The 54,482-nt window shown below is 69.9% G+C and carries 48 protein-coding genes and 2 pseudogenes; 28 read left to right on the forward strand and 22 right to left on the reverse strand.

Annotated features, from left to right (window positions below):
- The 4 genes from sucB to ACWGJY_RS27465 form a co-directional block, all read left to right on the forward strand.
- On the forward strand, window positions 1-1,041 hold a 1,041-nt coding region (sucB, locus tag ACWGJY_RS27450), incomplete at its 5' end, for a 2-oxoglutarate dehydrogenase, E2 component, dihydrolipoamide succinyltransferase (protein WP_453263527.1).
- Between the two features lie 238 nt (window positions 1,042-1,279).
- Window positions 1,280-1,903: a GntR family transcriptional regulator gene (locus ACWGJY_RS27455; protein WP_453263528.1), complete on the forward strand. Its 624-nt coding sequence runs from the start codon at window positions 1,280-1,282 to the stop codon at window positions 1,901-1,903.
- Between the two features lie 265 nt (window positions 1,904-2,168).
- Entirely contained in the window at window positions 2,169-4,841 is a 2,673-nt protein-coding gene (gene aceE / locus ACWGJY_RS27460) for a pyruvate dehydrogenase (acetyl-transferring), homodimeric type (protein ID WP_453263529.1), read from the forward strand.
- A 396-nt stretch (window positions 4,842-5,237) separates the two neighbouring features.
- Window positions 5,238-6,299, forward strand: a complete 1,062-nt coding sequence (locus ACWGJY_RS27465; protein ID WP_453263530.1) for a helix-turn-helix transcriptional regulator — start codon at window positions 5,238-5,240, stop codon at window positions 6,297-6,299.
- A gap of 150 nt (window positions 6,300-6,449) precedes the next feature.
- Here ACWGJY_RS27465 and ACWGJY_RS27470 read toward each other — a convergent pair whose 3' ends face one another.
- Both ACWGJY_RS27470 and ACWGJY_RS27475 read right to left on the reverse strand, forming a co-directional pair.
- Complete coding sequence (locus tag ACWGJY_RS27470; protein WP_453263531.1) at window positions 6,450-7,388, reverse strand: SDR family oxidoreductase; 939 nt, start codon at window positions 7,386-7,388, stop codon at window positions 6,450-6,452.
- Between the two features lie 111 nt (window positions 7,389-7,499).
- Window positions 7,500-9,410 (reverse strand): hypothetical protein, encoded by a 1,911-nt coding sequence (locus ACWGJY_RS27475; protein ID WP_453263532.1) that lies wholly within the window; start codon window positions 9,408-9,410, stop codon window positions 7,500-7,502.
- Window positions 9,411-9,646: 236 nt separating this feature from the next.
- Between ACWGJY_RS27475 and ACWGJY_RS27480 the strand changes: the two genes are divergently transcribed.
- The 3 genes from ACWGJY_RS27480 (at window position 9,647) to ACWGJY_RS27490 (ending at window position 12,824) form a co-directional block, all read left to right on the forward strand.
- Window positions 9,647-10,165, forward strand: coding sequence for a DUF4240 domain-containing protein (locus ACWGJY_RS27480; protein WP_453263533.1), 519 nt, complete (start codon window positions 9,647-9,649; stop codon window positions 10,163-10,165).
- Window positions 10,166-10,308: 143 nt separating this feature from the next.
- The gene (locus ACWGJY_RS27485) at window positions 10,309-11,193 is read left to right on the forward strand and encodes a TIGR01777 family oxidoreductase (protein ID WP_453263534.1); all 885 of its coding nucleotides are present in this window, start codon (window positions 10,309-10,311) and stop codon (window positions 11,191-11,193) included.
- 227 nt (window positions 11,194-11,420) lie between these two features.
- Window positions 11,421-12,824 carry an FAD-dependent oxidoreductase gene (locus ACWGJY_RS27490; RefSeq protein WP_453263535.1) on the forward strand — a complete coding sequence of 468 codons (1,404 nt, stop codon included), beginning with the start codon at window positions 11,421-11,423 and terminating at the stop codon, window positions 12,822-12,824.
- Between the two features lie 18 nt (window positions 12,825-12,842).
- On the opposite strand, the gene ACWGJY_RS27495 is transcribed toward ACWGJY_RS27490, so the two are convergent.
- Window positions 12,843-14,297 carry a regulator gene (locus ACWGJY_RS27495; protein ID WP_453263536.1) on the reverse strand — a complete coding sequence of 485 codons (1,455 nt, stop codon included), beginning with the start codon at window positions 14,295-14,297 and terminating at the stop codon, window positions 12,843-12,845.
- Window positions 14,298-14,639: 342 nt separating this feature from the next.
- On the opposite strand from ACWGJY_RS27495, the gene lipB reads away from it, so the two are divergent.
- From lipB to ACWGJY_RS27515, 4 genes are all read left to right on the forward strand, one after another.
- Window positions 14,640-15,404: a lipoyl(octanoyl) transferase LipB gene (gene lipB / locus ACWGJY_RS27500; RefSeq protein WP_453263571.1), complete on the forward strand. Its 765-nt coding sequence runs from the start codon at window positions 14,640-14,642 to the stop codon at window positions 15,402-15,404.
- A 192-nt stretch (window positions 15,405-15,596) separates the two neighbouring features.
- Window positions 15,597-16,547 carry a lipoyl synthase gene (gene lipA / locus ACWGJY_RS27505; protein ID WP_453263537.1) on the forward strand — a complete coding sequence of 317 codons (951 nt, stop codon included), beginning with the start codon at window positions 15,597-15,599 and terminating at the stop codon, window positions 16,545-16,547.
- A 212-nt stretch (window positions 16,548-16,759) separates the two neighbouring features.
- Complete coding sequence (locus tag ACWGJY_RS27510; protein ID WP_453263538.1) at window positions 16,760-16,990, forward strand: SCO2195 family GlnR-regulated protein; 231 nt, start codon at window positions 16,760-16,762, stop codon at window positions 16,988-16,990.
- Window positions 16,991-17,000: 10 nt separating this feature from the next.
- The gene (locus ACWGJY_RS27515) at window positions 17,001-17,711 is read left to right on the forward strand and encodes a DUF4191 domain-containing protein (protein ID WP_453263539.1); all 711 of its coding nucleotides are present in this window, start codon (window positions 17,001-17,003) and stop codon (window positions 17,709-17,711) included.
- Between the two features lie 299 nt (window positions 17,712-18,010).
- Here the strand turns inward: ACWGJY_RS27515 and ACWGJY_RS27520 are convergent, their stop codons facing one another.
- Complete coding sequence (locus ACWGJY_RS27520) at window positions 18,011-18,478, reverse strand: RDD family protein (protein ID WP_453263540.1); 468 nt, start codon at window positions 18,476-18,478, stop codon at window positions 18,011-18,013.
- 395 nt (window positions 18,479-18,873) lie between these two features.
- On the opposite strand from ACWGJY_RS27520, the gene glnA reads away from it, so the two are divergent.
- The 3 genes from glnA (at window position 18,874) to ACWGJY_RS27535 (ending at window position 22,315) form a co-directional block, all read left to right on the forward strand.
- Window positions 18,874-20,283 carry a type I glutamate--ammonia ligase gene (glnA, locus tag ACWGJY_RS27525; protein WP_453263541.1) on the forward strand — a complete coding sequence of 470 codons (1,410 nt, stop codon included), beginning with the start codon at window positions 18,874-18,876 and terminating at the stop codon, window positions 20,281-20,283.
- A gap of 873 nt (window positions 20,284-21,156) precedes the next feature.
- Window positions 21,157-21,303 carry a hypothetical protein gene (locus ACWGJY_RS27530; protein WP_453263542.1) on the forward strand — a complete coding sequence of 49 codons (147 nt, stop codon included), beginning with the start codon at window positions 21,157-21,159 and terminating at the stop codon, window positions 21,301-21,303.
- A 139-nt stretch (window positions 21,304-21,442) separates the two neighbouring features.
- Complete coding sequence (locus ACWGJY_RS27535; RefSeq protein WP_453263543.1) at window positions 21,443-22,315, forward strand: hypothetical protein; 873 nt, start codon at window positions 21,443-21,445, stop codon at window positions 22,313-22,315.
- Window positions 22,316-22,331: 16 nt separating this feature from the next.
- Here the strand turns inward: ACWGJY_RS27535 and ACWGJY_RS27540 are convergent, their stop codons facing one another.
- From ACWGJY_RS27540 to ACWGJY_RS27555, 4 genes are all read right to left on the reverse strand, one after another.
- Complete coding sequence (locus tag ACWGJY_RS27540) at window positions 22,332-23,210, reverse strand: TIR domain-containing protein (protein WP_453263572.1); 879 nt, start codon at window positions 23,208-23,210, stop codon at window positions 22,332-22,334.
- 15 nt (window positions 23,211-23,225) lie between these two features.
- Window positions 23,226-23,822, reverse strand: a complete 597-nt coding sequence (locus ACWGJY_RS27545) for a hypothetical protein (RefSeq protein WP_453263544.1) — start codon at window positions 23,820-23,822, stop codon at window positions 23,226-23,228.
- Window positions 23,823-24,140: 318 nt separating this feature from the next.
- The gene (locus ACWGJY_RS27550; protein ID WP_453263545.1) at window positions 24,141-24,725 is read right to left on the reverse strand and encodes a peptide deformylase; all 585 of its coding nucleotides are present in this window, start codon (window positions 24,723-24,725) and stop codon (window positions 24,141-24,143) included.
- Entirely contained in the window at window positions 24,722-25,693 is a 972-nt protein-coding gene (locus ACWGJY_RS27555) for a helix-turn-helix domain-containing protein (RefSeq protein WP_453263546.1), read from the reverse strand. Before ACWGJY_RS27555 ends, ACWGJY_RS27550 begins: the two co-directional genes overlap by 4 nt.
- 140 nt (window positions 25,694-25,833) lie before the next feature.
- Here ACWGJY_RS27555 and ACWGJY_RS27560 point away from each other — a divergent pair, with 140 nt between their 5' ends.
- From ACWGJY_RS27560 to ACWGJY_RS27580, 5 genes are read left to right on the forward strand one after another with little or no spacing between them, the layout of a single operon-like run.
- Complete coding sequence (locus ACWGJY_RS27560) at window positions 25,834-26,991, forward strand: glycosyltransferase (protein ID WP_453263547.1); 1,158 nt, start codon at window positions 25,834-25,836, stop codon at window positions 26,989-26,991.
- Window positions 26,988-27,692 carry a hypothetical protein gene (locus ACWGJY_RS27565; protein ID WP_453263548.1) on the forward strand — a complete coding sequence of 235 codons (705 nt, stop codon included), beginning with the start codon at window positions 26,988-26,990 and terminating at the stop codon, window positions 27,690-27,692. The genes ACWGJY_RS27560 and ACWGJY_RS27565 overlap by 4 nt, the downstream gene beginning before the upstream one ends.
- Complete coding sequence (locus ACWGJY_RS27570) at window positions 27,689-28,924, forward strand: glycosyltransferase (protein ID WP_453263549.1); 1,236 nt, start codon at window positions 27,689-27,691, stop codon at window positions 28,922-28,924. The genes ACWGJY_RS27565 and ACWGJY_RS27570 overlap by 4 nt, the downstream gene beginning before the upstream one ends.
- Complete coding sequence (locus ACWGJY_RS27575; protein WP_453263550.1) at window positions 28,918-29,829, forward strand: glycosyltransferase family 2 protein; 912 nt, start codon at window positions 28,918-28,920, stop codon at window positions 29,827-29,829. Before ACWGJY_RS27570 ends, ACWGJY_RS27575 begins: the two co-directional genes overlap by 7 nt.
- Before the next feature lie 4 nt (window positions 29,830-29,833).
- A complete protein-coding gene (locus ACWGJY_RS27580; RefSeq protein ID WP_453263551.1) occupies window positions 29,834-30,364 on the forward strand; it encodes an AAA family ATPase in 531 nt (176 codons plus the stop codon).
- A 24-nt stretch (window positions 30,365-30,388) separates the two neighbouring features.
- Here the strand turns inward: ACWGJY_RS27580 and ACWGJY_RS27585 are convergent, their stop codons facing one another.
- From ACWGJY_RS27585 to ACWGJY_RS27600, 4 genes are all read right to left on the reverse strand, one after another.
- A complete protein-coding gene (locus ACWGJY_RS27585) occupies window positions 30,389-32,107 on the reverse strand; it encodes a relaxase/mobilization nuclease domain-containing protein (RefSeq protein WP_453263552.1) in 1,719 nt (572 codons plus the stop codon).
- On the reverse strand, window positions 32,097-32,672 hold the full coding sequence (locus tag ACWGJY_RS27590; RefSeq protein WP_453263573.1) for a hypothetical protein: 576 nt from the start codon (window positions 32,670-32,672) through the stop codon (window positions 32,097-32,099). The genes ACWGJY_RS27585 and ACWGJY_RS27590 overlap by 11 nt, the downstream gene beginning before the upstream one ends.
- 319 nt (window positions 32,673-32,991) lie before the next feature.
- Window positions 32,992-34,248, reverse strand: a complete 1,257-nt coding sequence (locus ACWGJY_RS27595; RefSeq protein WP_453263553.1) for a DUF3631 domain-containing protein — start codon at window positions 34,246-34,248, stop codon at window positions 32,992-32,994.
- Between the two features lie 706 nt (window positions 34,249-34,954).
- Window positions 34,955-35,179 carry a helix-turn-helix transcriptional regulator gene (locus ACWGJY_RS27600; protein WP_391878198.1) on the reverse strand — a complete coding sequence of 75 codons (225 nt, stop codon included), beginning with the start codon at window positions 35,177-35,179 and terminating at the stop codon, window positions 34,955-34,957.
- Between the two features lie 484 nt (window positions 35,180-35,663).
- Here ACWGJY_RS27600 and ACWGJY_RS27605 point away from each other — a divergent pair, with 484 nt between their 5' ends.
- Window positions 35,664-35,786, forward strand: a complete 123-nt coding sequence (locus ACWGJY_RS27605) for a hypothetical protein (protein ID WP_453263554.1) — start codon at window positions 35,664-35,666, stop codon at window positions 35,784-35,786.
- Between the two features lie 117 nt (window positions 35,787-35,903).
- Window positions 35,904-37,181: a tyrosine-type recombinase/integrase gene (locus tag ACWGJY_RS27610; protein WP_453263555.1), complete on the forward strand. Its 1,278-nt coding sequence runs from the start codon at window positions 35,904-35,906 to the stop codon at window positions 37,179-37,181.
- A gap of 163 nt (window positions 37,182-37,344) precedes the next feature.
- On the opposite strand, the gene ACWGJY_RS27615 is transcribed toward ACWGJY_RS27610, so the two are convergent.
- A complete protein-coding gene (locus ACWGJY_RS27615) occupies window positions 37,345-38,856 on the reverse strand; it encodes a P-loop ATPase, Sll1717 family (RefSeq protein ID WP_453263556.1) in 1,512 nt (503 codons plus the stop codon).
- A 666-nt stretch (window positions 38,857-39,522) separates the two neighbouring features.
- Between ACWGJY_RS27615 and ACWGJY_RS27620 the strand changes: the two are divergent.
- Window positions 39,523-39,915, forward strand: a pseudogene (locus ACWGJY_RS27620) (site-specific integrase); the annotation flags it as partial.
- 12 nt (window positions 39,916-39,927) lie between these two features.
- On the opposite strand, the gene ACWGJY_RS27625 reads toward ACWGJY_RS27620, so the two are convergent.
- The gene (locus ACWGJY_RS27625) at window positions 39,928-40,515 is read right to left on the reverse strand and encodes a TetR/AcrR family transcriptional regulator (RefSeq protein ID WP_453263557.1); all 588 of its coding nucleotides are present in this window, start codon (window positions 40,513-40,515) and stop codon (window positions 39,928-39,930) included.
- A 129-nt stretch (window positions 40,516-40,644) separates the two neighbouring features.
- On the opposite strand from ACWGJY_RS27625, the gene ACWGJY_RS27630 reads away from it, so the two are divergent.
- Complete coding sequence (locus tag ACWGJY_RS27630) at window positions 40,645-42,075, forward strand: amidase (RefSeq protein ID WP_453263558.1); 1,431 nt, start codon at window positions 40,645-40,647, stop codon at window positions 42,073-42,075.
- 298 nt (window positions 42,076-42,373) lie between these two features.
- Here the strand turns inward: ACWGJY_RS27630 and ACWGJY_RS27635 are convergent.
- From ACWGJY_RS27635 to ACWGJY_RS27645, 3 genes and pseudogenes are all read right to left on the reverse strand, one after another.
- Window positions 42,374-42,828, reverse strand: a pseudogene (locus tag ACWGJY_RS27635) (Tn3 family transposase); the annotation flags it as partial.
- Window positions 42,829-42,987: 159 nt separating this feature from the next.
- A complete protein-coding gene (locus tag ACWGJY_RS27640; protein WP_453263559.1) occupies window positions 42,988-43,251 on the reverse strand; it encodes a DUF4158 domain-containing protein in 264 nt (87 codons plus the stop codon).
- Window positions 43,252-43,710: 459 nt separating this feature from the next.
- The gene (locus tag ACWGJY_RS27645; RefSeq protein WP_453263560.1) at window positions 43,711-44,550 is read right to left on the reverse strand and encodes an SDR family oxidoreductase; all 840 of its coding nucleotides are present in this window, start codon (window positions 44,548-44,550) and stop codon (window positions 43,711-43,713) included.
- Between the two features lie 92 nt (window positions 44,551-44,642).
- Here ACWGJY_RS27645 and ACWGJY_RS27650 point away from each other — a divergent pair, with 92 nt between their 5' ends.
- Window positions 44,643-45,014, forward strand: a complete 372-nt coding sequence (locus ACWGJY_RS27650; protein ID WP_453263561.1) for a winged helix-turn-helix transcriptional regulator — start codon at window positions 44,643-44,645, stop codon at window positions 45,012-45,014.
- 53 nt (window positions 45,015-45,067) lie between these two features.
- Here ACWGJY_RS27650 and ACWGJY_RS27655 read toward each other — a convergent pair whose 3' ends face one another.
- The 3 genes from ACWGJY_RS27655 to ACWGJY_RS27665 form a co-directional block, all read right to left on the reverse strand.
- Window positions 45,068-45,505, reverse strand: a complete 438-nt coding sequence (locus ACWGJY_RS27655) for a hypothetical protein (protein ID WP_453263562.1) — start codon at window positions 45,503-45,505, stop codon at window positions 45,068-45,070.
- Between the two features lie 92 nt (window positions 45,506-45,597).
- Window positions 45,598-46,257: a peptide deformylase gene (locus ACWGJY_RS27660; RefSeq protein WP_453263563.1), complete on the reverse strand. Its 660-nt coding sequence runs from the start codon at window positions 46,255-46,257 to the stop codon at window positions 45,598-45,600.
- Between the two features lie 278 nt (window positions 46,258-46,535).
- Complete coding sequence (locus ACWGJY_RS27665) at window positions 46,536-46,751, reverse strand: hypothetical protein (protein ID WP_453263564.1); 216 nt, start codon at window positions 46,749-46,751, stop codon at window positions 46,536-46,538.
- A gap of 67 nt (window positions 46,752-46,818) precedes the next feature.
- Here ACWGJY_RS27665 and ACWGJY_RS27670 point away from each other — a divergent pair, with 67 nt between their 5' ends.
- Both ACWGJY_RS27670 and ACWGJY_RS27675 read left to right on the forward strand, forming a co-directional pair.
- The gene (locus ACWGJY_RS27670; protein ID WP_453263565.1) at window positions 46,819-47,382 is read left to right on the forward strand and encodes a GNAT family N-acetyltransferase; all 564 of its coding nucleotides are present in this window, start codon (window positions 46,819-46,821) and stop codon (window positions 47,380-47,382) included.
- 200 nt (window positions 47,383-47,582) lie between these two features.
- Window positions 47,583-48,452 carry an Fpg/Nei family DNA glycosylase gene (locus ACWGJY_RS27675; protein WP_453263566.1) on the forward strand — a complete coding sequence of 290 codons (870 nt, stop codon included), beginning with the start codon at window positions 47,583-47,585 and terminating at the stop codon, window positions 48,450-48,452.
- A 126-nt stretch (window positions 48,453-48,578) separates the two neighbouring features.
- On the opposite strand, the gene ACWGJY_RS27680 is transcribed toward ACWGJY_RS27675, so the two are convergent.
- Both ACWGJY_RS27680 and ACWGJY_RS27685 read right to left on the reverse strand, forming a co-directional pair.
- The gene (locus ACWGJY_RS27680) at window positions 48,579-50,393 is read right to left on the reverse strand and encodes a choline/carnitine O-acyltransferase (RefSeq protein ID WP_453263567.1); all 1,815 of its coding nucleotides are present in this window, start codon (window positions 50,391-50,393) and stop codon (window positions 48,579-48,581) included.
- 171 nt (window positions 50,394-50,564) lie between these two features.
- Window positions 50,565-51,434: a HalD/BesD family halogenase gene (locus ACWGJY_RS27685; RefSeq protein WP_453263568.1), complete on the reverse strand. Its 870-nt coding sequence runs from the start codon at window positions 51,432-51,434 to the stop codon at window positions 50,565-50,567.
- A gap of 363 nt (window positions 51,435-51,797) precedes the next feature.
- On the opposite strand from ACWGJY_RS27685, the gene ACWGJY_RS27690 reads away from it, so the two are divergent.
- Together ACWGJY_RS27690 and ACWGJY_RS27695 are read left to right on the forward strand one after the other, a co-directional pair.
- Entirely contained in the window at window positions 51,798-53,813 is a 2,016-nt protein-coding gene (locus ACWGJY_RS27690) for an oxidoreductase (RefSeq protein WP_453263569.1), read from the forward strand.
- A gap of 28 nt (window positions 53,814-53,841) precedes the next feature.
- Window positions 53,842-54,426, forward strand: coding sequence for a PadR family transcriptional regulator (locus ACWGJY_RS27695; protein ID WP_453263570.1), 585 nt, complete (start codon window positions 53,842-53,844; stop codon window positions 54,424-54,426).
- Window positions 54,427-54,482: the final 56 nt, after the last annotated feature.

Raw genomic sequence — 54,482 nt, forward strand, 5'->3', positions numbered from 1 at the left:
GCCCCGGCGCCCGCCGCGCCCGCCGCTCCGGCACCGGCTCCGGCCGCTCCGGCCCCCGCACCGGCCGCTGCCGCGCCGGCCGCCCCCGCCCCGGCTCCGGCCGCCGGTGAGGGCGACGGCGCCTACGTCACCCCGCTGGTGCGCAAGCTCGCCGCGGAGAACGGCGTCGACCTGTCCACGGTCAAGGGCACCGGTGTCGGTGGCCGGGTCCGCAAGCAGGACGTCATCGCCGCCGCCGAGGCCGCCAAGGCCGCCGCGCCGGCTCCGGCCGCCGCGCCGGCCGCCGCCTCCAAGGCTCCCGTCATCGAGGCGTCGCCGCTGCGCGGCCAGACCGTCAAGATGCCGCGGATGCGCAAGGTCATCGGCGACAACATGATGAAGGCCCTGCACAGCCAGGCGCAGCTGACCACCGTGGTCGAGGTGGACATCACCGCGATCATGCGGATGCGCAACAAGGCCAAGGACACCTTCGCGCAGCGCGAGGGCGTCAAGCTCTCCCCGATGCCGTTCTTCGTCAAGGCCGCTGTCCAGGCGCTGAAGGCCCACCCGGTCGTCAACGCCCGGATCAACGAGGACGAGGGCACCATCACCTACTTCGACACCGAGAACGTCGGTATCGCGGTGGACGCGGAGAAGGGCCTGATGACCCCGGTCATCAAGGACGCCGGTGGCCTCAACATCGCCGGTATCGCCCGCAAGACGGCGGACCTGGCGGGCAAGGTCCGCGCGAACAAGATCACGCCGGACGAGCTGTCCGGTGCGACCTTCACCATCAGCAACACCGGTTCGCGCGGCGCCCTGTTCGACACCGTCATCGTGCCCCCGAACCAGGTCGGCATCCTGGGCATCGGTGCCACCGTCAAGCGCCCGGTGGTCATCAACCACCCGGACCTCGGCGAGACCATCGCGGTGCGCGACATGACCTACCTGGCGCTCTCCTACGACCACCGTCTGGTGGACGGCGCGGACGCCGCCCGCTACCTGACCACGGTCAAGCAGATCCTGGAGGCCGCCGAGTTCGAGACCGAGATCGGTCTCTGAGTCCGGCAGTCACGCCATAGGTGTGCCGCAGGGGTCGGCCCCGGTTCGTACGAGCCGGGGCCGGCCCCTTTGCGCTTCCCTGGGCGCCTTTGCGCTTCCCTGGGCGCCTTTGCGCTTCCCCGGGCGCCTTTGCGCATCCCCGGGCGCCTTTGCGCATCCCCGGGGCCTTGCGCCCGGGGCCTTCCGCCCGTCCCGGATAATGGCCCCCTCGTCACCACGCGCTCTGAAGGAGCACCTCATGACCCCGCCCGTCGTCCATTCGCTGCGCGAGCAGATCCGCGAGCACATCCTCGAGGGGATCGTCAGCGGCCGCTGGCAGCCGGGCGAGCGGATCGTGGAGCGGCGGATCGCGGTGGAGCTGGAGGTCAGCCAGACGCCCGTACGGGAGGCGCTGCGTGAGCTGGAGTCGCTGCAGCTGATCGAATCGGCACCGAACAAGGGCGTTCGGGTACGGAATCTGACCGCGGACGACCTCAAGGAGAGCTATCCGGTACGGGCCGGGCTGGAGCAGGTGGCCGCCGAGCTGGCCGCCGGGCGGCTGGCCGAGGACACCGTGGCGCTGGAGCACGAGGTGGCGGCGCTGCGCGAGGCGGACCGCTCCGCTGACGGGGAGGCACAGGTCCGGCACACGGTGGCCTTCCACCGGGAGATCGTGCGGGCCGCCGGGAACGCCGTCCTGCTGCACACCTGGGAGTCGCTGGGCATCGAGGTCTGGACGACGCTGTCGATCCGCTGGTTCAGCCCGGAGCCGCGCTCGCACGCCCAGGACCACCAGGAGATCGTGGACGCGTTCCGGCGGCGCGACCCGAAGATCGGCGCCCTGCTCAAGTCACATGTGCTGAGCTGCGCACCCCGGGTCTGAGGGGGCGTACGGGAGGGGGCCGACGCTCCCCCCCTTCAGCTGGCACGCGGTGCCTGAAAGGGCGGCACCCCGTGCCGACCTGCGGTGATTCCCTCCCCGATCGTTGATCGATCATCGATCAGAGGCGTATCGTCGTGCGTCGGGGCGCGACAACCCTGCCTGCCGAACTCGTAGGGGGTGTCGTCAAGGCCGCCGTCCACCCTGAGGACGCGGCCCGGTCACGACGGCACCCCCGAGCTACCTCCCGTCCGGAAAGGGGCCACCCATGCCCGATCCCGTGCGCCTGCCGTACAGCCAGCTCGACCAGCTCCCGGACCGCGACCCCGAGGAGACCGCCGAGTGGCGCGAGTCGCTTGACGCCGTCACCGAGGCGGCCGGCCCGCAGCGTGCCGCTTATCTGATGCGCCGTGCCCTGGAGCACACCGCGCGCACCGAAGGCACCGCCCTGCCGTCCCTCCTGGAGACGGACTACGTCAACACCATCCCGACCTCCGCCGAGCCCGCGTTCCCGGGCGACGAGGCGATGGAGGCCCGGATCACCGCCTGGAACCGCTGGAACGCCGCCGCGATGGTCACCCGCGGCTCCAAGCTGGGCCTCGGCGGCCACATCGCCACCTTCGCCTCCGCCGCCTGGCTCTACGAGACCGGCTTCCAGCACTTCTTCCGCGGCAAGGAAGGCGACGGCAGCGGCGACCAGCTCTACATCCAGGGCCACGCCTCCCCCGGCATCTACGCCCGCGCCTTCCTCGAAGGCCGCCTCACCGAGGACCACCTCGACCACTTCCGCCAGGAGGCCGGCGGCGAGGGCCTGCCCTCCTACCCGCACCCGCGGCGGCTGCCCTGGCTGTGGGAGTTCCCCACCGTCTCCATGGGCCTGGGCCCGCTCTCCGCCATCTACCAGGCGCGCTTCAACCGCTACCTGGAGCACCGCGGCATCAAGGACACCGCCAACTCCCACGTCTGGGCATTCCTGGGCGACGGCGAGATGGACGAGCCCGAGTCGACCGCCGCCCTCGCGCTCGCGGGCCGCGAAGGCCTGGACAACCTCACCTTCGTCATCAACTGCAACCTGCAGCGCCTCGACGGCCCGGTCCGCCCCAACTTCAAGATCGTGCAGGAGCTGGAGGCCCAGTTCCGCGCGGCCGGCTGGAACGTCGTCAAGTCGCTGTGGGGCCGCGCCTGGGACGAGGTCTTCGCGCTCGACACCGACGGCGCCCTGATCCGCCGCCTCGGCGAGACCCCCGACGCGCAGTTCCAGACGTACGCCACCCGCGACGCCGCCTACCTGCGCGAACACTTCTTCGGCGGCAACGACACGCTGCGCGCCCTCGCCACCCGGCTCTCCGACGCCAAGCTGCTGGAGCTGTTCCAGACCTCCCGGGCCGGCCACGAGCCGCGCAAGGTATACGCCGCCTACCGGGCCGCCGTCGAGCACAAGGGCGCGCCGACCGTCATCCTGGCGCAGACCGTCAAGGGCTACACCCTCGGCACGGGCTTCGAGTCCCGCAACGCCAACCACCAGATGAAGAAACTCACCATGGCGGAGTTCCGCACCATGCGTGACGTGCTCGAACTCCCCATCCCGGACAGCGCGCTGGAAGGCGACCTGGTGCCGTACCAGCGCCCCGCCGAGGACTCCCCCGAGATGGTCTACCTTCGCGAGCGGCGCGCCGCCCTCGACGGCCCGGCCCCCACCCGCAAGGTCACCGCCAAGCCGCTCCCGGCCCCCGCCGACAAGGTCTTCGACGCCCTGAAGAAGGGCTCCGGCAGCCAGGAGATCGCCACCACCATGGCGTTCGTCCGGCTGGTCAAGGACCTGATGCGGGACAAGGAGACCGGCAAGCGCTGGGTGCCGATCGTCCCCGACGAGGCCCGCACCTTCGGCATGGAGTCGCTGTTCCCGACCGCCGGCCTCTACTCCCCCAAGGGTGCGACGTACGACCCGGTCGACCGTGACCAGCTCCTTTGGTACAAGGAAGCCAAGGACGGCCAGATCCTCAACGAGGGCATCACCGAGGCCGGTTCGCTCGCCGAGTTCACCGCCGCCGCGACGTCCTACGCGACGCACGGCGAGCCGATGATCCCCTTCTACATCTTCTACTCGATGTTCGGCTGGCAGCGCACCGCCGACCAGTTCTGGGCGCTGGCCGACCAGTTGGGCCGCGGCTTCGTCATCGGCGCCACCGCGGGCCGTACGACGATGACCGGCGAGGGCCTCCAGCACGCCGACGGCCACTCGCACCTGATCGCCTCCACCAACCCGGCGGCGCTCTCCTACGACCCGGCGTTCGCCTACGAGGTGGCCGTCATCGTCAAGGAGGGCCTGCGCCGGATGTACGGCCCCGACGCCGAGGACGTCTTCTACTACCTGACGGTCTACAACGAGACCAAGGTCCAGCCGGCCATGCCGGAGGGCGTCGAGGAGGGCATCCTCAAGGGCCTGTACCGCTTCCAGGAGGGCGCCAGGCCCCAGGCCGACAGCCCGCAGCTCCAGCTGCTGGCGTCCGGCACCGCCATCCACTGGGCCCTGGAGGCGCAGCAGCTGCTGGCCGCCGACTGGGGTGTGGCGGCGGACGTGTGGTCCGCACCGTCCTGGACGGAGCTGCGCCGCGACGCGCTGGAGTGCGACGCCGCCCGGATGGAGGGCGAGGACCGGATTCCGTACGTCACCCGTGCGCTGGCCGGTGCGCCCGGTCCGGTCGTCGCGGTCAGCGACTGGATGCGGGCGGTACCCGACCAGATCGCGCCGTGGGTCGAGCAGGACTGGACCTCCATCGGCACCGACGGCTTCGGCCTCTCCGACACCCGCGAGGCGGCCCGCCGCCACTTCGGCGTCGACCCGCAGTCGGTGGTCGTCCAGGCGCTGGCCGCCCTCGCCCGACGCGGCCAGGTCAAGCCGGAGACCGTCAAGGAGGCCAGGGAGCGGTACGGCCTGTGAGGCATGGGCCGCACCGCGGCCCGCGCCTCGTGGGACGGCTCTGCCGCCCCGCCCCTCAGGAGCACCCCCAACTCCCGTGCGGAGGTCACCTTCCCGCGCCCGGGGCCTTCGCACGGGATGCCACCACCGGCCCGGCCGGTCACGCCCTGACCACGGCCGGGCCGGGCTGTCTTCCGTGCTGTGCGTTTCCGCTTCGCGGTGGGGGTGGGCGGCTTTGTGTGTGGCAGGGGCGGGCGCGCTCATGCCGTGTGTGTGGTGGGTCGGAGGGGACGCCCGGTATCCCTCCCCCAGCCTTCGGCCGGGAGGTGCCCCGCTCCGCTGCCCGGACCGGACCGGCCCGGCCCGGCCCCGACAACGAACCCGAGCGTTGTCAGTGCCCCCCGGCATGATGGATACATGCGTGCTGCCCGGCTGATCAAGATGGTGTTGCTGCTCCAGGCGCGGCCGTCGATGACGGGCGCCGAGCTGGCGCGGGAGCTGGAGGTGTCCGAGCGGACGGTCGCCCGTGACGTCCTCTCCCTCTCCGAGGCGGGGGTGCCCGTTTTCGCGCACCGCGGCCGGGCCGGTGGCTACCGCCTCATAGGCGGCTACCGCACCCGGCTCACGGGCCTCGGCCGCAGCGAGGCGGAGGCGCTCTTCCTGTCCGGAGTGCCGTCCGCCCTGCGCGAGATGGGTCTGGCGGACGCCGCGTCCGCCGCCCGGCTGAAGGTCTCCGCCGCCCTGCTGCCCGAGCTGCGCGACGCCGCGACGGGCGCCGCCCAGCGCTTTCATCTCGACGCTCCCGGCTGGTATCAGGAACCCGAGCCGCCCGCCCTGCTGCCCGAGATCGCCGACGCGGTCTGGGACGACCGCCGGATCGCCGCCCGCTACCTCCGCAAGGACACCGAGGTGGAGCGGGAGTTGGAGCCGTACGGCCTCGTACTGAAGGCGGGGGTCTGGTACCTGGCGGCACGTACCCAGGGGGACTACCGCGTCTACCGGGTCGACCGGTTCACCGCCGTGGCGGTCGCCGGGAGCGGCGCGGCCGACGACGCCGACGCCGACGACGCCGGGGGGCGGTTCATCCGCGACGATTCCTTCGACCTCCCGGCGTTCTGGGCCCGGCGGGCGGCGCAGTTCGCCCGGTCGATCCTGCGCGAGGAGGTGGTGCTACGGCTCTCCCCGCGGGGCGTCCTGCAGCTGCCGTACGTCACCGAACGCGCCGCTGCCCGCGAGGCGATCACCCGGGCGCAGTCCGCGGGCGGGCCCGACGAGCTGGGCCGGCTGACCGTGACCCTCGCGGTGGAGTCCGCCGAGGTCGCCCATGCGCAGCTGCTGGCGCTCGGCCCGGAGGGCGAGATACTCGCGCCCTCCGGGCTGCGTGAGCGCTTCGCGTCGGCGGCCCGTCGGACGGCCGCCCTGTATACGGAGGCGGGAGGAGCACGGGATCCGGAGGCGCGAGGGGCACAGGATCCGTAGGCGGGAGGCGCCCAGGCCGGCTCGCCCGGGGGCGTGCCCGGGGTCGTGGGGACCATGACCCGCCGGCCGGCCGGACGGGCGCCCCACCGGCCGGTACGGACGCCGCGGCCGGATACCGGCACCGCTGTCCGGCGCCGGTACCGGAACCCCTCAGCGATAGTCGTCCGCGCTCGCGTCCTTCCCGCCGAAGACGACCTCCTCGAAGTAGCCGAAGCAGTCGGGCCGTGAACCGTCCGTGTCGGTGAAGCCGTACTCCTTCGCCAGCTGCCCGCTGGAGAGCGACCCGCCGCTCCAGCGCGCCTTGTCCGGGTCGGCGGCGAGTGCCCGTACGCCGCGGGCGATCAGCGCCGGAGATTCGGCGATGGCGAAGTGCGGCTCCTGGGTCACCGCGTCGCGCCAGGTCTCCTCCGTCACCCCGAAGTGGTCGAGCATCTCCTCGGACCGCAGAAAGCCGGGGGTGAGCGAGACCGCCGTGCCGCCGTGTTCCTCCAGTTCGGCGGCGAGACCGAAGGCGATGCGGTGCGGGGCGTTCTTGGTGAGGTCGAAGCAGAGGTTGTCGCGGTAGGTGCGGTTGAAGGCGGCGGTGCCGTCGGTGACCTCGACGACCAGCCCGCCGGGGCGCCGGATCAGCAGGGGCAGTGCGTAATGGCTGGTGATGATGTGGGTGTCGATGCCGAGGCGGAACATCCGCAGCCCGTTGTCCAGGTCGAGGTCCCACAACCTGGTGTGGAACTCGATCAGCCGGTCGCCGCCCCAGACGCTGTTGACCAGCACATCCAGCCGCCCCTGCTCCCGGTCGATGCGCTCGGTCAGTGCCTTGACCTGCGCCGGGTCCAGATGGTCGGCGGGCACGGCGATCCCGGTGCCGCCGGCCCCGGACACCAGCTCCGCGGTCTGCTCGATCGTCTCCGTGGCCCGGCCGACCTCACTGACCCGTTCCCGGGTCGTACGTCCCGTCACATACACCAGGGCCCCGGCCCGCCCCAGCTCCACCGCCATCGCCCGGCCCGCGCCCCGGGTCGCCCCGGCGACCAGCGCCACCCGTCCCGCCAGTTCCTGCTGTCCCGCCAGTTCCTGCTGTCCCGTCACGTACCTCACTCCTCGCTGTCAGGTGCCTCGCATCCCTGCACGGCGACCCTGGCAGTGAAACCCGACACCTTCTGTCCGGATTCATCGGCCGCCATCCGGCGATCCGGCCGCCTACGGACGGAGTGCACGCACGCTCCCCCCGCCGGGCAGCCGCCCGGTGACCTCCGCCGGGTCGCCCCGCCCGGCCGGTGCGGCGAGCGTGTTCTTGTCGCCGGTGGCCCGTACGCCGCCGGTGGCGTCGAGGCCACCGACCCCGGGGCTGCCGGCCGCGAGCAGATACGACGTGCCGGACTTCGCCTGCCAGTGGACGCCGCCCACCACGGGACCGCCGAAGCGGCTGCAGGCGGCGGTGTTCACGGCCCGTCCGGCGATCCGCCCGGGGTCGGCGGGGCGCGCGGCGGGCGGCAGGAACCGCAGTGTCACGCTGCCGGGCCCGCGCCAGGTGTCGGCCCTGGTGCACACCCAGGTCGCGCTGCCGCCGCCCTCCGGGAGGCGCTGCCCGGCGAACGCCCAGTTGCTGACGGACCGTACGCCGGTGCCGCGCAGCGACCCGAGCGAGCAGGCCGTACGGGCCCAGCTCCGCAGCGCCGGAGCGCCGGTCGCCTCGCCCGGCCCGCCGGCCGGTAGGCCGCCGGACGCCGGCGGCGCATAGGTGAGGTGGACGGGGACGAGGTCATCGAGGTCGGCCACCAGGGAGGGAGGGTTGTGGCCGGGCGGCCCGATGCGTGTCGAGGGCCGGAACTGGGTCACCGGCCAGCGCCCGCAGCCGGCGCCCCCTTCGGGCGGTGTCGGGATCCGGTCGGTGACGCCGTCCGGGGCGACGTGCAGCCCGTGTACCGGCGCGGCCGGTGCCAGCAGGTCGCGGGTGGTGAGGTCGGAGATCCACGGCGCGAGCAGATAGCGCATCCAGCCGTTGCCGCGCCCGATCACCAGCGCGGCGGCGGTGGTCGGATCCGCGCCGTCGACCCGCGCGAAGTGCAGCGTGGGCGTGGCGTCTTCGGGTTCGGCGTAGCGCACCAGCCGCTCGCCGTCGTGGAGCACCACGACCCTCACGTTGTCGATCAGGCCCGCGTACAGCAGCTGCGGCGGATGGCCGGGCGGCCGGGTGGAGGTGCCCGCGGCCGTGGTGATCCGGGTGTCGGCGGGCGGCGCGGCCCAGACCCGCAGCGCCCGCGCCAGCAGCTCCCGGTCACCGGCCTGCCGGCCGCGGGCGGGCCAGGCGGTGAAGTCGATCCGGGAGGTGTCCGCCCACTGCTCGTTGGGGGTGCGCAGCAGCCGGCCGGGGTCCAGCGCCTGTTCGGCGGTGGTCTTGGGGTGGCCCGTGCGCTCCCCGTCGCCGTGCCACACCCCCGCCGCCACCGCGCCGACCGCCAGCGCGACCGCCAGCGCGACCGCGGCCCGCACCCGCTGCCGGCGGCGCAGCAGGTCCGTCGGCCGGGTCTGCACCGTGCACGGGTCGAACTCCCCGGAGTTCAGCAGTGCCGCGGCACCGGCCCCGGTCGCCCGGTCCAGCTGCGCCGCCGCCCGCTGGGCCGCGTCCGGGTCCTCGACCCCGGCCCGTGCCAGCACGCTGCGGGTGGCGTCCTCGTCCAGGCCTTCCAGCTGCCACAGCCCGATGGCGGCCCGTACCGACGCCGGGACGGCGGACAGCGCCTGGTCCAGGGCCAGTTCATCGGCGCCGCCGGCCCGGGGGAACAGCCGCAGTCCCCAGACCAGGGGCAGGACGGCAGGTCCCCGGACCGGCCGTCCCTCGTGCGCGAGCGCCAGCCGCAGGGCCCGCTGCCGCACCTCGTCGTAGCCCGACTCGGCCGCCGGGCCGCGCTGGGCCGGCAGTCCGCCGTCCGGCCGGCGCAGCCGGGTCCGCGGCAGCGCCCGCTGCACCAGGCCGTGTGCGGTCAGGACCCGTCGGTGGCGGCCCGTCGACGGGGGCAGGACGAGGTAGGTGAGGCGGACGAGCCGTGGATAGTGCTCGACGATGGCCGCCTCGGCCCGCTCGATATCGGCCCGGGTACGTTCGTCCATGGGCATGGCCTGGAACAGCCCTTCGCGAAATGGTGGATATGCCGTCGTTCGGTCGTGCACGCCGTCCAACGAGTGATTCATGGGACGGTCACAGGAGCGCCGGCCGGGGTGAGCGAGTCCGAACCGAACAACCCGTCACCGGTGTGCACCCCGCTTCACCGATCCGGATAACGACCCGTCGCATCCGGGGTACTCCGCATGCGGCGGGCGCCGGCAGGGCAGATGCTGGAGCGGTGATGGACGAGACGGAGTTCTGGGAACTGATCGACGGTTCCCGCGAGGCCGCCGAGGGCGACCCCGAGGAGCAGGCCGACGCGCTGGTCGAGCGGCTCCTCGGGCTCGATCCGGATGCCGTCGTGGACTTCGCCCGCCACTTCGAGTCCCGCTACAACCGGGCCTACTCCTGGGATCTGTGGGCCGCGGCCGCCGTGATGCTGGACGGCGCCAGTGACGACGCCTTCGACTACTTCCGCTGCTGGCTGATCGGCCAGGGCCGGGAGGTCTTCGAGGGCGCGCTGCACGACCCGGACCAGCTCTCCGACCTGCTGGACGACTTCGACGAGGCGGTGGACGGCGACGCCGAGGAACTGGGCTACGCGGCCGACGAGGCGTACGAGCAGCTGACCGGCGGGGTGATGCCGGACCTGGGGCTGTCCCCGGCACCGCGCGAACCGCTCGGCACGTACCTCGACTTCGACGACGAACAGGCCCTGGCGGAGCGCTTCCCCACCCTCTGGGACCGTTTCAAGCCGTAGGGCGGGCCACCGGCCGGCACGCCCGGCACGCCCGGCTCCGGGCCGTTTCGCTCCGGGCCCGGCGGCCGGGCTTTCGTACCGGGGCGCGGCAGGCCGGGCCCCGGGTGCCACCACGGGCCCGTCACTGCGGGCAGTATGGCCCCATGCGGATCGCGATCACCGGCTCGACCGGACTCATCGGCACGGCGCTCGTACGGTCCCTGCGCGCGGACGGTCATGACGTCGTCCGGCTCGTACGGCACGCGCCCGCGGCCGTCGGCGAGGTGCGCTGGGACCCCGGGCGCCAGGAGATCGACACGGCCGGGCTGGCCGGCTGTGCGGCGGTCGTCCATCTGGCCGGCGCCGGGGTCGGCGACCACCGCTGGACGGCCGCCTACAAGCAGGAGATCCGCGACAGCCGGGTGCTGGGCACCAGGGCCCTCGCCTCGGCCCTCGCCTCGATGGACACCCCGCCGGGCGTCCTGGTGTGCGGCAGCGCGATCGGCTACTACGGCGACACCGGTGACCGGCGGACGGACGAGAGCGCGCCGGCCGGCCGCGGGTTCCTGCCGGAGCTCTGTGTGGCCTGGGAGGACGCCGCGAAACCGGCCCAGGACGCGGGCATCCGTACCGTCTTCGCCCGCACCGGTCTGGTCGTGGGGCGCTCGGGCGGCGCCTGGGGCCGGCTCTTCCCGCTGTTCCGGCTCGGCCTCGGCGGGCGGCTCGGCGACGGCAGCCAGTACTGGAGCTTCATCTCCCTGGAGGACCACATCAGGGCGCTCCGCCACCTCATCGACACCGGGGGCCTGACCGGGCCGGTCAACCTCACGGCTCCGGAACCGGTCACCAACCGGGAGGTCACCGCCGTGATGGGCCGTGTCCTGAACCGCCCGACGCTGTTCACCGTCCCGGCACCGGTCCTGCGGATCGCCCTGGGGGAGTTCGCCGGTGAGGTGCTGGCCAGCCGGCGGATCATTCCGCGGCGGCTGCTGGACTCCGGGTTCGCGTTCACCCGGCCCCGCATCATCGAGGCGGTCCGGGCCGCGTAGCCGTCCGGGCCGCGAAGTCGCGCGCGTCACACCACCCTCCGGTCGGCATAGCCGCAGGGCCACACGGGAAGCTTTGGCCAAGGGGCGTTTCGACACGCTCCTGGACGCTCCCTGTTGAACGGCCCGCCGTCTTCCTACCGTCCTCGCACAGCACCTCGGTATCCCTCACGGCGGCACCGGGCACGACGCGGGTGCGCCGCCGTTGGGACCGACCTCGGGAGGGTCATGTGCTGCGCACCGCATCGGCCGTGGACGTCGTCATCGTGGGGGCCGGCCCGGCCGGGCTCGCCGCCGCCCGCCATCTGACCGGCGCGGGGGTGACGGTCACGGTCCTGGAGGCCGCGCCAGTGATCGGCGGCCGGTCCGTCACCGACCGGCTCGACGGCTTCCGGCTGGACCGCTGCGGCCGGCCGCTGGCCGTCTCCGCCGCCGAGCTGCGCCGTACCCCGGGCCTCGGCGATCTGACGCTCCGTCCGTTCGCGCCCGGTCTGAGCCTCCACACCGGCCGGCGGACGCAGCGCATCAGCCCGCCCCGGAGCACGAAGGGCGCGCTCTGGGCGGCACGCTCCCTCTCGCGCGCCGACCGTCGCGCGGAACGCCGGGCGACGGACCGTCAGACGGTCCGCCTCACCGACCGGCGGACCGCACCGCCCCCGGACCGCCGCACGGTCCGCCGGATCGACCGCCGTCCGGACCGCCGCGCCGACGCCGCCGCGCCCCCCGCCCCGTCCCCCCACGCCCCGCCCGCCGACCGTCCGATCCGCGACGCCCTGGCGAGCCGCCCCGCCTTCCTGCCGCGCGGCCACGACGCGTTCCTGCGGCCCCTGCTGGCCGCGCTGCTGTGCGATCCGCAGCTGCGCGGGTCCAGCCGGGGCGCGGCGGCGGCGCTGCGCGCCTACGCGCAGGGGCGGTTGTGGCTGCCGGCCGGCGGCGCCATGGCCGTCCCCGAGCTGCTCGCCGCCGCGCTGCCGCCCGGCACGGTCCGGACGGACGTGCAGGTCACCGCCGTCTCCACCACCGGGGTCAGCACCGCGGAGCACGGCGCCATCCCCTGCCGGGCGGTGCTGGTGGCCACCGGCGCGCGCGAGGCGGCCGAGCTGCTGCCGGGCCTGCGGGTGCCCGCCTTCCACCCGGTCGCCGTCCTGCACCACACCGCAGCGGCGGCCTCCGCGGGCCGTTGCGCACCGTCCCGCGACACGGCCCTGATCCTGCCGGCCGACGGCCCTGTCGCGTACACCTACGCCGCCGGCGCCATCGACCCGTCCCGTACGCCGCCGGGCCGGTCGCTGATCACCACGACCGTGCTCGGCGCCGCGGCGACGCTGCCGCTGTCCGTGCTCGACAAGACGATCCGGCCCCAGCTCGACCGCATCTACGGTGCGCACACCGACGACTGGGATCTGCTGACCGCCCATCACGACCCGTACGCGGTACCCGCGATGCCGGCCCCGCACGACCCGGAACGGTCGGTGCGGGTGCTCGCCGGTCTCTATGTGTGCGGCGATCACCGCGACACCAGCACGCTCCAGGGCGCGCTGAACTCGGGCCGCCGCGCCGCCCGCGCGCTCCTCCAGGACTTCGGGCTGCCGGCGCTCACGACGGAACCGGACACCCTCCCCGCGGCGGCCTGAGCCCGGCGCCGGGCCGGCTCACCCCAGCGCCGCCACCCGTTCCCGGTACCCCCGCACCGCCGCCGCGTCCCGGTACGGCTCCAGGCGGCGCTCGAAGTCCCTGACGTACTCATGGGCGCGTACAGACCGCATCTCGGAGGCCTGGAGCGCCGCCTCGGCGCCCAGCGTGCAGGCCTGCTCCAGCTCGCCCAGGCCGAGCCGTGCGGTCGCCAGCACCACCCGGCAGAAGAGCCGGCTGCGGGCGAACCCGGCCGCACGCAGCTGGAGGGAGCGTTCGGCGTGCTGGGACGCCGCGCGGTACTGCTGGAGGTCGCGGTGGCAGTGCGCCAGTTCGTCGGCGAGCTGCGCCTCGTCGAAGAAGCGCGCCCAGTACGGGGTCTCGTCGCCGGGGCGGACGGTCTCCAGCGCCCGTTCGGCGCGGGCCAGCGCCGCCGTGCAGGCCCGGATCTCGCCCAGGACGCCGTGGCCGCGCGCCTCGGCGGAGTGCAGCAGGGCCTGCACGGCGGGCGGCGCACTGCTGCCGATGCCCTGCTGGGCGACCCGCGCCAGCTGCACGGCTTCCCTGCCGTGCCCCAGGTAGACGGCCTGCCGGCTCATCGTCACCAGGACGTAGGACCCGTACGCCCGGTCCCCGGCGGCCTGGGCCAGCCGCAGGGCCTGGACGAAGTACCGCTGGGCGAGTCCGTGGGCCGCGATGTCGTACGAGGTCCAGCCGGCCAGCCGGGTCAGATCGGCGGCGGCCGCGAACAGCCGGCGGCCGGCGGCCTCCCCGTAGCTGCCGCGCAGCATCGGCTCGGCCTCGTGCTCCAGATAGCGCACCAGGGCCTGCCGGGCGTGGCCGCCGCCGTAGGCGTGGTCCAGCGCCCGGAACAGCTCGCCGACCGAGCGCAGCGCCGCGATGTCACCGGAGGTGACCCGGGAGCCCTGGGTGCGGTCGACCCGGTCGGTGCGGCGCTGCCGGGGCACCGTGGCCCGGCCCTGGGCGGGCACCCGGCCCGCCCCGTCGTCGTGGGTCTCGCCGCGGGCGACGCGTTCGTCGGCGCGGCCGATCAGCCAGTCCCGGCTGGGCACCACGAGACCGGCCGGGGTGAAGGCGATCTTGCGGAGCTCGGCGTGGCTGCCGGAGTCCTTGCGCCACAGGCCGCTGACGATGTCCACCGCCTCACTGGGGCTCGCGGCGAATTCCAGCCCGGCGTACACCGGCGCACAGGCGTCCAGACCGAGGTCCTGGGCGGACAGCCGGCGCCCCAGCCGGCGGGTGAACACCTCCGCGATCAGGGCGGGGGTGGTGCCTCTGGGCTGCTGGCCGCGCAGCCAGCGGGTCACCGACGTCTTGTCGTAGCGGAGGTCGAGGCCGTGCTCGATGCCGAGCTGATCAACCCGTCTGGCCAGCCCGGCATTGGAGAATCCCGCCTCGGCGATGAGCGCGGCGAGCTGGCGGTTGGGCGTGTGGTGCGGGGGTCGTTCCGTCATCAGCTTTACCGGTCTCCTGCCTTCCGGGCCGCTGCCGGGTTCGGCGGACCCTGTCCGGCATGCTCATCGCCCTTGTGGAACGGCGTGAATGTAACGGCCTTCGGCGCCCCATACGCCGCCTCTCCCCCGCGTTCATCCGATCGTGTGAGCAGGGCGGGAGTGCAGGACACCGGCCGCCTGCGGCGTCCGGAAACGGCGGCCGTACAGTGGCATGGGCGCGAAGTGGCATCAACGTTGCAGCAAAGTGCAACAAAGGTTCGAAGAGGAGCTGCCGTGACTGCGATCTCTCGGGGGGAGACCCCCGCTCGGGGGGAAACCCCCGCACCCGAGGGGCTGCGCTTTGTGCATCTGGGCTTCGGCGCCGACGCCGTGGACTACGAATCCGCCTGGCAGGAACAGCGCCGGGTGCACACCGCCCGGTTCGCCGACGAGGTGCCCGACACCTGTCTGCTGCTGGAGCACCAGGCCGTCTACACCGCGGGGCGCCGTACGTCCGACGACGAGCGCCCGCTGGACGGGACCCCGGTCGTCGATGTGGACCGCGGCGGGAAGATCACCTGGCACGGGCCCGGCCAGCTGGTGGGCTACCCCATCCAGAAGCTGCCGCGCCCGGTTGACGTCGTGGCCCATGTCCGCCGGCTCGAAGAGGCGCTGATCCGCGTCTGTGCCGAGTTCGGCGTGGAGGGCACCCGCATCGAGGGCCGCAGCGGTGTGTGGGTGCTGGGCGACCCGGTCGAACAGCGGGCGGCCCTGGGCGGGCTGAACCTCGACTTCGACCCGCGGGTGGCGGACGAGATGTTCGACCCGCGGCTGAACGGCCCGGAGTACGCGCCGTCCAACGCCGGCCAGCGCCGCGAGGACCGCAAGCTCGCCGCGATCGGCATCCGCGTCGCCAAAGGCGTCACGATGCACGGTTTCGCACTGAACGTGAACCCGGACAACACCTCGTTCGACAAGATCGTGCCGTGCGGCATCCGTGACGCCGGCGTCGCCTCGCTGGCCGGCGAGCTGGGCCGCGAGATCACCATCGCCGAGGTGCTGCCCGTCGTCGAGAAACATCTGCGGGCCGTCCTGGAGGGCGTCGAGCTGCTCCCCCGCGCGGTGTGACGGAGGTCTGGCGGACGGCCGCCCGCCGTGCGCCCGGGGCCGGCCGGCCGTCGGCCGGGGCATCCGGGGACCGCCGGGAATGCAACCCCGCGATACGGGGTTGCCCCGCACGTAAAGACGTGCGAATCAACGGGCGTACCCTGGTGTACGCCGCAGAAACGAATGCCGCGTAAGCAGAAAGGGGCGCCGGTCGTGTCCGCAGTCGCACCCGACGGACGCAAGATGTTGCGCCTGGAGGTCCGGAACAGCCAGACCCCCATCGAGCGCAAGCCCGAGTGGATCAAGACCCGGGCGAAGATGGGTCCCGAGTACAACCACCTCCAGAGCCTGGTCAAGAGCGAGGGCCTGCACACGGTCTGCCAGGAGGCGGGCTGTCCCAACATCTATGAATGCTGGGAGGACCGTGAGGCGACCTTCCTCATCGGTGGCGACCAGTGCACCCGCCGCTGCGACTTCTGCCAGATCGACACCGGCAAGCCGCAGGAGCTGGACCGCGACGAGCCGCGCCGGGTCGCCGAGTCCGTGCAGACCATGGGCCTGAAGTACGCCACGATCACCGGCGTCGCGCGCGACGACCTGGACGACGGCGGCGCCTGGCTCTACGCGGAGACCGTCCGGCAGATCCACGCCACGATGCCCGACACCGGCGTCGAACTGCTGATCCCGGACTTCAACGCGGTCCCCGAACAGCTCGCCGAGGTCTTCTCCTCCCGCCCGGAGGTGCTGGCCCACAACGTCGAGACGGTCCCGCGCATCTTCAAGCGCATCCGCCCCGGCTTCCGCTACGAGCGCTCCCTCGAGGTGATCACCAAGGCCCGCGAGGCCGGTCTGGTGACCAAGTCCAACCTCATCCTGGGCATGGGCGAGGAGCGCGAGGAGATCAGCCAGGCGCTGCAGGACCTGTACGACGCGGGCTGCGAGCTGATCACGATCACCCAGTACCTGCGCCCCTCCGTGCGGCACCACCCCATCGAGCGCTGGGTCAAGCCCGCCGAGTTCGTGGAGCTGAAGGAGGAGGCCGAGGAGATCGGCTACGCCGGCGTGATGTCCGGCCCGCTGGTCCGCTCCTCCTACCGCGCCGGCCGCCTTTACCAGCAGGCCGTCGAACGGCGCGAGGTCGAGGCGTCCAGTCAGGCGGTTTGATTTCCCCGGCGCGCCGTCTTGTGAAACGTGGCACATGCTGAGGACGCGGCCCGCACTCCCCCAGGACGGGGGGCGTGGGGGCCGCGTCAACGTTTCATCGGTGTTTGACCGGCAGGTCATCCGTTGGTAACACCTTTCCGTGACGATGGATGCACGCACCGCTCCCGCACCAACCCCTGCTTCTCCGAACAGATCAGAGGGAGTCACCCACCATGCAGGCCGCGCCGCTCCGCGCCACCCCCGCCACCACCCCCGCTCTCCCCCTCCCCTCGGTCACCGGCGCCCTGCGTGCCGTCGAGGCCGTCCTGATGCGCGGCGGGCAGCGCACCGCCCGCCGTAACGCCTGGACATCGGTCCTGGAGGACCGCCGCCGCGCCAAGGACCGTCACGAGGCCGAGTACGTACTGGAGGCCGCGGCGACCCGGCGCCCGCACGCCACGTAAACTTCGCCGTATGGCGAGGAAGGCAAACTCAGACGGCGCTGCCGGGGCTGAGAACACCGGGCGGCTGAAGCAGATCGCCCTGACCTACAAGATGACCCGTCGGGTCGACTCCAAGGTCGGTCTAGTCGTCGCTGGTGTAGGCATCGTCGTATTCGGCGTTCTCCTTGCCATCGGCTTCGCGATCGGCCACCCCATCTACGCGGGAATCCTGGGCTTCGTCCTGGCCTTCCTCGCGATGGCGATCGTCTTCGGACGGCGCGCCGAGCGCGCTGCCTTCGGGCAGATGGAAGGCCAGCCCGGTGCGGCGGCCGCCGTGCTGGACAACGTCGGCCGCGGCTGGACGGTCACCCCCGCGGTGGCCATGAACCGCAGCCAGGACGTGGTCCACCGCGCCGTCGGCAAGGCCGGCATCGTGCTGGTCGGCGAGGGCAACCCGAACCGCCTCCGTGGCCTGCTGGCCGCCGAGAAGAAGCGGATGGCGCGCACCGTCGCCGACGCCCCGGTCCACGACATCATCGTGGGCGACGGCGAGGGCCAGGTGCCGCTGAAGAAGCTCCGTACGACGCTGCTGAAGCTGCCGCGGGTGCTGCCCGGCGCGCAGGTGACGGCCGTCAACGACCGGCTCAAGGCGCTGGGCGACCTGATGAGCAACATGCCGGTCCCGAAGGGCCCGATGCCGAAGGGCATGCGGATGCCCAAGGGCGGCGGCAAGACGCGCTGACCGTACGGGCCGGCCGCGCCTTTTGCCGGCCGGCGGAACCGACACCTGACCGGACGACGACGCCCCGGGGCCGATGGCTCCGGGGCGTTCGTATGCGACTCGGCATGCGCCTGGATCGTCTCCGGCCCGGTATGCACGCGGATACCACTCCGGCCCGGCATACATCCGGATACCACTCCGTCTCGGCATGCACCCGGACACGCTGCCGAACGAGTGGGCCGAGAGCGCGATACGGAGCCGACGGCTCACTCAGGCACGGGGGTACGGGGTGTGCGGGGTGCGGGGGTACGGGTGCGGGCTCAGAGGCGGACCTGCACGGCGCGCGCGAGGCGGTCGTGCAGCCCCCGGCCGTCCCGGTCCCAGACCACGGCGGGGATGACCAGGACGAGCAGCACGGTACGGAGCACCACCCGCGGCAGCGTGAGCCGGCCGCCGCCCTCGGAGATCACCTGCAGGCCCAGGAACCGCTTACCCGGCGTGAAGCCGACCGTGCCCACCGTCAGGACGCTGAGCACGGCGAAGACCAGCAGCGCCCAGTTGCTCGTGGACTGCGCCTTACCGCCGCTGAGCAGCCCGTACGCGATGAGCAGGCACATCGCCCAGTCGATGAAGAGCGCGGCGAAGCGGCGCCCGGGGCGGGCGATCGAGCCCGGCCCCGTCTCCGGCAGCCCGAGCTGCTGCCCGCGGTATCCGAACTCGACACCCAGGTCCTCGGCTGCCGCGCGGGGCCCGGAGATCCACGATCCGATTGCTTGCCTGTTGTCCACCCGACCACGGTACTGCGACCGCATACGTTCGATTCCCGGAGGGCCGGAACCGACCAGGTCCGGGGCCGTACCGTCCGGGCGCGGGACCGGTCCCGGAGGGCCGCGAGCGACGGGGTCCGCAGGCCCTGCGAGCCGGGCGCGGGACCGGCTCACGAGCGCCGGGACGGCCGGGCACACCTCCGCAGAAGACCGCAGCTCCGCAGGTCCACAAGGCTCCGCGATGGCGCACACTGGGGGTGAAGGGCGGCCGCGCGCCGGTTAACCTCGGCGAAACAAATGGGTCATGCTTGGGAAATCCCGCCTGCCTATGGTCGGGCAACGCGCCACCGCACATGGTCGCGTTCCGAGTAGCAATCCCGCGTCCGCCGACCGGTGACCGGGCTAGGAGGAGTTGGATGTTCCAGAACGCCGACGAGGCCAAGAAGTTCATCGCGGACGAGGACGTGAAATTCGTCGATGTCAGGTTCTGTGACCTGCCCGGCGTGATGCAGCACTTCACGATCCCGGCGAAGGCATTCGACCCGGCCGAGGAACTCGCGTTCGACGGCTCCTCGATCCGCGGCTTCCAGGCCATCCACGAGTCCGACATGGCGCTGCGCGCGGACCTGTCGACGGCTCGCGTGGACCCGTTCCGCCGCGACAAGACCGTCAACATCAACTTCTTCATCCACGACCCGATCACCGGCGAGCAGTACAGCCGTGACCCGCGCAACATCGCCAAGAAGGCCGAGGCCTACCTCGCCTCCACCGGCATCGCGGACACCGCGTACTTCGGTCCCGAGGCCGAGTTCTACGTCTTCGACAGCGTGCGCTTCGAGACCTCGGCGAACCAGTCCTTCTACCACATCGACTCCGAGGCGGGCGCCTGGAACACCGGGTCGGAGGAGAACAACCGCGGCTACAAGGTCCGCTACAAGGGCGGCTACTTCCCGGCCCCGCCGGTCGACCACTTCGCCGACCTGCGCGCCGAGATCTCCCTGGAGCTGGACGCGGCCGGCCTGGAGGTCGAGCGCCAGCACCACGAGGTCGGCACCGCCGGCCAGGCCGAGATCAACTACAAGTTCAACACGCTGCTCGCCGCCGCCGACGACCTGATGCTCTTCAAGTACATCGTGAAGAACGTCGCCTGGCGCAACGGCAAGACCGCGACCTTCATGCCCAAGCCGATCTTCGGTGACAACGGCTCCGGCATGCACGTCCACCAGTCCCTGTGGCAGGGCGGCAGCCCGCTCTTCTACGACGAGCAGGGCTACGCGGGCCTCTCGGACACCGCCCGCTACTACATCGGCGGCATCCTCAAGCACGCCCCGTCGCTGCTGGCCTTCACCAACCCGACGGTGAACTCCTACCACCGCCTGGTCCCCGGCTTCGAGGCCCCGGTCAACCTGGTCTACTCCCAGCGCAACCGCTCGGCGGCCATGCGTATCCCGATCACGGGCTCGAACCCCAAGGCCAAGCGCGTCGAGTTCCGCGCCCCGGACCCGTCCTCGAACCCGTACCTCGCCTTCTCCGCCCTCCTCCTCGCGGGCCTGGACGGCGTCAAGAACAAGATCGAGCCGGCCGAGCCGATCGACAAGGACCTCTACGAGCTCGCCCCCGAGGAGCACGCGGGCGTCCCCCAGGTCCCCACCTCCCTCCCGGCCGTCCTCGACGCCCTCGAGGCCGACAACGAGTACCTCCAGCAGGGCGGTGTCTTCACCTCCGACCTGATCGAGACCTGGATCGACTACAAGCGCACCAGCGAGATCGCCCCGATCCAGCTGCGCCCGCACCCGCACGAGTTCGAGCTGTACTTCGACATCTAAAGAGCATGGCCGGCCGACCTGGGCGGGAGCCCTGGAAACATGCCGTGACCTGCGAGAACTCTGCTCAGTAGTTCTCATCGTCACCGCTTGCTTTCCACCCCCTTGTGCACCGCGTGTGCACCGCCCGCCCACCCTCTGACTTGGTGTCAGAAACGCCGCGAGGGCCGCTACTCCGTAATCGGGGTAGCGGCCCTCGCTGGTTCGTCCAGGCTCTGTACCGCGCCAGCCTCCTTGGCCTCACAATGATGAGCCGGGTCGGTGACTTGCGGGGATCTTCCCCGTGGAACGGTGACCTGGCCCTTTCCTATTGGGCGACGGCTTCCATCAGGTGTCCTGCGGACTGCGCGGACAGTTAACCCCCTCCGGTCAGCGCTTCCTGCCGCGGGCTGCTGAGAGCTCGTAACACGATCTTGCATCACCTGACAGCAGTTGCCGCCGGAGCTGGGCTTCGGATACGGGCAGACCCACTAGCAAAGGCTTGGCCGCTGGCAGGAGGCTGGGGTGTTCGAGGCCCCGCATCGCATACTCCTGGCCGAGTTGCACGCGGCCGGGCGGATCGACTGGACGCGCGCATGCGTGGATGCCTCCCACGTGCGCGCGAAAAAAGGGGGCGAGGCCACGGGGCCCGTCCCCGGTCGACCGCCGCAAAACAGGCAACAAGCACCCCCTGATCAGCGACGGCGACGACATTCCCTTCCACGTGATCCCCACCGCTGCCAACGTCAACAACGTCACGCAGACCCTCACACTGCTCGACAGCGTTCCTCCGGTCGCCGTCCGGGCCGGACACCCCGCAAGCGCCCGGACGCCCTGCGGGGCGACAAGGACTACGACAGCAACTCCCATCGCAGTTAGCTGCGCAAACGCCGCAGCATGCCGGTCACCTCCAGCCGGGATGAACCCGACATTATCGACCTCGGCAAGCTCCGCTACGTCGTCGACCAGACCTTCGCCCAACTCCACCAGTTCAAGCGCCTTGCCGTCCGCTGGGAACGACGTCTCAATCCACAGGCACCGTGATCATGTTACGAGTTCCAAACAGTCCCTGGCTTGCTGAATTAAGGCATCGGAGGTGTTCGGGCAGCGTCTTATTGATCAAAATTGATTACTTGCGATCAAAAGCACAGAGCTCGAGTGTCGGTGACTTTAAGATCAGAGGATGACTATCGCTATGGCAGAGCCGGAGGAGCCGGAGGGAAACTTCGTCTCGCGAATCGTCAAGGTAACCCCCGAAATTGCCGCAACTTTCCTGTCCCGGGATTCAGTCAATAGACGACTGGACATGGGGCAGGTGAGAGCCCTGACGGAGACCATTCTCCGTGGTGAATGGAAGTTGACTCATCAGGGAATCGCCTTCGACGAGACCGGTGCACTCCTCGACGGCCAGCATCGCCTCCATGCGATTATCGAGGCCAACACTCCCGTAGAGATGCTCGTCTTCGACGGGGTGGCGAGAGACGTTTTCCCGGTTCTCGACACCGGAAAGCGTCGGAGTGCAGCGGATACGCTGTTGTCGACCGGCGCGAAATACCTGCACCTGCTTTCCTCCACCATCCGTCACGTGATTCTCTTCAAGACGATGCCGAACGATCCCTGGAGCGGTGCCCGGGCTCACGTATCGAACGACCGAATCCTAGCCGCATACAACGAGGATAGAGACAGGTACGGGGAGGCGGTGGCCATCGGTCGTGAGCTTTCCAAGCACCTGTTCGCGAGTCAGACGGCGGCGGCGGTGGGGTTTTTCGTGACCACTGATGTGGCGCCTGCCGCGGATATCGACGAGTGGATTTCGGGTCTCAAGTCCGGTGCGAGTCTGGATCCTGGCGATGCGAGGCTTGCTCTGCGAGAGGTGCCGAGGGACACACAGAAGCGGGGTTCCAAGCGCAGGATGGGCATGCGGGACCAGGTGGCAATCTATATCAAAGCATGGAACTCCTGGGTTGAGCCGGAGAAGGCCAGCGAATTGCGTCTTCGGCGTTTGAGAAAGAGGGAGAAGATGCCGATTCCGGTCGAGGTGAAATTCGAGCGCTAGGAACGCGTTGGAGATCTCAGGTCAGGTCGCTGCGAACAATCACCTTGCCGGCCTTCCCCAGCACGGCTACCTCCCGGCCCAGGGACTTGGCGAGCCGCTCGACAAAATCGCGCGAAATCGACTGCGAGGAACCATCTGAACTCTGCGCTACAATGACTACGCTCTCACCTTCCCAGGAGGAGCGGACGGCCTCCCAGCCGATCTTTGCGAATGAGGACGCAATGAACTTCTCTTCGCTGATCCGGCGAATTTCCCGAGGCGGCCGCCTCGGTGCCCCGTCCGCCCGTAGCTCGTATCTTTCGATCTCCGCCATGCGGTGATCGAGCTGTCGAGCAATAAGGAGGATCTCCTCCGTCATGTCCGCTTCGGATCGCTGCACCGTGTTCGAGAGGTTATCCCTCGACGAAATTGCACTGATGCTCCGCATTTCGTTCTCGAACTCCGGCCAACTCCTCTGGAAGGCGCGTTCCAACCTTTCGCGCGGGATTGCCAGGCCGACCGAGGCGTCATTGAGGTCGAAAAGAAGCTTCTGTACGTCGTCTTTGCTATCCCCGATGACGGCCTGGAACTGACTGAGAGGGCTGATGAGATCGGTCGTTTTCATGCCGATCAAGAACGGGACGACATAGCCACCCTCGACTTGCTTGGAAAGGGCCCCGGCCTCAAAGTTAATCCAAGTGGAAGACTGATTCTCCGGGGTTGTGCAGATGATCCCAAAATTTGTTTCGGAAAGCTCGTCGGTGATCTCTCGAACCCCTCTCCTCCCTGCGGAAATGTCCAGACTAGAGAGCCAGGGGTTGATGTATTGGAGGACGTCCGGTAACCAGGACCACAGAGCTTCGGCGGTCTTCTTGGAGCGCTCTCCTGACCAGCTCAGAAATACCTTGATAGCGATCTCCTTCCATTTTGGTCAGCGGGCTGATTGATTGAATTCGAATCGACCGACCTCACGCGCCACCTTGAGCAGGAGCGCCTGTTCCGCCTTCAGCAATCCGTACGACTCACGGACGTAGGACAGGAACCTGTTTCCTGGATGGCGAATCAGGGTGGATTTGCTTGGTCCGACTCCGTCCCAGTTCGCCAAAAGGGCGTCATAGGTGGCTGCGTGCGCGCAAAATTCGAGGACCACGGGCGGCATTTCTCCCCCGATGATCAGGTCACCCCGGGCGGTGATGATGTCCCGCATCTTCTGGGCCGTCGGGGCGAACACTGCTTCTACCCACATGCGCCACCGAGCCTCCTCCAGTTCCGGCAGCGGAATCTCTGTCGGGCCTACACCAATAGGCAGAATGTAGCGCCTACAGTACTCTCTCCACGCCTTCTCGTTCGTTTCCGTTAGAACGAGCAGTGGGCCATAGAGGTCTTTTAATTGACTGCTCACCCGGTCGATTCGCGCTTCCCTCAAAGATCTGCGGGTCTCCCCTTGATGGTTCAGCCAGTAAGCCATGATGGCGATCAGGATGCTGGCACAGGCCGTTACCATTGCTGCGATCATCGAAATCTCCATGGCGCCGCTTCGTGCGATATTGAAGCATGGGGCAGGAGCATCTCGCCACCTTTCGAACAGCGATAGCCTCGGCGCACAAAGCGAAAGGCGCGAAGAATTAGTCGCACTATTTTCCGACCGTTACTGCAATGGTCCCATTCTGCCGCGCCGGCGGTTGCATGGTCCGTAAAATATTTCGAGTCACCCGAAAAGCTCGTAACACGATCATGCGATGGCCTTCTTGAGGCGTCGCCCGTCGAGACGGCCTCCCCGACGGACGGCGAGGCGCTTGAACTGGTGCAGGAGTGCAACGGAGTATGGGCGACTCCCTAACTACCATCACGCTTCCGGTCGGGCTGTGCCGTCATAAGCCCATGCCTGGCCGGTCTGCCGGTACTCCTCCACGGGGATCGGTGCGACACCAGTCCGCATGCGGGCGGTGTAGAGCAAGCCGTCGAGGTGGTCGACCTCGTGGTGGATGAGTCTGGCGAGGCCACGCTCGTACACAGTGGTCACGGTCTCGCCGGCCAGGGCGGTGGTCTCGACAGTGATCTTCAGTGGGCGCGGGACGAGGCCGCGAACGTCGAAGAAGCTCAGGCAACCCTCGTAGTGCTCGTCCGCCTTGCCGGACCGGGTGGTGATCTTTGGGTTGAGGAGGGTGATCGCGGGTGCGTCGCCAGGCGGTTGGACGATCGCAGCGGCGCGCGCGATGCCGATCTGTGGGGCGGCGATGCCCATGCCCTTGGCGAAGGGGTGGACCTGGCCGATCCGTTCCATGGCGGCGAAGAGCTCGTCTGTGATGCGTTCAGCTTCGTCGCGTTCGGCGGGCAGGTCGAAGGCTCGGGCCGGTTCGGTGAGGATGCCGGCACCGTGTTGGACGACGCCGAGGTCTCGCATCTGCTGGCTGGGCCGCACGTCAATCACCTGAACTCCCCTTGATCTGAGTCGCGTTCGGTCCGTGCCCGAAACCGCCACTCCAGACGGTACCGAGCGTGCAGGGCGGGTGTAGTCGTGATCCACGTGAATTGCCGTAGTTCACCGTCGTCGCTGCGGACGGGAGGGGTTCGCAGCGGGGAGGCTTCGGCGGTCATGGAGGTCTCGGTGCCCCACACGACGGGGTCAAGGGCGGCAGGGAAGACGAGCTGGACTTCGAGTTGTTCGGTGGGCAGGCGCACGGCTCGCTGGAACCAGTTGCCCCACTTGTCATCGCCGACGGTGTAGGCGTACTCGATCCACACGGACTCGCCGGGGTAGAGGGGGAAGCGGCCGTGTTCGTTGTCGAACAGCAGCCACACCTCCTTGAAGGCATCGCGGTCGTGCTTGGCCTGCCACCGCATCGCCTCGCCACGGCAGGTGGCGGTGAGGTCGAGTTCGTCCCAGGTCAGCGGGTGGGCTCGGTAGTGCGCGTTCGACTGCTCAGGGTCGCCGGGGTAGCGGTCCACGGAGATACGGATCAGGTAGCGGGTCACCGGCTCCTCACCTGTGTTCCGCAGCCGTCGGCGCATGGTCAGCCGGTACGAGGTGCCGTCGTACCGGAGCCGTGCCGCGTCGTGTTCGACGACGAGGGCCGATCCGGTCGCATACGGCTGTTCGGGCCCGCGCTGGGCGGGCGGCGGCGCCGACCGCCGGGTACGAGCTTTTGCCTGCTCGTAGTCGCACCAGCGTCTCCAGATCGCCTTCCCGGCGTTCAGTACCTCGTCGGCGAGACGTGAGAACTCCTCGCTGGGCTTGTGGCGGCCCGACTCCACGTGGCTGACGTAGGACGGGTCGAAGCCCATGGCCAGCGCCAACGCCCTCTTGGACATGCCGCGTACTTCCCGCCAGTGCGCCACCTCGGCTGCGTAGTCCTCGGCCGCCTGCTCGGCGGTGATCTCCTCGCCTTGCGCTTCCATCGAAGCCCCGCGTCATCGTTGGTGAGCATGAATGAACCGTGAGTGATCCAAGTTCACCATCCCGTCACGGTCTACGTCGCCGCTTTCCTTCCCTTACTGGCCCGGATCGACCCCCGGGCGGATGAAGGAGGCGAAGCACCATGCGCGTGCTCTACTTGCTCAACATCTCCAACCCCGACCGGCTCTCGGCCGACTCAGGGTGGATCTTCGCGGACCTGCTTGCCCCAGCGCTGGCGGATGCCGGAGCGGAGGTGACGGTCGCGGCCCCGGCTCCGGCCGGGGATGCACGCTGCGGATTCCACCGGACGAAGGTGCCGGGGACGAAGTACCGGGCCCGCTTCTCCGCGGACATCGACGAGCTGGTGGCACTGATCCGGGCGGAGAAGCCCGACGTGGTCGTGGCCAATCAGATCGAGGAGGCCCCGGCGATCCGCACGGCCTTACTGGAGACCGGATCCAACGCCCTACTGGCCGGCTACTGCCACTACCTGCCGTTCTCCTTCACGGGCGGCGGACGGCTCCAACTCGACCCCTCCCTGAACGACGCGGCGCTTGGGCGACCGGTACTGCTGGCGTTCGCTGCCGGACTGGCCGCCTGTGACCGGGTGCTGGTCCACTCCTCCACGGCCGCGTCCTGGGTGTCGGCGGCAGCCGCCCGGACCACTCTGGACCTCGGCGGGAAGCTGCGAGTGGTGCCCGCCCCGCGTGACGAGCGTCTGGTACGCGACCCCGCCACCACGCAGCCCGCCTCCGGTGTCGAGGCGATCGGCGTCTACAACCACCGGCTGTACGCGCACTACGGCACCGGGCAGTTCGTGGACCTGGCTCGCGACTTGGTCGCGTCCGGCACCGTCAGGCTGCGGGTCATGGACCTGTTCGGCCAGCGCCGGGCGGAGCGCAAGGGCCTGGACGACAGCCCTGAGAAGATGCGTGACCAGCTCGCCGCTCTGCCGCACGTGCAGGTCGTCTCCGACCGGGGCGACCGCGTCCGCTACAAGGACCTCCTGGCCGGCGCGCACTTCGGCATCGCCCCGTTCCGGCCGAGCTGCCCCTGGTCGATGAGCGTGATCGACTGCCAGGGCATGGGCCTTCCGGTCATCTCGCCCCGCCTTGGCTGGCTCGCCGAGCACATCGACCCCGAGCTGTGCTTCACCACCCCGGCCGAGGCCGTCGCCTTGGCCGAACGGCTCGCCACGGACGCCGAATTCCATGCCCTGCACGCCAAGCGGGCCCACGCCTCCACCGCCGACTTCACCCCCGCCCTGGTCGCGGCCCGCTACCTGGAGGCCGTCTCGTGAACAGCTACGACGCGGTTCTCCTCTCGTACGACGAGCCGATGGCCACCTCTCTGCACTCCCGGCTCCAGCGGACGCTCGGCGGCGCGGTCAAGCGCCTGCACGGCGTACACGGGATGCGCCGGGCCTACCGTCTGTGCGCTGAGGTCGTCGACCGCGAGCAGTTCTTCCTCGCCGACGGGGACTTCGCCATCGACGCCAGCTTCGACCCCGCGTTGGTGGAGCCTCTGGACGAGGGCGCGTCGATGCGGGTGTGGCGGGCGGTCAACCCGGTCAACGGTCTGACCTACGGCTACGGCGGGCTGAAGCTGATCCGCCGCAGTGCCCTGCGCGAGATGGGCGAGGCCGTGGATGTGCTCGCCGCCCTGCCCGGACGGATCGAGTTCGCCCAGCAGACCGCGGGGATCACGAGGTTCAACCAGAGCCCCTTCCACGCGTGGAAGGCCGGTTTCCGCGAGTGCGCGATGCTCGCCCGCGGCAGCGAGTACGGGATGGCCGACGACGACGCCCGTCGGCGGGTGGAGGCGTGGACGACCAGTCACAGCGGCGAGTTCGCCGCCTACGCAGCCGCCGGGGCCCGGGAGGGTGTGGCCTTTGCCCGCGACGCCGCCCGCGCCCCGCAGTGGTTCGACCGTCTCAACAACCCTGCCTGGCTGCGGGAAAGGTTCACCGCCGACCACGGGGACCAGGCGGTGGCGGGATGACCGGCCCGCTCGTGCTCATCGAGCCGTACGCGAACCGCCTGGGCGGGCATCACCAGCGCACGCTGGTAGCCCTCGCCAGGGTCCGACCCGGCAGCCTGGTCATCGCCCCGCACGGGATTGCCACCGAGACGGTCGGCGCCCTGCGTGAGGCGGGGGCCCGGTTGGTCACCGGACCGTCTGGGCATCGGGCGCGCGTCCTGCTGGCCGCCTCCCGGCTGGCAGCCAGCATCTCCACGGCTGGACAGCGATTGCTCCGGTCGCGCCGCTGGCCCCGCCGGATGCGGCGGTTGCCGCACCAGGTCACCCTCATCGCCCGCTGCCTCACCGAAGGGGCAGCGTTGCGGACCGCGCGTCGGCTGGAGTCCCGGGCCGACGCAGTGGTGATCCTGACCGCCAGCGAGGCTCTGCACGGAGCTGCCGCGCTCCTGGGCGACCAGCCGCACCTGCGGTTCGTCCACGAGGCGGTCACCGACGAGGACGCCGTCGTGCGGCTGCTCGGCCGGCTCGCCCGCCGGGGCGAAGGGCGAGTGATCGCGGTGTATCCGACACAGGCCGTGGCTGACCAGTTCGCCGCGGCCTTCCCCCGCCTGCCCGCCGTGGTCGGCGGTTTCGCGGTCGACGACGGCCACCGCCTGACCGCAGGCGAACGCGAGGGCGGCCGTGCCGCGTTCGACGTCCCCTCCTCCGAGGCCGTGGTGTGCCTGGTGGGCGGGTGGTGGCCCTACAAGGACATCGCCGTCATCGACGCCGCCCTGTCCCGGCTCAAGGAGCCCCTGCACCTGGTGGTCACCGGTTTCCCCCTCTACGAAGCCCTCCTCCAGCGGTGGCGGGCCCAGCCCGGCCTGCGGGTGCACACCGTGCCCGGCCCGGTCAGCGAAGCCGTACTGCGGCTTGTGTACGCCGCTGCCGACGCCGCCCTGGTCACCCGCCACCGCGGGACCGGCAAGGAGTCGGGGCTCGTCGTGGATGCCGCCCGCCTCGGGGTTCCCCTCATCGTCTCCGACCACGACCCCGCCCTCACCGCGCGTCTTCGCAGCCAGCCCTGGGCCCTGACGTTCCCCGCCGGCGACCCGGCCGCGCTCGCCGAAGCCCTGCATACCGTCATCCGCCAGCCACCTCCGCTGCCCGGCCCCGAAGCTCCCGGCCTGCTGGGGATGCGGTCGGCCGCCGAGCAGGCCGGCTTCCTCACCCGAACCTTCGCCTCACTGTGTACGAAGGAGTCCCGATGCTGAGCACCTCTCCCGCGCTGATCGCCGTCGTCGGCCCCGTAGAACCCGCGCTGCTGGCCGCCTGGGTCCGCCACTACCGGTGGCTGGGTGTCGAGCGATTCCTGATCGCCTTCCACTTCCCCGAGCACGTGCCCGACCAACAGCGGCACGAACTCCAGGCCGCCAGCCGCGAACTGGGCATCATCCCCACCGGCACCAGCACCGGCCCGTGGCACGAGCGCACCAACACCCAGCTCAGAGACGCCCTGCGGCACCGGGCCGGCCCGGGCTGGCACCTGCTCGCCGACGCTGACGAGTTCCAGCAGTACCCCGCCCCACTGGGTGAGGTGATCGCCCAGGCCGAGAAGTCCGGGCACCGCGTGGTGGGCGGCCTGATGCTCGACCGGATCTCCGCGAGCGGGCGTCTGACCGGCTGGCGACCCGAAGGCGGACTGGACCTCGCCTATCCCCTCGGCGGGCACCTCACCCATCGGCTCCTGCACGGAGACCCGCGCAAGATCGTGCTCGCCCGCCACGATGTCACCGTGGCGGGCGGCAACCACAGGGCCCCCGGGCAGCGTCCGGATGCCGACCGCATCTGCGCGGTTCACCACTTCAAGTGGCGCTCGGGCGTCCTGGACGACCTCCGCCGACGGGTCGAGCACTTCTCGACCGGCACATGGCAGGAAGAGACCCCGGCCGTGCGCGACGAGGCCGGCCGTCTCCTGTCGCACGTCGGCCGGCACGGCGGCGTGATCAACACCAGCGATCCGCGGTTCGCCTTCCGCCGGGTGAGCCTGGACCGCATGCCGTTCAACTGGCCCAGCGAGGCCCGCAGCATCGTCACGGCCTGGCGACCGCACGTCGCGCACCAGCCAGAATTGGAGACAATGAAGGCGCCCACGCATAGCTCCTCGTGGAAGGGATGACCGCGTGCCCCTCGCCGTTCTCCTGGCCGGCATCACCGGCTCCGGGAAGACCACCGTCGCCCAAGCCCTGGCCGACCACGGCTACACGCGACTCTCCGTGGACGAGGAGGTGCACCGCCTCCACGGTCGATACGGCGTGGACTATCCCGAGCACACCTACTTCGAGCGCGAACGGCCCGTGGTCAAGGCGGTCCGGGCACGGTTCGTCAAGGAGCTGGAGGCCGGGAACGACGTCGTCCTGGACCACGGGCTGTGGCGGCTCCCAGAGCGCGACGCCTGGCGTCAGGCTGCCCGCGAAGTGGGCGGCCACCCGGTCGTGGTCTACCTACCTGCCGGCAGGGAAGAGCTGCTGGCACGCCTCGCCGAACGCAACCAGCGCGAGGACGCCAACGCTCTCACCGTCACCCCCGAAGCCCTTGACGACTTCTTCGCCCGATTCGACCCCCCGGGCGACGATGAAGAGGTCATCGTCTACACCGGAGACCTGGACGCACTCGTGGTGGCGCTGTCTTCGGTCAAGCACAGGCAGGGCTGAAGCAGGCCCGCTCACGGCTCGATATCACCGACCACGGCGTGGTCCGCCACGCGCTTGGCGTTGGCTGCGATCGCTGCTCTGCTCACGCACTGTCGTGGGCGCGGGCTGAGGTGCGGAGGCGAAGGACCTGGCGCTCACGGTGCTTCGCCTGCGCGCTCCTTGCATGCGCTTGTTCGGCTGGGCGGTGATCCGCCACACCAGGACCTGTGCCGGTGAGTCCGCGGTGGCGAGTTCACACTCGGCGGCAACCTCGCTCAGGAGTTGACGGGGATTGTGGCCGACGGTCTCGGCGCGGGCGAGCGTGGTGGTGAGGGCGGGCCAGACAGGATCAGCCAGGATCTGGTCGGCGTGGTCGGGGATTGCCTGGCGCACCGTGGACTCGAATCGGTCGATGGTCTGCTGGCCTGGGGCTCGGCGGGAGAGATCTGCCAGGACTGGCGCGCTGGCCTGCTGGTAACCGACCCGCAGGTGGAGGAGGGCCTGTTCAGCTGCGGCGGCCTGCTGCTGGTGGCCGCGCTGCGCGTGCCAATTGGCGGCGGCGCGGGCCAGGTGGAGGGCGGCGAAGATGAGGGCAATGGCGAGCCCGCCTGGCTCGTCTCTGGCGTAGGCGAGTTCCCTGGTGGCGTCCCGCAGGGAGGTGGCGGCCTGGTGGTCGGCTCGGATCGCAGAGCGGCGGGCACGGTTGAACGCCATTGCCGCTGCCTGCAGTTCGTCCTGGTGCGGGCCGTGTACGGCACGGGCCAGGTTGTGCAGGGCGTCGCTGAAGGCATCCAGTTGGCCCTGGGCTGCGGCGTCGTCACCCGAGTCGAGGACGGTGTGGGCTGTGCGCACAACCCACTCGGCACCGCGCCATGCCATGTGGGGGTCGTCGATGTGCTGCGGGCGGTCGGTTACGTCCTGGGTGGGGAGGCGTTCGCACAGGCGGTTGAGGGACAGGTCGGGGGCGAGTTTGGAGCCGCCGTACCAGACCGGCTCGCCTCGGGCGGTGTCGCCAGGGACGGCCAGGCTGTAGCCGGTCACCTCACCTGACTCGGGGCCGATGCGCTGCTTGACCTGGATGCCGAGCGACGTGAGAACGGTGAAGTAGTCGTCAACGCTGCGTACAGCGGCAGCGACGGTGTAAGCCTGCTCGCGCAGCCACTCCCGCGCGGTGACGTCCTTGCCTTGGCGCTCGGCCTTGGCACGCTCGGCGCCAGTCGGCGTGGGCGGTGCGGTGAGGTCGCCGGACTTCAACCGGCGCAGGCCGAACTCGACCTCGATTTTGCGGCACTCCTGCTGTGCCCGCTGGCCGTCGCGGTGGGTGCGGGGGCGTCGGCCGTCGGCGCGGACGGTAGTGGCGAGGATGTGGATGTGGTCGTCCGCATGCCGTACGGCGATCCACCGGCACGCCTTCTCGTCGCCCTCGGGCGCGATACCGGTGGCCGCCACTATGCGGCGGGTGACTTCTGCCCACTCGGCGTCGGTGAGGTAGCGGTCGCCGGGGGCGGTGCGTACCGGGCAGTACCACACGTGCTGCGGCGGTTTGTGGCCGCCCAGCTCGCGGGTGCGCAGCTCGACATGGTGATCCAGGCGCCTGGCGAGCTGACTGTAGGTGGCCTCATGGTCGCGGCCGGGGTCGGGGGCGCCGGCCATGTCCCAGGCGGCGACAATGTGCGGGTCGGTGTGCTCGTCCCGCCGCCCAGGGCCGAAGAGGTAGTTGATCAGGCCGAGGGTGCTGGAGCCGGTGGAGACGTCAGGCACCATGGCCGGCTCCCTCCGCCAGGAGTTGGTCGATCAGCGCATAGCTGTTTTCGACGGTGTGCTCGATGCGGACCAGCACGGTCTCAGCGTGCTCGGGAACAGTTCCTCGGTGGATGGCTCCGGTGATCTGGTTGAGGTTGCTGCCAATGCGGTTCAGCGCGACGGTGTGAGCCTCGACCGCCTCGATCAGCGGGCGCATGGGATCGTCCTCCGGGCGGCCGACCATGCCCGCCTTGCCAAGGGCGATAGCGAGTGCGGCGTCGCCGACGAACCCGGCGAACTTCTGACCCCGCCGCTCGGCCTCCTTTGCGATGATGCGAGCCGCAGTCAGGGTGAAGCGGATGGTCTTTTCCTGGTCGCGCTTTTCGGTAGTGCGCTTGCGGTTCATCAGCGCGGGCAGCACCGGGGCGCTGGGCTCGCGCCACGAAGGCTGCTCATCGGAAGGCGTCGCATCGGCAGGCTGCTCGGGGCAGGGGGCGGCGCAGTCGGCGACGGGTGCGGTGCTGGGCTCGGTGGTGCCCTCCTCAGGCTCGGGTGCCCGCTGGCGCCCGGCCTCTTCCTCCGCCACCCCTGGGGTGGGGGCAAGCGCGGACGAAGCCTCGTTAGAGGCTCGTTCGCTCCAGCTTGCTGCTGTTCGGCGGGCCAGCGTGAACAGTCCCCTGCGGGGGCGGGAGGGGGCGTCGTCCGTGTTGTTGTCGTGCATGGTGGTGCTCCGGTGGCATGTGGGCAGGGCCTCGTCACGTCCGTCGCATCCGTCCCGTGGCTGGTCAGGACGGGTACGGACTCGGCTGCAGGTACGGATAACTCCGTCCCGGTGGGGAAGTCCGTCCCCGCGCTGACCTGCGCGGGGACGGACTGGACGGATTGAGACGGACCCAGGGGGTGGGTCAGCGGGCGGGCTTGGGGCCTGGGGCGCCGCCGGGCGGGCCGACGGGCCGCGGCCTGGTCGGAGGGGCGGGCGGCTTGCCCTGGGCTGGGCGTACGGGCGTGAGCTGGTGCCCGGCTGCGGGGGTCCGCTGGGTGGGGTCGGGGCAGTAGCGGGCCCAGGCGTCGAGGAACTGGTTGCGGGCGTACGCCTTGGCCTGACGGCCTTGCTCGAAGCGATAGTTCGCCGGGCGGATGCCGAAGTCCCGCAGCAGCGCCGACAGGTGGAAGGCGGTCAACCCCTTGGTGCCGTAGTCCGGCCACGGAGATTCAGCATCTGCCAGGAGAGCGGCCAGCAGATCCTGTGAGCGCAGGGCCTCCTTGTTGCCCTCCTGTTCGAAGATGCGGCGGACATCACGCAGCAGCCGCGTCTTCAGGGTCGTCTGCTCGTCCTGGACGGCCTCGTGCTGAGTCATCGCCAAGCAGGCGGCGCGGGCGCTGGTGGGCCAGTGGCCACCGGCCAGATCGGCGACGATGACCAGCGGCTCCCAGGTGTCCGCAGCCCGGTCCTCAACCGGCATCTCCGGCACCAGACCGGCAGCCGTGCCACGCAGCGGCGTCAGCCACGCGGCCAGCCGGTCACGCACCGCGTGCAATTCAGGCAGGGAGTACCGCGAGCGGAACGGGGTGATCCGCTCACCCGGCTTGCGCTTCTGCATGCGAAGCACGACCGCCCTGTCCATGATCGTGTCGGGCAGGTCGCCGATCCCGGCCAGCGCGGCCATGGCGAAGGTGGGAAACGCCGTCGGCTTGTGCTCCGGTCCGGAGATGCGCCAGGCCGGCCGATTGCGCTGATGCCCGGCGTTCAGCAAGCCGCGCAGATCCTCCTTCTCGCCCGCCTTGGGGCCGAAGATGGTGTCGGCCTCGTCCACCAGCAGCGTCGGCGGGTTCTTGCCTATGACGCGGAAGACCACCGCCGGTGAGGTGTTCACCGTCATCATCGGCTGGGCCACGGTCTCGTGAAGCACATCCAGGACACGGGACTTGCCACACCCCTTGGTCGGTCCCACCACCGCCAGACGCGGTGCGTGCTGAAGGGCGGGCTGGATGTGAGAGGCCGCCACCCACAAGGTGACCGCCGTCAGGGCCTCCTCACTCGGCAGCACTACATACCGGCCGATCGCCGCCTGCAACTCGTCCAGCAGCACGGCTCCGTCACCGGTCGCCTCGGCGCCGGCGCCCCCCCGGTCCCCGGTCCCCGAACCGTCATCCGGGACCACAGTCCCGCACCGTACCTGCTCGGTCCCCACGGGACCGTCGGTCCCCGCAGCTCGTTGGGGACCGTCCCCTGCCGCACGGTCCCCTGGTTCCATCCCCGCGCCCTGGGGACCGGTCCCCACAGCGGGGACCAGGGGACCGGGACCAGGCTCATCGTCCGCCTTCGGGGACGGCACTGGTTCGCCCGGACCGGAATGGTCCACATCCGGTGGTCCGGTCCGCGCGCCGCTGGCGTTCATCTCTTCCTCGTCACCGGATGTCCGCTCCGTGGCCCGTGCTTGGTCGTGGGGCCAGGGCGCGCCCTTCGATGGCAGCGGAGCAACACGCTGGTGCGGCTGGTCCCCGGTCCCCGCTCGACGGGACCGGTCCCCGGCATCCGGACCGAGGGGACCGTCCCCGCTGTGGAGACCATCGCCGGTCCCCTGGCGAGGGGACCGCGACTCGGCTCGGTCCCCGTTGCCCGGGACCGTCCCCTGCCCGGGGACCGCCACGGGCGGCCAGACAACCTTGGGCCAGGTTTCCGCCTTGGCGGATGCGCTCAAAGCACGTGAGGACGTAGGGTCCTCCATAGACGTTCCTCTCTGGTGAGGGGCAGGACGGGCTAGGTCCCGCCCCTCACCGTTTCAGCCGTTCAGGGATGGGCGATGCGTAGGGGAATCTCCGGCCCCCGGCGTTGGCGCGCCGAGGGCCGCTCTGTTTCCCCGAGAGTCATGCCGTGAGGTCGTACGAGGTCTGCTGGTCGACCCAGTTGTCGACCTCGCGCCAGCGGTAGCGCAGGTGTCGGCCGACCTTGTGGACCTTCGGTCCGATACCCCGGTACTTCCACTGGTAGAGGGTCTTCACCGGCACCCCGAGGTAGGCGGCGATCTCAGCCGGCGTGGCGAGCGGGCCGCGCGTGGCGGCCGTGGCGGGGCGGGGGAATCCGTTGGGCAAGGGCGTTCCATATCGGTTGCAGGCGACGGGCACGGGAAAGAAAGCCACACGATTCGGGCTCTGTCCACGTGCCTCTCTTGACATTCCACGGAAGCCTCGAATGGCGGGGCGACCGGAGGAGGCATAACTGTAAGAGCGAATCGGCAGTTGACCAAAAAGTTCTCCCTCACGTCCAGTTCTCCCGCGAAAGTCCACGTAGGCGCGCAACGGTCCGTCGCCAGGCAAGTCGCAGGCCAGGAGCGTCTGCGGTGGCCGCCAATACCTGGAACCGCCGTAGCGGCGCGGGACTGTACAACTCAATCCTCGATACACCGAACTGCCCGTCCCCTGCCGAAGCGCCCCGCGCCTGCGAGTTCTGCAGAGTTCTAGAACTAACTATTGCCATGGCTACCGATTTCGAGTTACAGATATCCACCATGGCTCCTTACCCCGTAGAAATCCCACTGGTCGGAATCGGCGCCGCCCGCAGTATCGAGGCGCCTGTGTGGCGTGCCGTCTCGCCCAGCGGCAGCTCGCTCAGCGCTGCACTGCCCTGGGCCGCCCGATGACCAACATCGTCATGAGCCGCACGAACACGGTCGTCACCGTTGCGAAGTCGACGGCCTGATCGCCATCGCCGCCGCCCTCGGGGCATCCCCAAGTGCTCTGCTCCCCCGGTGGGTGACTATCGGCGCCGTTCCCCACTCCGCGATCCAGCCCTTCAATCACATGCAGGAGGCCCTTCTTGGCTGAACCGTACGACCGCTGGCACAAGAAGCGCCCGCGACCCGGCGACGAGAGGTGCACGACCCACGGCAAGGTTCCGTCCCGTGAACACGGGCGCGGAAAAAGGTGGCTGGCCCGATGGCGTGATCCTGAAGGGCAGCAGCAGAGCGAGAGCTTCGTTCGCTACGAGGACGCGCGCCAGCATCTGACACGGATGCTCGGAGCCGTCGACGACGGCACGTACATCGCGCCGCAGAAGGGCGACACGCTGGTCAAAATGATCGCTGAGCAGTGGCTGGCCAACCAGACGTTCGGCAACCCCCGGACGTACCATCAGTACGAATCTCGCGTCCGTAACCACATCATCGGACCCTTGGGGGGTCTCAAGCTTCGAGAGGTCAAGGCGTCCACGGTCCAGACGTGGATCAAGCGCCGGCTACAGGTGCTCGACGAGACGACCGTCGGCCTAATCTTCACCCACCTGTCGTCGATCCTCGCCATGGCGGTGGACGACGACTTGATCCCGAAGAACCCGTGCGAGACCGGGTCGGTCAAGCGCGTGAAGCCCAGGCGGTCGAAGGAGTCAGCCAAGGACGTGCCGCTCTCCTGGGAGCAGACGGACGAGCTGCGCAAGCACCTGCCCGATCGGTACCAGGCCACGGTCGACTGCGGCCGTGGGATCGGGATGCGGCAAGGCGAGATATTCGGCTTCAGCCCGGACGATGTGGACTGGTCGGAGGACCACAAGACCGTCCACATCTGCCGCCAGATCACGCATCACCGCGGCTCGCTCGTCTTCGCGCCGCCCAAGGGCGGCACCACGGACGATCCGAAAGACCGTTACGTCCCTCTCGACGAGGACTTGGCGGCACTGCTGCGCGAGCACATGTGGGAGTTCCCTCCGGTCGAGGTCGCGCTGCCGTGGTTGGAGAAGGACGGCGAGCTGGTCACCGTGCGCCTCATGTTCACCACGCGCGAGCGCAGGACGCTCAACAAGAACTACTTCAACTACCTCTGGAAGGCGGGCCTTGAGGCCATCGACGTCATCAAGGCGGTAAACGACAAGCCGGTCGGCAAGGGCCGCAAGTGGGAGGAGTGCCGCGACAAAATGATGCATGCCCTGCGACACCTGTTCGCTTCGGAAGCGATCGCCGAGGGCGTCGACGTCTACACACTCGCCGACCTTCTCGGCCATGAGGACCCGGCGTTCACGCTGCGCCGGTACGTGCATCGCGTCAAGGGCGCTGTCGAGAGGGCCCGGAAGGCGATCGGCAAGCGCTACCGGTTGGCCGCATGATTTCGCCGTGCGGCAGCGCGTTGATCGCCAGAGGTCATGCCCTACCGGCCTCCCGGCACGCCAAATGAACTCGTCGACTTAAGGAGCCACCAAGGCTGGTCTGTTGGAAGCAGGCATGTCGCCGCTGCACGTAGCGGCGACATGCCACGGACGGTTGCAAGGCTTACGTCTGCCCGTCGGAGGAGCCTTCGTCCTCGGACGCGACGTCGCCGGGGCTGCCCACCCCCTCTGCGCTTCCCTGCACCAGATCCAGGGCTGGCCGGTAGAGGAAAGGAACCCAGAACTGCAGTTGCGCACGCTTTTCGAAGAAGCCGATGTCGACTAGCCGGAGCGCAGCTGTCTTCGCCTCGTCCTGTCGACACTCCCAGATCGTGGCGAGGCTCTGCACGCTGTGGTTCGTCTTCTGGCCCTCCAGCGCCGACATGAACCGCTTGAGGTCCGGGTGCTCAGCGTAGAGCGTCTTGATCAGTCGAGTCTCAGAGACCGCGGGCAGTGCGCCCTTGAGGGAGTTGCCATCAAACAGGGCACTGCCAACTGGCTCGTCCTCGCCCACTTCCTGTCGTCGCAGTTGGACGCCGCGGGCCTCAATAAGCAGGTGGATGAGCTCCCGGGGCGCGGTGCGCTTGGTCCCGTCACTGGTGCGGGACAGGCACCAGTCGAATGTCCTCCGTCTTTTCGAGCCGTTCTCAACCTGCTCGGGATACACCCTTTGGAAGAGATCCTCCTGCCCGGCGACCGAGGCAACCCCGTCCTGCGACACATCGTAGAACTCACGCAGCGTCTGGTTGCGGACCAAGCGCTGTGAGACCAACTGCAGTAGGGCAGCCCTATCCCAGCGCAGCGTCAGCTCCCGAGTAATGTGGCTGGCCTCACGGAATCCGCTAGCGGTGATGGCCTTCCAGATGTCACTACGCAGGAAGATCTTCAGCCTGATCCGGTCGATGTCCCCAAGGTCCAGGTAGACCTTGAACAGCGCACGCAACGCCTGGTGTTCCAGTTGCGGCTTGCCGGCGAATGCAACGTCCAGCCGGTCCAGCAGGAGCCACAGCCTCAGCCCTTCATCGTCCAGAGCCTGCCCCGCCGTGGCCAGCAGGTCATCGACGTGCATCGCCCCCTTGGAGCGCTGCAGGTCATCCGGCTCAGTGAACCGGATGCGGGTGCCGACGTCTACAACCCCGGCTACCGAGACGCTGGGCTCGATCTCGCTGAACATCCTGCGCACGTAGGCCGCAGCATTAGCCAGCTTCTGCCGGAGCGACACATGACGTCCCGGCACCATCCCGGCGTCGGTTAGTGTCCGGACTACCATCTTGGCTGCAGGGCTTCGCAGGTCGTAGTCCGCAAAAGTCTCGGCGATCACCGCCAAGAAGTACACCTTCCACAACCCGACGAACTGATCCTCGTCGATGATGGTGTTGGCTTCGAGTGTGGCGAACGCTGGCGAGCCCTGAGGCGACTCCGCTGGGCTAATCAGGACGCTGCGATCGAACAGTTGTGACTCGCGGGCTGTGAGGGTGGCGTAGATTGCGCTCTTACCCGAGCCCTTCGGTCCGTAGACGATATCGACCTCGTCCTGCCAGACCTGCTTCCACTGCTCGGTCTCCACGAAGTACGAAGCCAGCTCGCCAGCCTCCTCCTCCGCGACCCGGGCCCCAAAGGTCAGCTCCTTGAGCACCGTCTCCTTGATGTCAATCCCCCTCCGCGCGGCGGCCGTTGCTCCCGAAATGCTACCGTCCGCGCCCAGTGCAACACCGTTAGTTGCTGAGACTTCGCTACTTTGGACACGGCGACCAGCACCGCCCCGGAACAAGCACCAGCCCGTCCCTCTCCGCGCGATGTGCACCGGCTGTGCACCTGGCCGCGCGTCACTGGCATGTCTGTGCAGGTCAGAGCTCTTCTCCACCTCTACTTCGACATCTAAGAGCCAGCGCCTGGCGACCTGGGCGTAAGTCTGGAAAATAAGCTGTGACCTGCGGAAACTCTTCTCGTGAGTTCTCGTGAGTTCTCGTAGGTCACAGCTGTTTTCCGCTCCCTTGTGCACCGCCCGGCCGCTTCCCTGGCTTGATGTCAGAAACGACACGAGGGCCGCTACCCCACACCCGGGGTAGCGGCCCTCGCTGGCTTGGCGGTTCGGGCGACGCCCATCGGTGGTCCTACGCGCGAGCCAGAACCTCCCGTACGCCGTCGGTGACGCCCGGCAGGTCGCCGGCGAGGGCGGCCCACTGGTGCAGGTCGTGTTCGCTCAGGACGACCGGCCCGGTCTCGGAGACGGTGACGGTGACGGTGACGGTGACGGCGAAGTTGAACTGGCGGGTGGTGGTGCCGCGGCTGTTCTCGTAACTGGGACGCCGGCACCGCCCGGCTCCTACCCCGCCTGCTCAAGGGCCGTACGCACGGGCCGGTGTTCGTCACCCACCGCAAGCCTGGCCCCGGCAAGGTCGTCAGCCCGCGTGACGTGTGCCCGGACACTGGCTTCGCCCGGCTGTCGTACGGGCAGGCCCGAGCTTTGCTGGACGAGCACACCGCCGTGCACGGGCCGGGGACCGGATGGAACCTGCACGAATACCGCCATTCTTCCCTGGCCCACCTCGGAGCGGCCGGGGCGAGCCTGTTGATGCTGATGGCGAAGTCACGGCATAAGAAACCGGAGAACGTCCGCAGGTACTTCAAGCCGTCCCCGGAGGCGATAGCCGAGGTCACCAGCCTGCTCGCCCCCGGCGACAGCCGATGCTGAATGCAGGGCCCCTCAGAGGCCGGCCAGGTGTGAATGCAGGACGTCGTGTGCCTCTTGCGAGGTGAGGTGGCCGATGAGGACGTGCGCGGTGAGGCCGTCCGCGAGGGCCAGGAGAGTGCGGGCTTCGCGTTGCGGATCGAGAGGCACGGCGCAATCAGCGTCCTCGCCGACTTCCGAGATGAGGCGGGTGAACGCCTCCTGCAGAGTTGCGTAGTTCGCCTTCAGCGTCCTTGCGAGCACCTTGCTGACAGCTGCCTGCGCAACGAAGGCGAGCCAGACCCTGGCCTCGGCGCGGTGCTCTTCCCGGAGCAGCGAGATCTCGGTGGCCGCGTGCCCCAGGGCGGTGCCGGCCGACTGGGCCGGGCTCCTGACTAGGCGGGCTTGTACGCGCTCCATGATCCGCTCACTGATATGCCCTAGAGCGAACACGAGCATCTCTTCCTTGGTACGGAAGCACCGCTGAACGGCGCCCATCGACACCTGCGCGCGGGCCGCGACGTCGCGAAGGGTCACACCCTCCAGCCCGCGTTCGTCGGCGAGGTGGCAGACGGCCTCAGCGATAAGGCGGCGTCGGCCCACGTGATCCACCTGCCTGGGCATGCCCGGTCCCCTCCTTATTTCACAGTGCTCCGCTGCTGCAGCACCTTATGCGATGCGAACGTATCGGTTCCAGGGGTATGGTCCGGTTCTGATGCAAGCGCATCGGAACGGGATGGGGAGGGAAGAGTCATGCAGGACGCCCTGTGGAAGATGCCAGCTGCCGCGCAGGCGGAGGCTGTGCGCAGCGCAGAAGTCTCAGCTGTCGAACTGGTCGACAGCCACCTGGATCGGATCGGCGAGGTCAACCCGCTGGTGAACGCGGTCACGCAGCTCCTGGCGGAGCGCGCACGTGAGGCCGCGGCACAGATGGACCGTCGGCGGGCAGCCGGTGAGACGCTGGGACCACTCGCGGGTGTGCCCTTCACAGTGAAGGAGAGCACCGCGCTCGAAGGCGTGCCGACCACGTTCGGCACGGAGCGCTTCCGCGATCTGGTGGCGTCGGCTGACGCGCCCCCGGTGGCACGGCTGCGCGCAGCAGGGGCCATCCCCATCGGGCACAGCAACATCCCCACCCTGATCCTGGCGGGGATGCACACGCGCAGCGAGCTGTTCGGCGACACGGTCAATCCGTGGGACTGCAGCCGGACCCCGGGCGGCTCTAGCGGGGGCGACGCGGTGGCCGTGGCCACCGGCATGGCGGCGCTCGGGCTCGGCAACGACTCTGGCGGGTCGGTGCGCATCCCGGCCCAGTTCTGCGGTGTGGCCGGGCTGAAGCCGTCCACGGGCCGGTTCCCCGCCGACCACCGTGTTCTCGGCCCGGACGACCCCGGCCCGGCGTCCCAGATACTGGTCACCGATGGCCCGCTGGCCCGGAGCGTGGGCGATCTTCGGCTGGCTTACGAAGTGCTGGCCGGGACCGATCCGCGAGACCCACGCGCCGTGCCGGTGCCCGCATATGGCGAACCGCTCCCCGGTCGCGTGAAGGTCGCGGTCGTGGCGGATCCTGGTGGGCACGGCGTGCACCCCGCGGTTCGCGGAGCCATCGCGACCGCGGCCAACGCGCTCCGCGACGCCGGGTACGACGTGCGCGAGGTGCAGGACGTGCCGCGGATGGACGAGGCCCTTGAGACGTACGGCCGGATCGTTGTGACTGAGTTCGCCCCTACCTGGCCGGTGGTACGCAAGCTGCTCGGCAGGGGCGGGGACCGCTATATCGAGATGATGATGGAGCAGACCCCGCCCGCAAGCGCGGACGAGTTCATGAAGTTGATGGGCACCTGGATGAATATCCGTCGCTCATGGGCCGAATTCCTCGACGCATATCCGCTGTTGCTCGGCCCGGTCTTCACCGAGCCACCCGTCGAGCCGGGTTTGGAGTGGCGTGACAGGTCGGGCAGGGACCGGGTCGGGTCGGGAATGCGTCTGTGCACCGTGACCAGCTTCGTGGGCGTACCCGGTGTGGCCGTACCGACGGGGATGGTCGACGGGCTCCCCTGCGGAGTGCAGATCGTCGGGCGTGCGTTCCGGGAGGACCTGTGCCTGGGCGCGGCCCAGGCGATCGAGGACCGGCTCGGAGTTCTCACACCAGTCGACCCGCGTGTGGGAGGGCGGGCTTATTGAGCCCTTGGGCCGTAGAGGGCGCGCACCATCGGCTTCTTGCGCGTAAATCCGGCGTGCGGGCGCGGCAGGCAGCGGCCCTTCGGCCTGCGGCGGTACGGGCCGTCCTCCTGGATGGTGCGGCCGAACTCGACCGTTGGCCCGCCACCACTCCCCGCTCTCCCGCTTGGCCCGCCAGGCTTTCGTGCGGAACCCGCCGAGCAGTTGCGGCGGATCTGCTGCCCTTGGGATACCGCACTGGCTCGCACGGCCGGACGCTTCTCCCGTCCGGCCGTGCGAGCCAAGGCCGACCCGTGGGGAGTCATTCCTCGTCGGTGGCGTCCTTGTTGCGCAGCGGCCGCAAACCGCTGGGCAGGTCGGGAAGCTGGAAGGAGTACCAGCCGAGCATGTTGATGTGATGGCGGACGAACGGCGAGAGGCGGGCCACGTCCTCGTCGCGGACATCGAAGCCGTCGGCCCGGAGCTGGGTGATGGCGGCATCCATGTAGCGGGTGTTGAACAGCACGAGTGCGTTGAGGACGAGGCCGAGGGCACCGCTCTGGTCCTCCATGCCGTCCTGGTAGCGCGCTGGTAGAGCTGCCCGGCCCGGCCGTGGAAGATCTTCCGGGCGAGCGCGTGGCGGCCCTCCTGAAGGTTGGCCTGCACCTTGATCTTCCGTCGGTAAGCCGGCTCGTCCGCCAAGCGAAGGATGTGCAGGGTCTTGGCGATGCGCCCGTAGTGCGCGATTGCGTCGCCCAGCGGGGTAGGTCGGCCATACTCGGTCGAGACCTCAGCGAAGTCCCGCCGGCCCCCGCCCTCCTGGATCTGCCCGGCATGGGAGCGGGCCGTCCCGTCCCGCTCGCCGTACTCCTTCAAGCACGATGGATCTGTGGTCTCCAGCTGCTCGGCCAGATACTCGGCCACCTCCGCCGGCACCTACCGCGGGTCCGCCATGAACCGGCCCGAAAAGCGCACGCTCGTGAGCTGCACCGCGTACCCGAGCCGATGGTGAGCACGCCGCTTGGCCTGCACCGCTTCCCGGTCCGCGTCGTCCAGGAAGAAGTACCTGCCACTCCGTACGGGACGGTGCCCCGGCAAACGCCCCGTACCCAGCCTGCTCACCCGAAAGAAACTCGACCGCCACAACAACTCTCCGAAGATCGACAACAGCGACCTACGAAGGCTCTGACAGGCGATCACCCCAGGTCAAAGCGCCAATCAACGGCGAGAGGGCTTAGCGCACGATCTGACATGGATGTTCCTCAAGCCCCACGTACTGCTCGGCCGGTTTCAGATCCTGCTCACGGTGCCAGACGGGCGGCTTGATCGTGTGCGTGTGCGCCTTCTCAGCGGCGGGGAACTCACCCTCCCGGTATCGGCTGCGGGTGTTCGGGTATTTGGCGGACAGCAGCCGTGGTTGGCAGGCTCAGCCGTGCGAGCTTCAGACGTGGTCTCGGTGCGGTCGACGGTGTGCGGCACTGTGTGGCCGGCCCCGCGGCAATCTGTTCTGCAGGGCCTGGCCTGAGGGCCTGTGCGGCCCGGCACCTCGCGCGCCGACGACGGCACCAGAGAGGTGGGCGCCTCGTGCGACCGCAGCCGCAGCCGCAGCCGCAGCCGCAGCCGCACGAGGCTGCCCAGGCGCTTCAGTTGAGTTGTGCCTCAGCGGAAAGCGGCGATGTTGCGGGCGACCCAGTCGTTGAAGGGGCGCGGGGCACGGCCGAGGACGCGTTCCACGTCCGGGCTGATCCGCAGTTCGGCCGGGTTCGGGGCGGCGATGATGTCCAGGGTGTCGTCGGCGAGTTCCGCCGGCACGGACTGGGTCATCGCGGCCTTGGCCTCGTCGCGGGTGAGTTCGTGGAACCGCACCGGCGAGCCGAGCGCGGCGGCGATGGCCTCTGCCTGCTGACGCGGCGTGATCACCTCTGGCCCGGTCAGCTCGTACACCCCGCCGGTGTGCCGGTCGTCCAGCAGGCAGGCCGCCGCGACCTCGGCGAGGTCCGCCGGGTCGACGACCGGCACCCCGACGTCGCCGAAGGGTGCCGCGACCGTCCCTTGCGTACGGACGGACTCCGCCCAGGCCAAGGCGTTGGAGGCGAAGCCGCCCGGCCGCAGGACGGCCCAGTCCAGGCCGGACTCCCGCAACGCGTCCTCCAGCGCGCGCATCGCGATCCGCGACGGGCCGAGCGGCCTGGTCGCCACGCCCTGCGAAGACAGCAGGACGATCCGGCGGACCCCGCTGGCCTCGGCCAGGCCGATGATGTCGGCCGGCCTGGCTCCGGGGGCGTGCAGGTCGCCGGACAGCAGGAGGAACAGCGCCTTCGCCCCGTCCAGCGCGGGCGTGAGGCCCGCCGGCTCGGCCAAGTCGGCCGCCACGTGCCGGACGCCGTCCGGCACCGCCGCCGCGTGCCGCGACACCGCGGTCACCTGCTCGCCCGCCTCGGTCAGGGCCCGCGTCAAAGGCCGGCCCACGTTTCCGGTAGCCCCGGTCACCACGATCATGTTCAGCTCCTAGTCCGTTGTGCACTACGGCAGTTGACGTTAGGAGCAGGGCTTACTTTTCGTAAGAACATACCCAGAGGTAAGCTCCGGACATGAAGGAAGGTGCGCAGCTGACGCAGGCCGAGGCGGGCCCTCGGTATGAGGTGTTTCACACCGACTGCCCCGCGCGGGACATGGTCGACCACGTGACCAGCAGGTGGGGCATCTGGGTGCTGATCTCGTTGCGGAGCAACGACCTTCGGTTCTACGAGCTGCGCGACAGCATCCAGGGCGTCAGCGAGAAGATGCTCGCTCAGACCCTGCGCGCGCTGGTCAAGGACGGCCTGGTCCGGCGGGAGGTCGAGCCGACGACGCCGCCCCAAGTCACTTACGGACTCACCGAGTTCGGTCAGGAGATCGGTGAGACGCTGACGGACTTGTTCAACCGGATCACACAGCGGCTACCGCCGCGCAGCCCGGGATAGTGCGGTAGTGGTCGGTCTCGAAGGCGAATCCAGCGTGCCCTGGGCCATCCGGTTCACTGGACCGGCGGGCAATATCCGGTCTTCTCGCCGATGGTGTTGATCTCGGCGTTGGACCGGGTGTCGCCGGCGTAGTTGATCTGGTTGGTGCAGCTGGTTCCGGGCTTTTTGGGGGTGCCCTTCGGCTTGTCGGTCTTCTCCGGCGTCGGACAGTGCCCGGTGTTCGCGCCGATGGTGTTGATCTCGGCGTTGGACCGGCTATCGCCCGCGTAGTTGATCTGGTCGGTGCACTTCGTCCCGGACTTCGCGGGCGCGCCCTTCGACGCGTCGTCGGCAGAGTTCCGGGCGGTCTTGGCCCCGTGGGAGGGGGACTGGGTGCCCTGTGTGGAGGCGTCGGTGCCTCCGACCTGGCAGGCGGTGAGCCCGAATCCGGCGACAGTGATCACCATGGCGGCGGCGGCCTTGCGGGCGAGGCGGAGCGTGGTGTGCGACATGGTCTTCCCGTTCTCTCCAAGTAGCGTTTCGGGTTCGGAACCAAGACTGTCGTCCGCCGCTGATGATCTATCGCCGTCCGACTAACGTCCGGCTAACATCCGTGGCGACCGTCGCAATGGCGACCGTCGCAATCGAGGTGGTCGATCTCGTGGTGGACGAGACGGGCGAGGCCGCGTTCGTACACCGTGGTCACGGTCTCGCCGGCCAGGGCTGTGGTCTCGACAGTGATCTTCAGGGGGCGCGGGACGAGGCCGCGGACGTCGAAGAAGCTCAGGCAGCCCTCGAACTGCTCGTCCGTCTCGTCGGAGCGGTCTGTGATCCTCGGGTTGAGTAGGACGACGGCGGACGCACCCTCGCTGAGGTCCGGGAAGTCGTCGGGCGAGACGACCTTGCGCTGGACGATGGAGAAGAAGAGCTCGACCTGGTTCGTCCAGGAGGCGTGCACGGGGGTGTGGACCATGACCGCTTTCGGAAACGCCTTGGCCAGGCGATCTATGGCCTTCTTCCCTCGGTGGGAGGAGCCGTTGTCGACGATCCAGAAGACACGTCCGGCACTGGCATAGGGCCCGGTGGTCATGACCTGGGTGACCAGGTTCATAAAGGGCCTGATGCTCGTTCTGGGTTCGCAGCGGCCAAAGACACCGGCGCGATGGACGTCGTAGGCGGCCAGGTAGGGCCGGCGCACCACCACGGTCGTATTTGACTGGTACTGCCGGGGCTTGAACGCGTCCTGCTTGAGCCAGCGCCGCACGGTGATGGGAGATCGACCCGGCTATGGACTGGGCGACCACCTCCCGGGCCGGCTCCGGACACGACCAGCGCGACAGCGGCACGCCGGTCCCGGCGGGTAACTGACAGGCCAGCGCCTTGACCCCGGCAACTTGCAGCGCGGTGAACGAGACCGGCCGGCCGGACCGCTTGCGGTCCGGCCAGGGCAGGCAGGCCTCCAGCGGCGAAGGGGCCCCGCCAGGTGCGCACCGTATCGACGTGCAGCCGCGTCTGCACGGTTATTCGGGCGTTGGGACGCCCTCAGGCCGCCAACAGCACGATGGTTGCCCGCTGCCGGGCCTGATGCGGGGTCTTGTGGCCGTAAGTCATCTTCTTCAGCCGGTGCCGCTCGGCGGCGGTCAGCACGACGGGCACCGCGGAGGCGAGGGGCAGGGGAGGAAAGCGCCCGATCCTTCGGGGGCAACGGGGAACGGGCCGGCACCAGGCCGCACCCGTCTCTATATCCTGCGACGTCATGGCAACGCCTCCGAGTTGCCGAGGAAAACCGTTGGGCTGCCCGACTTGCTTCGGGCACGATCGACTCGTGGACACCTACCTGGAGACCGAGCGCCTGGCCTTGCGCCGCTTCACTGCCGATGACGCGGACCTGCTGATCGAGCTGGACAGCGACCCGGCAGTGATGCGCTACCTGACCGGCGGCAATCCGACCGCTCCTGAGGCCGTCCGCGAGCGCTACCTGCCGAGAATCCTCGCCGGCTACGAGAAGTGGGGCGGCGACCTCGGACTGTTCGCCGCGCACGAGAAGGACGGCGGCGCGTTCATCGGCTGGTTCCACCTGCGTCCCGAGCCGGAGGGCCCGCTGGACGAAGCCGAACTCGGCTACCGGCTGCGGCAGGCGGCTTGGGGCAAGGGTTATGCCACCGAGGGCTCGCGGGCCTTGCTGGGCAAGGCGTTCACGGAGCTCGGTGTGCGCATGGTCTGGGCTGCGACGATGTCCGTGAACCACAGTTCGCGCAACATCATGGAGAAGCTCGAAATGACGCTCGTGGACACCATCCCTACTCCCTCCGGCATGAAGATGATCGAGGGCTCCGAGCATGGAGGCGTGCGGTACGAGATCACCGAGGAGCAGTGGGGGCAGCAGTAGCCACGGTGCGAACGGCCGTTCTGCATCCGCACCCACCGGAACCGGTAGGTGGACGGCAGGAGTCGTACCAGGTTGAACCCGGGGCCCGCCCCTGACTGCCGGCCACGTCGAACCCGTCGGGCTGGACAGAGGGCCTGCGGTCCGGTGCGGGCAGCACTCGCCCGGCGCTCCGATCCCCCGATCCGAGGCACACTGGCGGTATGCCTGAATTGCCCGAGGTCGAGTCCCTGGTGCGGTTTCTGGCCGAGCGGCTGGCCGGTCGTTCCGTCGCCCGGGTGTATCCGGTTGCCGTGCATGCGCTGAAGACCTATGAGCCGCCGCTCACCGCGCTGGAGGGGCGGATGTTCGAGGGGGTGGGCCGGCGCGGCAAGTTTCTTGATTTCCGGGTCGGGGGGCTGCATCTGGTCATGCACCTGGCCAGGGCGGGGTGGGTGCGGTGGAGCGAGGAGCTGTCGGCGGTGCCGCCGCGGCCCGGTAAGGGACCGCTGGCGATCCGGGTGCGGCTCGGTGGGCCCGAGGACGGGGCGGGGTTCGAGGTGACCGAGGCGGGGAGCCAGAAGCGCCTTGCGGTGTATGTCGTGCGGGAGGTGCGGGAGGTGGCGGGGATTGCGCGGCTCGGGCCCGACCCGCTTTCCGAGGGGTTCACGCGGGAGGTCTTTGCCGGGCTGCTGGCGGGGGAGAGCCGGCAGATCAAGGGGGTGTTGCGGGATCAGAGCGTGGTGGCCGGGATCGGGAACGCCTACTCGGACGAGATTCTGCATACGGCGCGGATGTCGCCGTTCAAGCCGGCCGCCAGGCTCTCGGAGAGCGAGGTGGCGCGGATCTACGAGGCGATCGGTACGACGCTGGGTGAGGCGGTCGAACGGGCCCGTGGGATCGACCTGCGGAACCTCAAGGCGGAGAAGAAGACCGGGCTGCGGGTGCACGGGCGCAAGGGGGAGCCCTGTCCGGTGTGCGGGGACACGATCCGCGAGGTGTCCTTCAGCGATGCGTCGCTGCAGTACTGCCCCACCTGCCAGACCGGCGGCAGGATTCTCGCCGATCGGCGGATGTCCCGATTGCTGAAGTAAGTCATTGCTGGAGTAAGTCATTGCTGGAGTAAGTGGGGGAGCGAGGAGCCGGGGAGGCCGGACGGCGACGGGCCGGTCGGGGGCCAGGTCCCCGGCCGGCCCGGTGCCATCCGGTGGCGCGAGCGGTCAGGCCCCGCCCTCCCCCGGCGCCAGCAGTTCCCGTAGTTCCGCCACCGCCTGCCGGAGCCGGTCGGCGAAGGTGTGCATCTGATCGGCCACGGCCCTCGGTGTGCTCAGGTAGACGTGGAAGCAGTCGGGCAGCAGGACGTAGGCGACGCCGATGCAGCGGCTGCTGGTGGAGCCGAAGCCGAAGTACTGGATGTTGGCGGACGGGGCCGAGCTGGTGCTCAGGTAGTCGTCGCGCATGGTCAGCCAGCCGGGCGTCCGGTAGAGGGCGGGCTGCTCGGTCACCCCCAGCTCCGTTCCGCGGCGGCGCTGGATCAGTTCCAGCTCCCACAGGTGCTGCTCGGGCGCGTCGCCGGCCTGGCACTCCTTCGCGCGGGCCACATGCTTCTCGGCGGCGGCCCGGAAGGCGGCCCGGCGGGTGTCCGCGTCGGCCGCCGGGTCCTCCATCGCGGCGACGAACGCCTGGATCTCCGGGGTGACCACGCGCATCGCCTCGGTCCGGCCGCGCCGCCACTGGCGGGTGGCGATCGACTCGTAGGTGGCGCCCAGGTGTCCCTTGGCGCGCTGGTGGGCCAGTTGGTAGGCGAGCTGGACGAACGCGTCCGGCGAGGAGCCCAGTGCCTTGGCGGTGGTGCTGCCGAAGTCGTCGAAGGAGACGGTCCGGGTCGCGGTGCTCTGCCCGTACGCCGTGAACGCCTCGGCGGCGGAGCGCACCCGGTCCCGGAGGGCGTCGTCGAGTACGAAGACGACCGGCTCCAGGGCGGGCAGTCCCTGGGAGCGGGCCCCGGAGCGGCGGGAGTGTTCGTCGGCGGGGGTGCTGAGCAGGGCGTCGGTGAAGCTGAGGATGGTGGTGCCGTCCAGCTCGCAGTGTTCGACGTTGATGCCCGCCCGGCCGTCCGCGAAGACGATCAGGGAGACGGCCTTGTCGAACCAGCGGTTGCCCCGGTCGCCGTACAGCAGCTGGTCGCAGGCCTGCTGGGTGTCGACGGGGGCGAAGTCCTCCAGGCAGACGCAGAACAGGGCGGTCTCGATGTCGTCCAGGGCGTCCGCGTTGCGGGGGTGGCAGGCGAGCAGGGATTCCCGGGCGGCGGCCCACTCCGCGCGGGCCATGGTGGTCAGATGGCCCACCGAGGTGTCGGCGGGGGCCGGTTCGGCGCCGGCCTTCTGTACGGCGCGCAGGCCCGCTTCGAGGTCGTCCAGGCCGTGCGGGACGCCGTCCGCGCCGAGCACCTCCATCCGGAACATGCTGCCGCGGAAGAACACCACGATGTGCCGTGCGCGGGACGGGCCCGGCCAGGCGTCGGTGTAGGGGCTGCGGACGGTGTCCTGTTCCGCACCGGGGATCCGGGTGGCGGAGAACAGGTACTTGTTCTGGATCATCGACTGGGGCGCGCCACGCTGCACGACCGGCGGAATGAGTTCCCGGTCGAGCTGCCGCTTGTAGTCGACCGCGCCGGCGATGAGCCCGGCGGCCCGCTCCACCTGCGAGGGCGGATGCTGCGGCGAGGTGTCCTGGAAGAGGAAGAAGAAGTTGGCGTTCAGCGCGATCCGGTCCCGGCGGCCGAGGTAGCGGTACGGCCAGAAGGTGTCGAGCCAGCTGTGGACGCCCTCGGTGGCGTCGTACTCCTCCAGCGCCGCGTGCAGCGCCCGGCCGGGGCCGCCGGGCCGGAGGAAGGCGCCCGCCTCCGCCTCGGTCGCCGCCAGCTCGTCGGCGGTCAGCAGCGGCGCGCACCAGGCGAGGAACCGCTCACAGCTGGCCTCCAGTGTGGGCAGCGGCACCCGCGGCAGGCTGTCCTCGTGGGCGAAGGTGGTCATGGCTGCTGCCCTTTCCTGACGGGTATTCAATTCTGCTCTCTCGATTCCGGTCGTGGGGACCTGTGGTGTCACTCGTTCGGGGTCATGCCGTCGCCTGCCGTGCCCGCCGCTCCGTGGAGCCGGAGCGTGGAGCGGCGACGGTCCACGGCGAGGGCGCCTCCTGGCAGGCCGCTAATCCAGCAGCCGGTCGCCCCGGACGGCCCGGCCCTCGGCCGCCAGATGTTCGGGCAGCACCCGGCCGAAGAGCTGCCGGGTGCGTGCCACGCTCCCGATGACGCCGGGGCGCTCGCTGTAGGCGAAGATCGCGGAGTGGCGCGCGAACTCGCCGCCCACCGGGCTCACCCGGTGCAGCGAGTAGCGGCCCTTGAACAGCTGCAGATCGCCCGGGTGCAGGGGAAGGCGCCGGGTCAGCCGCTCGCCCCGGCCGTCCAGCACGTCGCGGACGTCGTCGAAGTGCTCGTCCCGCGCGGACCTGATGTTCGGGCAGTACTCGAAGACACCGCCGTCCTGTGCCCGGCGGGTGAGCAGGCTGACGGTGAACTCGTTGGTGTCGAAGTGCCAGGGGTGCTCCATGCCCGACGCGACGACGTTGAGGACCAGCCCGGAGAGCGGGTCCGCCAGCTCGTGCAGCTGCGGCAGCCCGAAGCAGCGGGCGAGGAAGTCCTGGAACGCCGGGTGGCAATAGAGCCGGCCGATGAGGGAGTCCGCGGGGACGCGGTCGCGTGCGACGAAGGCGTTGCCGCGCCGGAAGGTCCGGCGGCCGGGGTGTTCCTCGGGCAGCTTCTGGTCCACCGCGATGTTGTAGACGTTGACGGTCTCGACGTCGAAGTGTGCCTGGGGGGCGAGGGCCGCGCACTCCTGCTCCAGCACCTCGCGGAGCGACGGGCGGATGAAGTCCGGCAGCACGGTGCAGCCGAGAGCCGAGAGTTCGCGCCGGGCGCGGGACATCACGGCCTGTCCCTCGGCACTGTCGAGTTGCGACAGGGGGTACCGGGCGGTGTCGACCACCTGGTCGAGCGTGCCGGCTTGCAAAGTGCTCATTCGATCCTCTCCACGTACGGGCAGACCGTCCCGAGCCGGATGTCCGCCCGCCGTCCCGCGGCGCCGTCCCGGGCGCCCCCACCGGGCGGCCCGCGCGGTCCGCGGGCCGCCCGGCCCGCACCCTCGGCTCATCGGCAACTCCACGGAGGAGCAGCACAGTTGAAGTTCCCATAGGGCCGCCCCGTTGTCTGTGATACGTCACACTGCGCCGACCGGGCATATGCGTGCAGTGAGGGCGCGTGCGGGGAGCGCCTGCCCGGGGCGCGCCGGCGTCACCTGCGTCACGTTTTATGCAACTTGTTGCATAAGGCTCGGCGGCTGGTCTACAACTGCTGTCACGACCACCGCGCGCCAGGAGGCCCCATGAGTCAGTACCCGCACCTGATGAGCCCGCTCGACCTCGGGTTCACCACCCTGCCCAACCGGGTGCTGATGGGGTCGATGCACATCGGCCTGGAGGAGGCCGAGAACGGGTTCGCGCGGATGGCCGCCTTCTACGCCGACCGCGCGCGGGGCGGCGTCGGCCTGATGGTGACCGGCGGGATCGCGCCGAACGACGCGGGACGGCCGTACGACGGCGGCGCCAAGCTCACCACCGAGGAGGAGGCGGCGCAGCACCGGACCGTGACGGACGCGGTGCACGCGGCGGGCGGCCGGATCGCGATGCAGATCCTGCACTTCGGGCGGTACGCGTACCACCCCGACCTGGTCGCCCCGAGCGCGATCCAGGCGCCCATCAGCCCCTTTGCGCCGCATGCGCTCACCGACGACGAGGTCGAGCAGACCATCGAGGACTATGTGCGGGCGGCCGAGCTGGCCAAGTCCGCCGGGTACGACGGTGTCGAGATCATGGGCTCCGAGGGCTATCTGATCAACGAGTTCATCGTCGGCGCGACCAATCAGCGCACCGACCGCTGGGGCGGTTCGTACGAGAACCGGGTGCGCTTCCCGCTGGAGATCGTCCGCCGTACCCGGGAACGCGTCGGCACGGACTTCATCCTGATCTACCGGCTCTCGATGCTGGACCTCGTGCCGGGCGGGTCGACCCTGGAGGAGGTGGTCACGCTCGCCAAGGAGATCGAGGCGGCCGGCGCCACGATCATCAACACCGGCATCGGGTGGCACGAGGCCCGTATCCCCACCATCGTGACCTCGGTGCCGCGCGGCGCCTACACCTGGGTGACGAAGCGGCTGATGGGCTCGGTCACCATCCCCCTGGTCACCAGCAATCGCATCAACACCCCCGAGGTGGCCGAGGAGTTGCTCGCCGACGGGCGCGCCGACATGGTGTCGCTGGCCCGGCCCTTCCTCGCCGACCCGGACTTCGTCGCCAAGGCGGCGGACGGCCGGGCCGAGGAGATCAACACCTGCATCGGCTGCAACCAGGCCTGCCTCGACCACACCTTCAGCGGGAAGATCACCTCCTGTCTGGTCAATCCGCGGGCGTGCCACGAGACCGAGCTGGTCCTGACCCCCACCCGGCGGCGCAAGCGGCTCGCGGTGGTCGGCGCCGGGCCCGCCGGGCTCGCCTGCGCCGTCTCCGCCGCCGAGCGCGGCCACCAGGTCACGCTGTTCGACGCCGCGGGCGAGATCGGCGGGCAGCTGAATCTCGCCAAGCGGGTGCCGGGCAAGGAAGAGTTCGAGGAGACCCTCCGCTACTTCCGTACGCAGCTGGCGCGGCAGGGCGTCGAGGTGCGGCTGAACACCCCTGTGACGGCCGGGGACCTCGGTGCGTACGACGAGGTCGTGATCGCCACCGGGGTCACCCCCCGCACCCCGGAGATCGAGGGCATCGACCACCCGAGCGTCGTCAGCTATCTCGATGTGCTGCGCGGCGGCGCGCCGGTCGGCGAGCGGGTGGCGATCCTCGGGGCGGGGGGCATCGGCTTCGATGTCGCGGAGTTCCTGACCGATGCCGGCGACGCGGCGAGCCAGGACCCGGAGACCTACTTCCGCTCCTGGGGCGTCGACACGGCGTACGGCGAGCGCGGCGGACTGCGGGCGCCCGAGCGTCCCCGGCCCGCGCGCCAGGTGCACCTGCTGCAGCGCAAGACATCGAAGGTCGGCGCCGGCCTCGGCAAGACCACCGGCTGGATCCACCGTGCGGAGCTGCGGCACCGGGGCGTGACGATGATCGCCGGGGCGACGTACGAGCGGATCGACGACGAGGGGCTGCATGTCACCGTCGACGGCGCGGCCGGCACGCTGGCCGTGGACACCGTCGTCCTGTGCACCGGGCAGGAGCCGCGCCGGGATCTGTACGAGGAGCTGCGGGCCGAGGGGCGCGCCGTGCATCTCATCGGCGGTGCGGACGTCGCCGCGGAACTGGACGCCAAGCGCGCCGTCCAGCAGGGCACGGAGCTGGCGGCGGCCCTGTGAGTTGCCACCGCCTGCCTAGGATTCCCCCATGTCACTCCCGCACGCCATCCTCACCGCCCTGCTGGAGAAGCCGTCGTCGGGGCTGGCGCTGACCCGCAGGTTCGACCGGTCGATCGGCTACTTCTGGTCGGCCACCCATCAGCAGATCTATCGCGAGCTGGGAAAGCTGGAACAGGCCGGGTTCATCCGGGCGCTGCCGAGTGACCAGCCGTCCCGCGGGCAGAAGAAGGAGTTCGAGGTGCTGCCCGCGGGGCGGGCCGAGCTGACCCGCTGGGCGTCCGGCGTGCAGGACTCCAAGCCCATCCGGGACGCACTGCTGCTGCGGCTGCGGGCCTCGGCGGTGGTCGGACGGACCGGGCTCGACGAGGAGCTGGGGCGGCATCTGACGCTGCACCGGCGGCAGTTGGCGGAGTACCAGGAGATCGAGGGCCGCGACTTCGGGGCCGCGGCGGACCCGGAGGACCGGCTGCGGCGGCTCGTGCTGCGTGCCGGGATCGGCCTGGAGACGTTCTGGGTGCAGTGGCTGGAGGAGGCGTTGGCGGAGGTGACGGAGCTGGATGCCCGCTCGGAGGACCGGCGGGAGGGACCGGCGGACGACGGCTCGGGCGGGTGAGCCCGCGCGGGCACGGCAGGGGGCGGCCGTCACCGTGGTGAGTCCCGTGGCCTGCC

This window comes from Streptomyces sp. NPDC054765 (assembly GCF_053612065.1).

Coding starts and splice junctions, on each gene's coding strand:
- ACWGJY_RS27665 (WP_453263564.1), bottom strand. CDS start 46,751: ATGACGTCGCAGGATATAGAGACGGGTGCGGCCTGGTGCCGGCCCGTT.
- ACWGJY_RS27465 (WP_453263530.1), top strand. CDS start 5,238: ATGCGTGCTGCCCGGCTGATCAAGATGGTGTTGCTGCTCCAGGCGCGG.
- ACWGJY_RS27695 (WP_453263570.1), top strand. CDS start 53,842: ATGTCACTCCCGCACGCCATCCTCACCGCCCTGCTGGAGAAGCCGTCG.
- ACWGJY_RS27690 (WP_453263569.1), top strand. CDS start 51,798: ATGAGTCAGTACCCGCACCTGATGAGCCCGCTCGACCTCGGGTTCACC.
- ACWGJY_RS27485 (WP_453263534.1), top strand. CDS start 10,309: ATGCGGATCGCGATCACCGGCTCGACCGGACTCATCGGCACGGCGCTC.
- glnA (WP_453263541.1), top strand. CDS start 18,874: ATGTTCCAGAACGCCGACGAGGCCAAGAAGTTCATCGCGGACGAGGAC.
- ACWGJY_RS27510 (WP_453263538.1), top strand. CDS start 16,760: ATGCAGGCCGCGCCGCTCCGCGCCACCCCCGCCACCACCCCCGCTCTC.
- ACWGJY_RS27495 (WP_453263536.1), bottom strand. CDS start 14,297: ATGACGGAACGACCCCCGCACCACACGCCCAACCGCCAGCTCGCCGCG.
- ACWGJY_RS27650 (WP_453263561.1), top strand. CDS start 44,643: ATGAAGGAAGGTGCGCAGCTGACGCAGGCCGAGGCGGGCCCTCGGTAT.
- ACWGJY_RS27655 (WP_453263562.1), bottom strand. CDS start 45,505: ATGTCGCACACCACGCTCCGCCTCGCCCGCAAGGCCGCCGCCGCCATG.
- ACWGJY_RS27570 (WP_453263549.1), top strand. CDS start 27,689: ATGACCGGCCCGCTCGTGCTCATCGAGCCGTACGCGAACCGCCTGGGC.
- ACWGJY_RS27555 (WP_453263546.1), bottom strand. CDS start 25,693: ATGGAAGCGCAAGGCGAGGAGATCACCGCCGAGCAGGCGGCCGAGGAC.
- ACWGJY_RS27545 (WP_453263544.1), bottom strand. CDS start 23,822: ATGGAGATTTCGATGATCGCAGCAATGGTAACGGCCTGTGCCAGCATC.
- ACWGJY_RS27530 (WP_453263542.1), top strand. CDS start 21,157: ATGCCGGTCACCTCCAGCCGGGATGAACCCGACATTATCGACCTCGGC.
- ACWGJY_RS27625 (WP_453263557.1), bottom strand. CDS start 40,515: ATGCCCAGGCAGGTGGATCACGTGGGCCGACGCCGCCTTATCGCTGAG.
- ACWGJY_RS27675 (WP_453263566.1), top strand. CDS start 47,583: ATGCCTGAATTGCCCGAGGTCGAGTCCCTGGTGCGGTTTCTGGCCGAG.
- ACWGJY_RS27685 (WP_453263568.1), bottom strand. CDS start 51,434: ATGAGCACTTTGCAAGCCGGCACGCTCGACCAGGTGGTCGACACCGCC.
- ACWGJY_RS27535 (WP_453263543.1), top strand. CDS start 21,443: ATGACTATCGCTATGGCAGAGCCGGAGGAGCCGGAGGGAAACTTCGTC.
- ACWGJY_RS27560 (WP_453263547.1), top strand. CDS start 25,834: ATGCGCGTGCTCTACTTGCTCAACATCTCCAACCCCGACCGGCTCTCG.
- ACWGJY_RS27480 (WP_453263533.1), top strand. CDS start 9,647: ATGGACGAGACGGAGTTCTGGGAACTGATCGACGGTTCCCGCGAGGCC.
- ACWGJY_RS27515 (WP_453263539.1), top strand. CDS start 17,001: ATGGCGAGGAAGGCAAACTCAGACGGCGCTGCCGGGGCTGAGAACACC.
- ACWGJY_RS27475 (WP_453263532.1), bottom strand. CDS start 9,410: ATGGACGAACGTACCCGGGCCGATATCGAGCGGGCCGAGGCGGCCATC.
- aceE (WP_453263529.1), top strand. CDS start 2,169: ATGCCCGATCCCGTGCGCCTGCCGTACAGCCAGCTCGACCAGCTCCCG.
- ACWGJY_RS27680 (WP_453263567.1), bottom strand. CDS start 50,393: ATGACCACCTTCGCCCACGAGGACAGCCTGCCGCGGGTGCCGCTGCCC.
- ACWGJY_RS27585 (WP_453263552.1), bottom strand. CDS start 32,107: ATGGTGCCTGACGTCTCCACCGGCTCCAGCACCCTCGGCCTGATCAAC.
- ACWGJY_RS27575 (WP_453263550.1), top strand. CDS start 28,918: ATGCTGAGCACCTCTCCCGCGCTGATCGCCGTCGTCGGCCCCGTAGAA.
- ACWGJY_RS27455 (WP_453263528.1), top strand. CDS start 1,280: ATGACCCCGCCCGTCGTCCATTCGCTGCGCGAGCAGATCCGCGAGCAC.
- ACWGJY_RS27645 (WP_453263560.1), bottom strand. CDS start 44,550: ATGATCGTGGTGACCGGGGCTACCGGAAACGTGGGCCGGCCTTTGACG.
- ACWGJY_RS27630 (WP_453263558.1), top strand. CDS start 40,645: ATGCAGGACGCCCTGTGGAAGATGCCAGCTGCCGCGCAGGCGGAGGCT.